This window comes from Pseudomonas sp. R3-18-08 (assembly GCF_003852065.1).
In the GTDB taxonomy this organism is placed as follows: Bacteria; Pseudomonadota; Gammaproteobacteria; order Pseudomonadales; family Pseudomonadaceae; genus Aquipseudomonas.
On sequence record NZ_CP027729.1, the window covers coordinates 513,449 to 570,832 of the forward strand.

The window sequence follows — 57,384 nt, forward strand, 5'->3', positions numbered from 1 at the left end:
GCTGACCTTTGAGCCTGGGCGACCATTGCCGACGCGGTGCAGGATGATTTCCTTGGCGGCGTTCAAGGCGGCGACGACCCGGCCATTCTGCTGGGCCAATTCCAGGCGCCGCGCCTCTACGTCCAGCTGGCGGATCGGTTCGAACAGCGACGACTTGAGCTTGAGGTAGCGCCCCAGTTCGCGGAACAACCGCGCCAGGCTCTGCTGCACCGGCTGGTTGGAAAACAGCGCCTGCCACAGCACCGACAGCACGCCGTACCAGGCCGCGCCCGCCACCAGCAGTAACGGCTCGTGCCAGAAATCACTGACGGCACCGCCGCGCTGGTCCACGCCGATCATGGTATAGACCGACAGAATCAACGTGGCCGAGGCAATCGCGCCATAGCGTTCGCCGAGCGCGCCGAGCATGGTCAGGCCGAACGTGGCCAGGGCCAGGGAGGCCGCGAAAATCCAGGGGTAAGGGAACAGCAACTCCACCGACAGCGCCGCGATGCTGAAGCACACCAGCGTCACCGCCAGGGCGTTGAGGCGGCCTTGCCAACTGTCATCGGTCTCGGCCAGGGCGCTGGCGATAATCCCCAGGAACAGCGGGATCAACAGCGTCATTTCATCCTGATACCAGCACAGCGCCATGCTGCCGGTGAGGGCGATGAATACCCGAATGCTGTAGCTGAATTTATCCAGTGCCCACAGGCGCCGCAGGGACTGCTTGAACGAGGTCGATGACATGAAGTCGGGAGTCTTCCGGGACGATGCCGCTAAATTGAGCTATCAAGGACGCCACGGCAAGGGTGGTGATCACATCGATGCGCAAAATATTTCCCTGGCTCACCGCCAAACAAAAGGTGGGAGGGGGCTTGCTCCCGATGGCGGTGTATCAGTCAGCTAATGAGTTGACTGTGCTGCCGCTATCGGGAGCAAGCCCCCTCCCACATTTTTTACCGTGTCGTGTCAGACATATTGCGCAGCCGCATAGCCTGACGCCCAGGCCCACTGGAAGTTGAACCCGCCCAAGTGCCCGGTTACATCCAGCACTTCACCGATAAAGTACAACCCTGGGCTTTTCAGCGACTCCATGGTCTTGGAGGACACTTCCCGCGTGTCCACCCCGCCCAATGTCACCTCAGCGGTGCGATAGCCCTCCGTGCCCGCCGGTACCAACTGCCAGCTGCCGAGCATCGAAGCGATATCGGCGATTTCGGCGTGGGTGTACTGCTTCATCGGCTTGGACGCGAACCAGGTCTCCGCCAGCAGATTGGCCATCTTCTTGGTGAAAATCTCGCCCAGCAGGGTTTTCAGCTCGCTGTTGGGGCGCTCGGCCTGTTGCTGTTGCAGCCAGGCGTGGGCGTCGTGGTCGGGCAGCAGGTTGATTTCCACGGTGTCGCCGGATTCCCAGTAGGAAGAAATCTGCAGGATCGCCGGCCCACTCAGACCTCGATGGGTAAACAGGATGTTCTCGCGAAAACTCTGGCCGTTGCAGCTGACCAGGCAGTCCACCGAGGTGCCCGACAGCTCGCCGCACAAGTCCTTGAGCTGATCGGTGATGGTGAACGGCACCAGTCCCGCGCGGGTCGGCAGCAGCTCATGGCCAAATTGCCTGGCCACTTGATAACCGAAGCCGGTGGCGCCGAGGGTCGGGATCGACAGGCCGCCCGTGGCGATCACCAAGGACTCGCAGCGCAGTTCGCCCAGGGTGGTCTGCAACTGGTAGCCGTTGTCGACCTTGGCGATGGCTTCAATCGAGGTGTCCAGGTGCAGGCTCACGCCGGTCTGGATGCATTCGTCGAGCAGCATGCCGAGGATGTCGCTGGACTTGTTGTCGCAGAACAGCTGGCCGAGTTTCTTTTCGTGGTACGGCACGCCGTGCTTGGCTACCAGCCCGATGAAATCCCACTGGGTATAGCGCGCCAGTGCCGACTTGCAGAAGTGCGCGTTGTGCGAGAGGAAGTTGACCGGCTCGGTGTACAGGTTGGTGAAATTGCAGCGGCCACCGCCGGACATCAGGATCTTTTTGCCGGCCTTGTTCGCATGGTCGATCAGCATCACCTTGCGCCCCCGCCCGGCGGCGGTCAGCGCGCACATCAAGCCTGCGGCGCCGGCGCCAATGATCACAACTTCGGTCGAGCGCAAAACGGTGTCCTCACAAAATTCTGAATTTGAATACAGTCAAATGTGGGAGGGGGCTTGCTCCCGATAGCGGTGTATCAGTAACAGATGTACTGACTGACACACCGTAATCGGGAGCAAGCCCCTCCCACATTGGATCTTCATTAGGCAGGAGATCGAGTTACAGAATCCGCACGCGCAACGAACGGCCCTTGATCTTGCCGTCGTTCAAACGCTGCAGTGCCTGCTTGGCGACCCCGCGTTCCACGGCGACGAAGGCCTGGAAGTCAAAGATCGCGATCTTGCCGACCTGGGCACCCGGAATGCCGGCATCGCCGGTCAGTGCGCCAAGGATGTCGCCTGGGCGAACCTTGTCTTTACGCCCGGCGGCGATGCACAGGGTGCTCATCTGCGGCAGCAGCGGGCCGCCGCTCTGCGGCTTGAGGTTGTCCAGCTGGTCCCAGTTCAAGGGCGACTTTTGCAACTGCTCGATGGCTTGGGCACGGTGCGCTTCGGACGGCGCCACCAGGCTGATAGCGATGCCGGTCTCACCCGCGCGACCGGTACGGCCGACACGGTGGATATGGATTTCCGAGTCGCGGGCCAGTTCGACGTTGATCACCATGTCCAGTGCGTCGATGTCCAGGCCACGGGCGGCCACGTCGGTGGCGACCAGGACCGAGGTGCTGCGGTTGGCGAACATGGCCAGCACCTGGTCACGGTCACGCTGCTCCAGGTCGCCATGCAGGCCAACGGCGGAAATGCCCTTGGCGGTCAGGTGATCCACGGTTTCCTGCACTTGCTGCTTGGTAAAGCAGAACGCCACGCACGAAGCCGGGCGGAAATGCGCCAGCACCTTGGTCACGGCGTCCATGCGCTCTTCCGGCGAGATCTCGTAGAAACGCTGCTCGATCTGGTCGTCGGAGTGGAAGGCTTCGGCTTTCACCTGTTGCGGGGCGCGCATGAACTTGGAGGCCAGCTGCTTGATGCTCACCGGGTAGGTGGCCGAGAACAGCAGAGTCTGGCGGCGCGGCGGGGTCTTGCTGATGATGTCTTCGATGGCGTCGTAGAAACCCATGTCGAGCATGCGGTCGGCTTCATCGAGGATCAGCGTGTTCAACCCGTCCAGTACCAGCGAACCTTTGCGCAAGTGCTGCTGGATACGGCCCGGGGTGCCGACGATCACGTGGGCACCGTGCTCAAGGGAGGCGATCTGTGGGCCGAGGGACACGCCACCGCACAGGGTCAGCACCTTGATGTTGTCTTCGGCGCGGGCCAGGCGACGGATTTCCTTGGCAACCTGGTCGGCCAGCTCGCGCGTCGGGCACATCACCAGGGCCTGGCAACCGAAGTAGCGCGGGTTGATCGGGTTCAGCAGGCCGATACCGAAGGCGGCGGTCTTGCCGCTGCCGGTCTTGGCCTGGGCGATCAGGTCCAGCCCCTTGAGGATCACCGGCAAGCTCTGCGCCTGGATCTGCGTCATCTCGACATAACCCAGCGAGTCGAGGTTAGCCAGCATGGCGGCGGACAGGGGCAAAGTATTAAAAGCGGTGGCGATGGTGGTCACGGGACTGGCTCTGCAAAACAAAATGTCGCGCAGTGTACCAGTCTCGTGGGAATTTCCCCGCAAGTTCTAGACGAGCCGCCGGTCAATGCTCCAGGTCGTGCTCGCGGCTGACCACGCGTTTGCCGTCTTTTGGCGACAATTGCAGGAAGATCGCCGCCGCCAGCATGGCCATGATGCCCACCGTGAGGAACGTCAGCTGGAACGCGCCCAGTACCGTGTTCACCCCATCGTTGCCGGTCTCCAAGGTAAACCCGCCGAGCAGCGCGCCGGCGCAGGCCACGCCCAGGCTCAGGGACAGTTGCGCCACCACCGACAGCAAACTGTTGCCGCTGCTGGCCTGGGCGTCGTCGAGGTCGATCAGCGTCACGGTGTTCATCGCGGTGAATTGCAGGGAGTTGATCGCGCCCAGCACCGCGAGCATGCCCAGCAGCACGGGATAGGGCGTCTGCTCGCTGACCAGGCCCATGCTCGCCAGCATGGCGCCCAGGGCCAGGGTGTTGCCGGTGAGCACCACGCGATAGCCCAGGCGCTCGATCAGCGGCCGGGCGATGGACTTGGCAAACATCGCCGCCGCCGCGAGCGGCAACATGCTCATGCCGGCTTCCGATGGCGAATACCCCAGCGCCACCTGCAACAGCAAGGGCACCAGAAACGGCAGGGCGCCGCTGCCCAGGCGGGCGAACAGGTTGCCGAGGATGCCCACGGCAAAGGTGCGGGTCTTGAACAGCACCGGGGAGAACAGCGGGTTATCGATATGCCCGGCGCGCAGCCAATACGCCGCCAGGCACGCCAGGCCACCGAACAGCAGCAACATCACCCGCAAGTGCGGCAAGTGCAGTTCGCCCAGGCCCTCCATGGCGATGGTGATCAGCACCATCGCGGCGCCGAACAGCACAAAACCCAGGCCATCGAAGCGCGTGCGCTCGCTGCCGCGCAGGTCGGGAATGAATTTCCATACGGCATAGCAGCCGATCATGCCCACCGGCAGGTTGAGCAGGAAGATCCAGTGCCAGGTCAGGTATTGCACCATCCAGCCGCCCAGGGTCGGGCCGAGCAACGGGCCGAGCAGGCCGGGGATTGTGATGAAACCCATGATCCGCACCAGCTCGGAACGGGGATAGGCGCGCAGTACCACAAGGCGCCCCACCGGCAGCATCAGCGCCCCGCCCAAACCCTGGATCACCCGCGCGCCCACCAGCATGCTCAAGCTGCTGGACAGGGCACACAGCAATGACCCGATGCTGAACAGCAAGATGGCGCCAAAGAAGATTTTCTTGGTGCCGAAGCGATCGGCGATCCAGCCGGATGCCGGAATCAGCAAAGCGACGGTGAGCATGTAGGCAATGACTACGCCCTGCATGCGCAGCGGGTTTTCCGCCAGGTCCCGGGCCATGGCCGGCAATGCCGTGTTGAGGATCGTCCCGTCCAGCGACTGCATGAAGAAGGCAATCGCTACCACCCAGGGGAGCCATCGGGCGGTCTTGGCGTCGAGAGGGGCACGATTCGGCATGGGATCCCTTTTGTTAGCAGGCTATGTGTCGGCGATTATGCGCCATCCGTCGCTCCTTTTCCCACTGGCGGTTCGTCTAAATCGGACATTGAAGCGTGCTCGCCCACCAGAAAATCCAGCAAGACGCGATGCACTGCCAGCGCCGCCTCGCGGGATTCCAGGTCGAGCAAATGGCCGGTATGTTCGGCCACGGCGAAACTGCTGCGCCTCACGTAACTGCCGAACAGTTGTGCATCGGCGGCGGGGGTGTATTCGTCCAGCGTGCCGTTGAGAAAATGCACCGGCGTTTCAATCTGCCTGAGCGCCGGCAGGTAGTTGCCGTCGCCCAATGCCAGCACCTGATGAATATGAAAGCGTGCCTGGCGATACTCGGTGGTGGCCATGTTCGCCAGATGGCGGTGGTTGTTGCGCTTGAGGCGGGGCGACAGGTATTTCCCGACCGTCTCGTTGAGCAGATGGCCGACGGCGGATTTGTCATCGGCCTCGATCAACACGCGTACGCGCTCTACGTACTCAAGCATCGCCTGGTTGAGGTTGGGCGCCAGGGCCATCACCACCGAGCTTTCGATGGTTGGCGGGTTATGGGCCAGGGTCAGCAGCGTGGAGATGCCACCCCATGAGGCCGAGACCAGATGGTTGACCGCAAAGCGCTGCACCAGCGCCCGCAGGATCTGCACTTCGTCATCTTTGGTGACCAGGTCGAGGTCGGTATTGTGCTCGCGGGAATAGCCGGAGAAGGGCAGGTCGAACAGCAGCACATTGAAATGCTCGGCCAGGCATTTGCTGGTGCGGGCAAAGGAGCGCGTGGTGGACAGGGCGCCATTGACCATCAGCACGGTTTTTCTGTGTGGGTCGTTGCCCAGTTGCTCTACGTGGACGTTGTAGTGCTTGTACAGCTTGTCTATGACAAAACTTGCCTGGGTCATCGCAACACTCCCTGTCGTGTGGCGGTATGCCATTAGCTTTTATAACGGGGTTTTTTGCGGGCGACAACAGGCTGCCCGGAGTATGGGATTGAACGGTAGGAAGGGGCTCAGCGAAGTGTCCGAAATCAACACAGGACAATGTGGGAGGGGCTTGCCCCCTCCCACATTGGATGGCGGTGCTTAGAGGGTCAGTGTCAGGCGTTTGACCAGTGCGCCGGGAAGCAAATTGGATGAAGTGTTGCGCTGGCCATACGTACTGGCCGACAGCAGCAGTTCCCGGTCAGCGGTCAGCGCTTCCAACTGCGAGCCCAGCAGGCTGAACACGCTGTCATCAAAGCGCATGGTGCTGACCGGCGCCTTGATCTCGCCGTCTTCCACCCAAAACGTGGCGAAGCGGGTCATGCCGGTCAGGCGCGCTGCCGGCAGGTCGGAGTAGTTCAGGTACCACAGGTTGCTGATGTACAACCCGGTGCCCAACTGCTTGAGGATATCGGCCTGGGCCAGGTTGCCGGCAGCCATTTGCAAGGCGCTGGGGGACTCGTCGCTGCCGGCGCCATTGGCGCTCAGGCCATATTCGGCGGCGCTGCGCGAGTTGACCAATTGGCCTGCGGCCTGGCCGGCCTGGATCAACGTGACGTCGCTGCGCGGGTAGCCTTCGCTGGAAAATGCCTGGCTCAGTGAACCGCTGATCTGCTCGGTTACCGTCACCAGCGGGCTCAGGTGTTGTTCCCCGGCATACAGGCGTTGCAGCGAACTGCCCTTGCTGGCGATGGCCTGCGCGGAAAAACCGCCCCAGGTAATGATGCTGATGATTTCTTCCAGCGCCGCCGGAGCGAGGTAGGCGCGGTATTGTCCGGGTGCCAGCGGGTGCAACGGTCGGCCGAGGAATTCAAGCTGGTCGCGGGCCTGTTGGACGCGCCGGGCGAACTCGGCACTGTCCCAGGTGTGCCCGGCATAGCTGGCCTTGACCGCTTCGCCATTGGCGTGGAACAGACTGAAGTCGAAGTTGAAGCTATTGGCCTGGTGCCAGCCGAACGCGCCGTCGGAGCTGGCAAAGCCACGGCTGATCGGGCCGGCGGCATAGAAGCCGACCAGGTCCACGCCTTCGGCGGCCTGGCTGATGTCTTGCAGCACCTGGGTCAGTTCCGGCAAGGGTCGCAGTTGTTCGTTGTGGCTGTGCCAGGCGTTGTGGTTGAGCAGCAGGTAGGGGTCTGGCGGCAGCAACGGCAAGGTTTCGCGCAACTGTTGCAGGCCTGTGGTGAGGCGTTGGCGGTCCAGTTGCGGATCACCCGCCAGGGTGATGCCGAGGTCGGCATGGCGACCGGCGTTGATCAGCTTGAGGTTGAGGCTGGCCTGTTGCACCTGGCCGGCCTGGCGTACCTGAGCGTGGTTGAAACGCACGAACTCGGACGCTTCAGCAGCATAGCCAAGGTGAAACTGTTCCTGCTCGGTGATGGCCTGTTTGAGCCAGTCCACCAGTGCCTTGAAGTCGTTCATCAGGCATCTCCCCCAAATACGTCGACGTTACGGAACACACACGCCGGCGAAGCATGGCCGACGCGGATCACCTGATTAGGTTCGCCTTTGCCGCAGTTCGGTGTGCCCAGCACCTTGAAGGTACTGGCATCGCCGACCGCGCTGAGCTTGCGCCAGAACTGCGCGGAAATGGCGCGGTAGTTGGGGTTCTTGACCACGCCTTTGAGTTCGCCGTTTTCGATCAGTTGGCCCCATTCGCAGCCGAACTGGAATTTGTTGCGTGCGTCGTCGATGGACCAGGAGCGATTGGTCGACATCAGGATGCCGTGTTCGATACCGCCAATCAGCTGGGCCAGGCTCTGGTCACCCGCCTCGATATTGAGGTTGGCCATGCGGTCGATCGGCGGACGGTTCCAACTGCTGGCACGGCTGTTGGCTACACCGCCGAGCCCCGCGCGAAATTGCGATAACGCGCCGCCCAACGGTTTGAGCAGCAGCCCTTCGCGAATCAGGAACTGTTTGCTGGCGCGGGTGCCGTCATCGTCATGGCTGTAGCTGGCGAGTTGTTCGGGGATGTCCGGGTCGAACGTCACGTTGAGCAGGTCGGAGCCGTATTGCAGATGGCCGAAGTCGCTGGCCTTCACAAAGCTGGTACCGGCGTAGTTGCGCTCGTCGCCGAGAATGCGGTCCAGCTCCAGCGGGTGGCCGATGGACTCGTGGATCTGCAGGATCATCTGGTCGGGCATCAGCAACAAGTCACGCGGACCCTGGGGCGTGTTCGGTGCCAGCAGCAGTTGCAGGGCCTCATCGGCCACACGCGGCGCGGCGCCGATCAGGCCGAAGCGGCTGATCACGTCAAAACCGCCTTGCTGGCCGAAGTTGCTGCCGCCAAGGGTGCGGGTCTGGCTGTCGCTGCCATCGAAGGCGGTGACGTTGACGCCGGGAAACACAAAGCGCTGGGCCTGGCGCAATTGCGCGCCAGCGGTGTTGAGGTAGATCTGTTCGACCGTGGTCTGGCCGAGGCTGACGTCCCAGCTCACCAGGCGCTCATCCCTGGGCACGGCGGCCGACTCATCGCCGAGCAGTTGGTAGCAGTCGCTCAGGGACGGGAAGGGCTGGTCGAAGTCGGGAGACAGGTAGTCAGCAACGTCACTCGACACCGCTTGCTCGCGCAGGTCGAGCAGCGCGTGGGGCTTGATCCGTCGGGCCTGCTGTTCGGCACGTTCGAGGGCGGCTTGCAGGCCGGCCAGGGACATATCATTGGTCGCGGCGTAAGCTTCGACGCCGTTGAGGCGCACAGTGAGCATGGCGCCTTCGTCATGGCTCAGGTGTGGCGGTTCGGCGACGTTCTTGCGCACCGACAGGTACCGGCCGGATTCGCGCACATAGCGCAGGGAGAAGAATTGGGCGGTGGTGCGCAGGGCACTGAAGTGTTGTTTGAGCGTGGCGTGGTGTTCGAACATGGGGCCTTCCTTGTGGGCAGCTCAGCGCGGGGCATGCCAACAGAGTAGGCCGGGGCTGGGGGCTGATCAAGGAGGGGGAGGTGATCGTTCCCACGCTCCGCGTGGGAATGCGTCCTGTGACGCTCCGCGTCACGACCTCAAGAGCAGACGCAGAGCGTCCAGGGCGGCATTCCCACGCGGAGCGTGGGAACGATCGGTTGGCGGTGTATCAGTTATTGCGCAGCGGCCCCACTTCACGCAGCGGCTTGCCACGCACCGGCGCATCGCCTGCTACGTAGTAGTCGGCGGTGCTGCGCGGCAGCGGCTGGCGGCCGCGGATCTTGTCGGCGATTTTCTCGGCGATCATGATCGTCGGGGCGTTCAGGTTGCCGGTGGTGATGATCGGCATGATCGACGCGTCCACCACACGCAGGCCCTGCATGCCATGCACGCGACCCTCGCCATCGACCACCGCCATCTCGTCGGTGCCCATCTTGCACGAGCAGGACGGGTGGAACGCGGTCTCGGCGTGCTCGCGGATGAACTGGTCGAGCTGTTCATCGGTTTGCACCTCGATACCCGGGCTGATTTCGCGGCCACGGTATGGGTCCAGTGCCGGCTGCTGCATGATTTCACGGGTCAGGCGGATGCCGTCGCGAAATTCCTGCCAGTCCTGCTCGGTGGCCATGTAGTTGAAGAGGATGCTCGGGTAGTCCCGTGGGTTCTTCGACTTCAACTGCACACGGCCACGGCTTGGCGAACGCATGGAGCCCATGTGTGCCTGGAAACCGTGCTCTTTCACCCCATTGCTGCCGTTGTAGTTAATCGCGACCGGCAGGAAGTGATACTGGATGTTCGGCCATTCGAATTCCGGACGCGAACGGATAAAACCGCCGGCTTCGAACTGGTTGCTGGCGCCAATGCCCGTGCCGTTGAACAGCCACTCGGCACCGATGGCCGGCTGGTTGTACCAAAGCAGCGAGGGGTACAGCGACACCGGCTGAGTGCACGCATATTGCAGGTACAGCTCAAGGTGGTCCTGCAGGTTTTCGCCGACGCCTGGCAGGTCGTGGACCACCGGGATGTCGAGGCTTTCCAGCAGTTTGGCCGGGCCGACGCCAGAGCGTTGCAGCAGCTGCGGCGAAGCGATCGCGCCACTGCAGACCAGCACTTCTTTACGCGCACGGGCTTCGACACGCTCTTCAGCGGCGCCGATCAGGTAACGCACGCCGACCGCACGCTTGCCTTCGAACAACACTTTGTCGGTGAGGGCGTGGGTAACGATGGTCAGGGTCGAACGCTTCTTGGCGACGTCCAGGTAACCGCGTGCGGTGCTGGCGCGACGGCCGTTCGGCGTGACGGTGCGGTCCATCGGGCCGAAGCCTTCCTGCTGGTAACCGTTCAAGTCTTCGGTACGCGGGTAACCAGCCTGCACGCCGGCTTCAACCATGGCGTGGAACAGCGGGTTGTTGCCGGCTTTGGGCGTGGTCACGCTGACCGGGCCTTCGCCACCGTGGTAGTCGTTGGGGCCGATGTCGCGGGTTTCGGCTTTGCGGAAATACGGCAGGCAGTCCAGGTAGGTCCAGTCTTCCAGGCCCGGCAATTTCGCCCAGTTGTCGTAGTCCATGGCGTTGCCGCGGATGTAGCACATGCCGTTGATCAGGGAAGATCCACCCAGGCCCTTGCCGCGACCGCATTCCATCCGGCGGCCGTCCATGTGTGGCTCTGGGTCGGTCTCGTAGGCCCAGTTGTAGCGACGGCCTTGCAGCGGGAACGCCAGGGCGGCGGGCATCTGGGTACGGAAGTCGAGGCGGTAGTCCGGGCCACCGGCTTCCAGCAACAGGACGGTGACGCCTTCGTCTTCGGTCAGACGGGTCGCCAGGGTGTTACCGGCAGAGCCGGCACCCACAATGATGTAGTCGTATTCTTGGGACATTGAATGCACCCTCTTGATGTGTGGTCAGGTCGGGCCTCATCGGGAGCAAGCCCCCTCCCACATTTGAATGTATTCACAAATCAAAGTGTGGGAGGGGGCTTGCCCCCGATGGCGGCCTAATAGGCACTACATGGCTCGGGTGTTAAAACACCGAGGCGTAATCGCCCAGCTCAACCTGTACCGATTTGATGCGGGTGAAGTTATTCAGCGAGCTGATCCCGTTCTCGCGGCCCACGCCGGATTGCTTGTAGCCACCGACCGGCATCTTCGCGTCGGATTCGCCCCAGGCGTTGATCCAGCAGATACCCGCTTCCAGCTGGTGAATCACGCGGTGCGCGCGGTTCAGGTCTTTGGTCACAAGGCCCGCAGCCAAACCGAAATCGGTGTCGTTGGCGCGGCGGATCACTTCTTCTTCGGTTTCATAGGTGAGGATGCTCATCACCGGGCCGAAGATCTCTTCACGCACGATCACCATGTCATCGGTGCAGTCGGTGAACACGGTCGGTGCGACGAAGGCGCCCTTGGCCAAGTCGCCGTCGGTCAGGCGGTCGCCGCCGCACAGCAGGCGTGCGCCCTGCTCTTTGCCTTTGGCGATGTAGCCCAGCACGCTTTCCATGTGCGCAAAGCTGACCAGTGGGCCGAAGTTGGTGTTGTCATCTTGCGGGTCGCCCACACGGATGCGCGCAACACGTTCAAGAATCTTGGCTTCGAACGCCGCTTGCAGGTGCTTGGGAACGAACACACGCGTGCCATTGGTGCAGACCTGGCCGGAGCTGTAGAAGTTGGCCATCATCGCGATGTCGGCGGCGCGATCCAGGTCGGCGTCTTCGAACACGATCAGTGGCGACTTGCCGCCCAGTTCCATGGTCACTTCCTTGAGCGACGAGCTCGACGCGCTGGCCATGACCTTCTTGCCGGTGTCGGTGCCGCCGGTGAACGAGACTTTCTCGATGCGCGGGTGCTCGGTCAACCAGGTGCCGACTTCACGGCCGCTGCCGGTCAATACGTTGAACACACCGGCCGGAACGCCGGCTTCGGTGTAGATTTCGGCCAGTTTCAGGGTGGTCAGCGAGGTGACTTCGCTGGGCTTGAAGATCATCGCGTTACCGGCGGCCAGGGCCGGTGCGGATTTCCACAGGGCGATCTGGATCGGGTAGTTCCACGCGCCGATACCGGCGACCACGCCCAGCGGCTCGCGGCGGGTGTAGACGAAGGACGTGTCGCGCAGCGGAATCTGCTCGCCTTCGATGGCTGGCACCAGGCCCGCGTAGTATTCCAGCACGTCGGCGCCGGTGACGATGTCCACGTACTTGGTTTCGGAGAAGGCTTTGCCGGTGTCCAGGGTTTCCAGGGCGGCCAGCTCATCGTTGCGCTCGCGCAGGATGTCGACGGCGCGACGCAGGATGCGCGAACGCTCCATGGCGGTCATGGCGGCCCAGATCTTCTGGCCCTTTTCAGCGCTGACCACGGCACGCTCGACGTCTTCCTTGGTGGCGCGTTGCACTTGGGCGAGAACTTCACCGTTAGCCGGGTTGATGGCTTCGAAGGTGGCATCGCTGCCAGCGTCGCTGTAGCCGCCGTCAATGTAGAGTTTTTGCAGGTCGAAACGGGCCATAAAGTCCTCGCAAGTGCATAAGTGGTTGGCGTTACCCGTCGAACAGTGGGCCATGGGGATGTGGCAATACTGCGCGGCGGACGTTCAGGGGTTGAGCGTTTATAAGGGCTCTAACTCACCTGCTTGGCCAATTGGAAATCCATGTAGTCGTAAGCGATCCGTTGCGCCTGTTCCGTGTCGAAAGCGTCTCCCGACAAGGCACCGCGCAACCACAAACCGTCGATCAGGGCCGCCAGGCCTCGAGCTGCGCTGCGTGCCTCGGGTAACGGCATCGCACGGCGGAACTGGCAGCACAGGTTGGAATACAGGCGGTGATCGTTGATCCGCTGCAACCTGTGCAAAGACGGGTGATGCATGCTGGTGGCCCAGAAGGCCAACCAGGTTTTCATTGCCGGGCCGTTGACCTGGCTGGCGTCGAAGTTGCCTTCGATGATCACCCGCAGATGCGCCCGTGGGCTGTCATCGTTCAGGGCACGCCGGCGTTCCTGGACGTTCTCGATCAGCGCGTTCATCAGGTAACGCATCGTCGCTGCGATCAGGCCGTTCTTGTCCTGAAAATAGTGACTGATGATGCCATTCGAGACACCCGCCAGACGGGCGATCAGCGCAATGCTGGCATCTCCCATCCCTACCTGATCGATGGCCGTCAAAGTGGCTTCGATCAACTGCTGGCGGCGTATGGGTTGCATACCGACCTTGGGCATGTAGCACCTCTCCTTTGGCCTGCCGACAGGCGATCCACGTCCGTCGGCTTGAGGACCAGTCTATTTTGTTTTGATTGAACGTTCAATCAACAAAGAATAAGCTCTGCGACAAATGGTCGCTGCCTACAGATATTTCCTACCTGGCCGCCGCGACCTCTGACACCTGCGAAAACCCCTGAAACAGGCCGTATCAGGGCCTGGCTACCGCTTCGGCGGGGTTGAGGATTTTCGGAGTGTCTTTATAACACCCGTCCGTCGACTGCCGAAAAATCGATGTCCCGGGATAACCGTTGCCTTGTGTTTCTCTCTCGCACTGCCCGGAGCATCTGCGCCATGAGTTCTGCCTCTCTTATAAAGACCCCGCCGGAAAAGGTCCGGGTCAACGGTTGGGTGTTCTACACCTCCACCGCGCTGATTCTGTTGTTGACCGCCATCCTGATCATCGCCCCGCAGGAGGCCGGGCGCATGCTCGGCGTCGCCCAGGCCTGGCTGTCGAAAAGCTTCGGCTGGTACTACATGGTGGTCATCGCCGCCTACCTGGTGTTCGTGGTCGGCCTGGCGTTTTCGTCCTACGGCAAGTTGAAACTGGGCAGCAAGGACGACACCCCGGACTTCAGCTATGGCGCCTGGGCCGGCATGCTGTTTTCGTCGGGCATCGGCATTTCGCTGCTGTACTTCGGCGCCTCCGAGCCCCTGGATCACTACTTCAACCCGCCCGAAGGCACGGCCGCCAGCAATGGCGCGGCACGTCAGGCGCTGCAACTGACCTTCCTGCACTGGGGCCTGCATGGCTGGGCGATCTACGCGCTGGTCGGCCTGGCCGTGGCGTACTTCGCGTACCGCCACAACCAGCCGCTGGCCTTGCGTTCGGCGCTGTACCCGCTGGTGGGCGAGCGTTGGGTGAAGGGCGCGGCCGGCCATGCGGTGGACGGTTTCGGCATGTTCGTGACCCTGCTCGGGCTGGTGACCAACCTGGGGATCGGTTCGATGCAGGTGTCGTCCGGGTTGGAAAACCTGTTCGGCATGGCGCACAGCAACACCAACCTGCTGATCGTGATCATCGTGATGAGCACGGTGGCGACCATCGCCGCGGTGTCGGGCGTGGAGAACGGCATTCGCCGCCTGTCCAACCTCAACATCGTGTTGTTCAGCGGTTTGCTGATCTTCGTGCTGCTGTTCGGTCCCACCCTGCACCTGCTCAACGGCCTGGTGCAAAACACCGGTGACTACCTCAACGGCATCATTCTGAAAACCTTCGACCTCTATGTGTACGAAGGCGACGCCGACAAGACCGAGCGCTGGATGGGCCTGTGGACCCTGTTCTACTGGGCCTGGTGGATTTCCTGGGCGCCATTCGTGGGCATGTTCATTGCGCGCATTTCCCGTGGCCGCACCGTGCGCGAACTGGTCGCCGGCGTACTGCTGATCCCGCTGGGCTTCACCCTGGCGTGGTTGTCGATCTTCGGTAACTCGGCGTTGGACCTGGTGCTGAACCATGGTGCGGTGGAGCTGGGCAAGACTGCACTGGAACAGCCGTCCATGGCCATCTACCAGCTGCTTGAGCATTACCCGGCGTCGAAAATCGTTATCGGTGTGTCGATCTTCGTAGGCTTCGTGCTGTTCTTGACGCCTGCGGATTCCGGCGCGGTGATGATGGCCAACCTGTCGTGCAAAGGCGGCAACGTGGATGAAGATGCGCCGCACTGGCTGCGGATCTTCTGGTCGGCGGTGATCACCCTGGTGACCATCGGCCTGCTGTTCGCCGGCAACTTCGAAGCCATGCAGACCATGGTGGTGCTGGCGGGGTTGCCGTTCTCGGTGGTGCTGATTCTGTTCATGTTCGGTTTGCACAAGGCCATGCGCCAGGATGTGGCCATCGAACAAGAGCAGGCGCAGTTGGCTGAACGCGGGCGCCGGGGGTTCAGCGAGCGCCTGACCGCGCTCGACCTGCAACCGAGCCAGGGCACCGTGCAACGCTTTATGGACAAGCACGTCACGCCGGCATTGGAAGAAGCCGCCACAGCGTTGCGCGAGCAGGGATTGGAAGTGCAGACCTTGCTGGGCAAATCCAAACGCTGCATCGGTGTGCGGATCGAGATGGAAGAGGGCAACCCGTTCGTCTACGAAGTCAGCCTGGATGCCTATTCCTCGGCGCCCACTGACCTGCCCGAAGAAGAACGCACCCGCTACTACCGCGCCGAGGTGTACCTGCACAACGGGCCGCAGGAATACGACCTGATGGGCTTCACCCAGGAGCAGATCACCCGTGACGTGCTCGATCAGTTCGAAAGCCATCGGCAGCTCCTTGGCCGGGTCTATAGCTGATAGTGGAACCTGGTGGTGTCCTGAATGACACTACTGGGTCAAAAATGTGGGAGGGGGCTTGCCCCCGATTGCGGTGTGTCAGTCAGCACATTTGATGCTGATACACCGCTATCGGGGGCAAGCCCCCTCCCACATTGACCTGGTTCCTTCAGGGGTTTTGCGGTGTTGGTCAGCCCAGGTTTTTGCCTAGGAGGGCGTGATACAGCTCGCTGTCGCCCAGGATCCCCACCACCTTGTTGTTGTCATGCAACACCAGCTTGTTTCCCGTCTGATAGCGAATCTGCAGCGCATCACGCATGCCGATGTTGGAATCCACCAACGTCGGCACCCGGCCCAGGCCTTCTACCGCTTGCCCCGGGGCCCAGTTCTGCAGGTTCATCACCACGCCATTCTGGCGTGCGCCCTGGATGGTGTTGCCTTCGGCCAGGTCCAGCCAGGAGTCGGCGCCTGGGTCCAGGCATACCGAACCGTTCACCCGCGTGCAGTTGTCCAGCGTGCGCATCAGGCTGCGGCCGCACAGTACGTTCAGTGGGTTGGTGTGGGCGACGAAGGTGCGCACATAGTCGTCCGCCGGGTTCAGCACGATTTCTTCCGGCACGCTGTACTGGATGATCTTGCCGTCTTTCATGATCGCGATGCGGCTGCCCAGCTTGAGGGCTTCGTCGAGGTCGTGGCTGACGAACACGATGGTCTTGCTCAGCTTGCGTTGCAGCTCCAGCAGCTCATCCTGCAGGCCCTGGCGGATCAGCGGGTCGAGGGCGGAGAAGGGTTCGTCCATCAGCAGGATATCGGCATCCATCGCCAACGCACGGGCCAGGCCCACGCGCTGTTGCATGCCGCCGGACAGCTCATCGGGCTTCTTGTTGCGCCATTGGCTCAGGCCCACCAGCTCGAGTTTTTCGTCGACCAGGGTGCGCCGTTCTTTCTCCGGACGGCCCTGCATTTCCAGGCCGAAGCTGATGTTCTCGCGCACCGTCAGCCAGGGCATCAGGGCGAACTTCTGGAACACCATGGCGATGCGTTTGGTGCGCATCATTTTCAGCTCGGCGGGGGTGCAGGACGCGATGTCGATCTGGCGACCTTCATGCTCCACGAACAGCTGGCCACGGCTGACGGTGTTGAGGCCGTTGATGCAGCGCAGCAAGCTGGATTTGCCGGAGCCCGACAGGCCCATCAGCACACAGATCTCGCCTTTCTCCACATCCAGGCTGGCGTTTTCAACGCCGACAATCTGCCCGGTTTTCTTCAGGATTTCGTTACGGCTCATGCCCTGGTCCAGCAGCTTGAGCGCTTCGCGCGGGTCTTTGGAAAAGATCACGTCGACTTTGTCGAATCGGATAATGCTCATGCATCACCCCCTACTTTGGCATCGGGTTGTTTGCAGATACGGTCGAGCATGATGGCCAGCAACACAATGGCCAGCCCGGCTTCGAAGCCCAGGGCGATGTCAGCAGTGTTGAGTGCGTTGACCACCGGCTTGCCGAGGCCATCGGCGCCGACCAGCGCCGCGATCACCACCATCGACAACGACAGCATGATGCATTGGGTAATACCGGCGGCAATGCTCGGCATCGCGTGGGGCAGTTCGATGCGCGAGAGCAACTGGCGGCGCGAGCAGCCAAAGGCCTTGCCGGCATCCATCAACTCTTGCGGTACATCGCGAATGCCCAGGTAGGTCAGGCGGATCGGCGCGGCAATCGCGAACACCACCGTGGAAATCAAGCCGGGCACCACACCCAGCCCGAAGAGGGTCAGGGTAGGGATGAGGTAGACGAAGGTCGGTACGGTCTGCATCAGATCGAGAACCGGCCGCATCATGGTGTAGAACATCGGCTTGTGCGCGGCAACAATGCCCAGCGGCACGCCGATGACCACGCAGACCAGGGTGGCGAACAGCACCTGCGCGAGGGTTTCCATGGTTTCCTGCCAGTACCCCAGGTTGAGGATCAGCAGGAAGGAGGCGATGACAAAGACGGTCAGGCCCCATTTGCGTTGGATAAAGTGAGCCAGCAGCGCAATCAGACCGATCAATGCCAGCGGATTGAACCAGGTCAGCGCAAACGTCACGCCGTGGATCATCGTTTCCAGTGTCGATGCGATTGCGTCGAAGTAGTTGGCACCGTGTTGGGTCAACCAGTCGACGAAGGCAGCGATGTACTGGCCTAGTGGGATTTTCTGTTCAGTCAGCATGGTAGTGAATGTCCACATGCGAAGAGGGAAACATCCCGGGGCAGCGCACCGCCCCGGGGTCAGCGGGTGCTATTTGGCGAGGTAAGCTTTAACGGCATCGAGACCCGGTTGGCCATCAACGGTGGTGACACCGGCCAGCCAGGTGTCGAGGATTTGCGGGTTCTTCTGCAGCCAGGCCTTGGCGGCAGCATCGGGCTTCATTTTGTCGTCCAGGACGTTGCCCATCAGGGTGCTTTCCATGTTCAGCGTGAACTGCAGGTTTTTCAGCAACTGGCCCACGTTGCTGCATTCCTGGGTGTAGCCCTTGCGGGTGTTGGTGTAGATGGTGGCCTGGCCGTAGTTGGGGCCGAACGAATCGTCACCCCCGGTCAGGTACTTCATCTTGAAACGCGTGTTCATCGGGTGCGGTTCCCAACCGAGGAACACGATGGCCTGGCCGCGCTTGGTGGCGCGTTCAACCTGGGAGAGCATCCCCGCTTCGCTGGACTCGACCACTTTGAAACCGGCTTTCTTGAGGCCGAAGGCATCCTTGTCGATCAGCGTCTGGATGGTGCGGTTGCCGTCGTTACCCGGCTCGATGCCGTAGATCTTGCCGCCCAGCTCATCCTTGAATTTGGCGATATCGGCGAAGTCTTTCAGGCCCTTGTCATACAGCGCTTCGGGCACCGCCAGGGTGTACTTGGCGTTCTCCAGGTTGGCGCGTACGGTTTCCACGGTGCCGGCATCGCGGTACTGCTTGATGTCGTTTTCCATGGTCGGCATCCAGTTGCCGAGGAAGATGTCCATGTTCTTGCCGTCAGCCAGGGACTTGTAGGTCACGGGGACCGAAATCATCGTGGTGCGCGGCTTGTAGCCCAGGCCCTTGAGGATTTCGCTGGTGGTCGCGGTGGTGACGGTGATGTCGGTCCAGCCGACATCGGAGAAGTTGACGGTCTTGCACTGTTCCGGTTCTGCGGCGTGCGCCATGACCGGCAGACTCAGCATGGCGGCCAACAACAACGAGGGTGAACCTTTCATCGGGGTAGACTCCTGTGTTTTTTCTGGCGGCATTCGCCGCGCTTTATAGGTGCTGCTATTGGAGTATGCGTCGGACAGCTCTGGCACGGTGCCTTGCAAACGAGTCGAGACTGATCATGTACCAGTGAAAATCTGACGCCTACAGGGGGCGTCGTATCCAGTACAGGGAGGGTCGCATCCAGTGTCGGTGACGTCGCTTACAGATTTTTACCACAGTGAAACTGCAGTTTTTACTCATCTGCACCGTTAAAAACGGCCAAAACAGGCGATCGCACGTTAGCGACGCTGGTGAGCATGGGTGCGTCGGTGTGAGACGCCGTGACGGCGGATAAAAGCTGGATGATGCCGCCATCTGGGCGATCTGAGCGTAGCACCTCGTTCAAGCCTGGCCGCGCTTATCGAGGAGTTTCAGGTTAATGGCTATCAGCGTTTTCGACTTGTTCAAGATCGGCATCGGGCCCTCCAGCTCTCACACCGTCGGCCCCATGCGCGCTGCGGCGTTGTTCGTTCAAACGTTACGCGAACGTGGCCTGTTGGAACAGGTTCGGCGTGTCGAAGTGCAACTCTACGGTTCCTTGTCGGCCACCGGCATCGGCCATGGCAGCGACACCGCCACCATTATGGGGCTGATGGGCGAGTGGCCGGACGCAATCGACCCGTCCCAGATTGGCGTGCGCATTCACACGCTGCGCGAAACCGAGACCCTGTTGCTCGACGGTCGCTTGCCGGTGCCGTTCATATGGTCACGGGACATGCGTCTGCTCGACGAAAACCTGCCGTTCCATCCCAACGCCATGACCCTGGTGGTGTTCGATGCCGACGGCGAGTTACACCGCGACACCTACTACTCGGTGGGCGGCGGTTTTGTGGTGGATGAAGCCCAGGCCCAGAGCGGCGTGGCGGACATGGACCGCACCGAGCTGCCGTATGACTTTTCCAGCGCCGCAGAACTGTTGCAGCTGTGCAAGACCCACAACCTGCGCGTCGCCGAACTGATGCTGGCCAACGAGAAGGTGTGGCGCTCCGAAGAAGAAATCCGCAGTGGCCTGATGACCCTGTGGCGCGCCATGCAGGCGTGCGTGGAGGAAGGCCTCAAGCATGAAGGCATCCTGCCTGGCGGCTTGAACGTGCGCCGTCGCGCCGCCAAGTTGCACCGCAGTCTGCAGGAATTGAACAAGCCCAATGTGATCGGCTCGACCTTGAGTGCCATGGAGTGGGTGAACCTGTTCGCTCTGGCGGTCAATGAAGAAAACGCCGCCGGTGGGCGCATGGTGACGGCGCCCACCAATGGCGCAGCGGGGATCATTCCGGCAGTGCTGCATTACTTCATGAAGTTCAGTGAAGAGGTGACCGAGGCCAACGTGGTCGACTACCTGCTCGGCGCGGCGGCGGTGGGCATTCTGTGCAAAAAGAACGCCTCGATCTCCGGCGCCGAAGTCGGTTGCCAGGGTGAAGTCGGTTCCGCCTGCGCCATGGCCGCAGCGGGCCTGGCGGAAATTCTCGGCGCCACCCCCGAGCAACTGTGCAACGCTGCGGAAATCGGCCTGGAACATAACCTGGGCCTGACCTGCGACCCGGTGGGCGGCTTGGTGCAAGTGCCGTGTATCGAGCGCAATGCGATTGCGGCGGTCAAGGCGATCAACGCTGCGCAAATGGCCTTGCGTGGCGATGGGCAGCATTTTATTTCCCTGGACCGGGTGATCCGCACCATGCGCGATACCGGTGCGGATATGCATGACAAGTACAAAGAGACGTCGCGGGGCGGGTTGGCGGTGAGTGCGGTTGAGTGCTGAGACCGGGTCACCTGCATCGGCAGACGCAGGTGATCTCAGGCCTTCACATGGCCCAACGGCGCCAACTTCGCCAACCTCAACGCCACCAGCAACGCGCCGGTCAGCAACACCAGGATAAATGCGCCTATCCCGTTCCATCCGGCAAAGTGCCAGAAGAATCCGCCCGCCGTACCGGCAATGCTTGAACCTGCGTAATAGCAAAACAGATACAGCGACGACGCCTGTCCCTTCGCCTTCACCGCACGACGGCCGATCCAGCTGCTGGCCACCGAGTGGGCGCCGAAGAAGCCGAAGGTAAAGATCAACATGCCTGGCACCACCAGCCATAGCGGGGTGAAGAGTGTCAGGGCCATGCCGGCGAGCATCAGCACAATGGTGCCCCACAGCACGCGGCGGCGGCCCAGGCGGTCGGCGAGCGAGCCGATTTTCGCCGAGCTGTAGATGCCCGACAGATACACCAGCGACAGCAGGCCGACCACGGCCTGGCTCAGGTCATACGGATCGGCCAGCAGGCGATAGCCGATGTAGTTGAACAGCGTGACAAACGCGCCCATCAGCAGGAACGCTTCAAGGAACAGCCACGGCAGGCCCGCGTCCTTGAAGTGCATGACAAAGCCGTCCAGCAGATTGCGCGGCTTGAGGCTGCTGGCGCGGAAGTTGCGCGATTCGGGGAGGATTTTCCAGAACACCGTCGCGGCGATCAGCGCCAGGCCGCCGATGATCAGCATTGCGGTGTGCCAACTGACAAAGTCGATCAGCACGCCGATGATCAAGCGCCCGCTCATGCCACCAATCGCATTGCCGCCGATGTACAGGCCCATGGCCAGGCCGATGTGTTGCGGGTGGATCTCTTCGCTCAGGTAGGTCATGGCCACGGCGGCCAGGCCGCTCAAGGACAAGCCCACCAGCGCCCGCATCAGCAGGATGCCTTCCCAGCTCGGCATCAAGCCGCTGGCAATGGTGGCCAGCGCTGCGCAGAACAGCGCGGCGACCATCACCGGCTTGCGCCCCAGCCTGTCGGAAACCGGCCCGGTAATCAGCAGGCCGAAAGCAAGCATCGCCGTGGCGACCGACAGGATCAGGCTGCTTTGCGCGGCATTGATGGAAAACTCGTGGGACAGCGCCGGCATCATCGGCTGCACGCAATACAACAGGGCAAAGGTGGCAAAGCCGCCGGAGAACAGCGCCAATACCGTGCGCATAAACATCGGTGTGCCTTTTTCGATGTACTCGTCGTTGAGCTGCGCGACGACCTCATCCAGGGCAGTGTGCGGGGCTTCTTGAGCGTGTGCAGCAACAGCAGATTTCACGGTGACCTCGGGGAGGAAAGACTGCCACGGCCGGCAATACGAAAAAGAATATAGCTGGCTAATGATTCTTTCCAATATATTGTTCGACCCGTTTGATAGCTTTAGCGACCTAATGAGGTTTGCATGGAATTACGTCACCTGCGGTACTTCATCGCCGTCGCCGAGGAGCTGCATTTTGGCCGCGCCGCGCAAGTGCTGGGCATCTCGCAACCGCCGTTGAGCCAACAAATTCAGGCGTTGGAGCAAGACGTGGGCGCGCGCTTATTTGAGCGCACCAATCGTCGGGTCGAGCTGAGCGAAGCAGGGCGACTGTTTCTGCACGAGGCGCGCCTGGTGCTGGCGCAGGTCGATAAAGCGGCAGACGTCGCGCGACGTGCGCAGCTGGGAGAGCTTGGAGAGCTGAAAATCGGCTTCACGTCGTCGGCGCCGTTCAACGCCAGCATCCCGCAGGCGATCTTTGCGTTTCGCCAGGCGTTTGCGGCGGTGCATTTGAGCCTGCAAGAAATGAGCAGCACCCAGGTGGCTGAATCGTTGCTCGATGAGTCGATCCAGGTCGGGCTCATGCGACCGTTGCCGTTGCCGGATTCCCTCAGTGTGATCGAACTGATGCGCGAGCCGTTGGTGGCGGTATTGAGCGCCGGGCACCCGTTGGCCCAGGGCAGCGAAGGCGGCTTGCACCTGGCGCAATTGGCTGACGAACCCTTTGTATTTTTCCCGCGCAGTTATGGCAGCGGCCTCTACGCACAATTACTCAATCTGGCCCGCGACGCCGGGTTCAGCCCGCACTTTGCCCAGGAAGCAGGCGAGGCGATGACCATCATCGGCCTGGTGGCGGCGGGCTTGGGGGTGTCGGTGCTGCCCGCGTCTTACCAGCGTATCCGCATCGATGGCGTGGTGTACCGCACTTTGCTGGACCCGGAGGCGGTGACGGCGGTGTGGCTGGTGCAGCGCAAGGGCGCGCAGACGCCGATGGCGCAGGCGTTTGTGGAGTTGTTGACGCGTAAGGCGCTGGTGTAGGCCGGGTCACATATCAGGTAACGCAACCGGCTTAGTTATTCGAGGGAAACTTGCGCAGAATCGCTCTTTTTCAGACGAGTGAATATGGATGGCACTTCTCTATCAGCCCAAGGAGGGCAGCGTGTTGATATGTGATTTTCGTGGCTATGAGGTTCCGGAAATCACCAAGATTCGGCCCGTTATTGTGGTACGCAAACATCGGACTAATAAGCTGCTCGTCACGGTGGTCCCTCTGAGTACCACCGCCCCACAGCAGGTGTTGGAGCATCATTTGCAGCTTGATAGCCACCTTCAGGGAGCGAGCCCCATCTGCTGGGCAAAATGCGACATCGTTGCGACAGTTAGCTTGGGCCGACTGGACCGAATCAAAAGTAAAGATCGTCATGGCAAACGAACTTACAAAATCGCAGAACTCACCAGTGACCAATTCTTGGCGATAAAGGCGGCGGTGCGCAGTGCGCTTGGGTTGCGATAAAGTAGGACGGCATTCTGCCACTGATTGCAGGCCGCCTGTTTTCAGGCATACTGGCCGAGTTCCCGAAAGGGGCTTGTGAGACTCTGAGGATCCTGGGCAACCAGCCATCGCAGAGCCAGGCAGGAAGCGGCGATGACAAGCCAACCTGTTTGAGAAGAGGGCGCCGAAAGGCGCCCTTTGTCGTTTCTGGCGTTACTGCATTCCCGCCGAGCGCAACCCGGCCATGATGTCGCGGTCCAGCATGCTGATCCAACGGTTGTAGTTGCGATGGATCTTGCCGTCCTTGTAGCCCAGGTCGCGGCTGTCGCGATAGGTAATGGCGTAGCTGTTGCGGGTGTAGCGAATATCGATGGCCGCATAAAACTGGTTGCGCACGGTGATCTCGGCCTGCACCAGTTGCGGGCTCAGGCGTTGTACCGTCCACTCGCGTTTTTGCAGGGCAGCGACGATCACCTGTTTCATTTTTTCTTCGCTGACCTGGGTCGTGGCCGGCAGTTCGTGCTGGGTGTTGAGTACCGGTTTGTTGGTGCAGCCGGCGGTGGTCAGCAGGGCCAGGGTGATCAGGGTCGCGCGTAGCAGGGAAGACATTCCGTTTTCTCCAAGTGATTTAAAAGTCAGGACCAGCGGCGGAAGATCAACGAGGTGTTGACGCCGCCGAAGGCAAAATTGTTGTTCATCACGTAGTCGTGATGCATCTCGCGAAAGCCACCTTGCAGGTAGTCCAGCTCGCCGCAGTGCGGGTCGACGGCGTCCAGGTTGAAGGTGTGCACGTATTGGTCGCGGTTCATCATCTCGATGCTGAACCATGACTCCAGCGCCCCACACGCGCCCAAGGTGTGGCCAAGGAAACTCTTCTGCGAACTGATGGGCATGCGAGGGCCGAACAGGCTGCTGGTGGCCAGAGTTTCGGCGATGTCGCCCTGGTCGGTGGCGGTGCCGTGGCCGTTCACGTAGCCGATGGCAGACGGTTCAAGCCCGGCATCTTCCAGCGCCAGTTCCATGGCGCGACGCATGGTTTTCTGCTCCGGACGGGTAGTGTGCTGGCCGTCGGCGTTGCTGCCGAAGCCGACCAGTTCAGCATGAATATGCGCACCCCGCGCCAGCGCGTGCTCCAACTCTTCCAGCACCAGCATGCCGCCGCCTTCACCGATCACCAGCCCATCGCGGCCGCTGTCGTAGGGGCGCGGGCTGGTTTGGGGCGCGTCGTTTTTCAGGCTGGTGGCGTAGAGCGCATCGAACACCATGGCCTCGGTGGGGCACAGCTCTTCGGCGCCTCCGGCCAGCATCAAGGGCAGGCGGCCGAACTTGATCGCCTCGTAGGCATAGCCGATGCCCTGGCTGCCGCTGGTGCAGGCGCTGGACGTGGGGATCAAACGGCCGGTCAGGCCGAAAAAGATGCTGATATTCGCCGCCGTGGTGTGCGGCATCATGCGCACGTAGGAGTTGGCATTCAGGCCCTCGGCCACCGAGTTCAGCAGCATGTTGCCGAACGCCTTGATCTCATCGGTGCTGCCGGTGGACGAGCCACACGCCACGCCCATGCGTCCGTCCTTGATCGACGCGTCGCCGAGCAGGCCGGCGTCCTGCAACGCCTGCTCCGCTGCCCACACCGCCAGGCGCGATACACGGCCCATGCTGCGCAGCTGCTTGCGCGTCCAGTGCGCGGGCACGACGAAATCGTCAATCGGCCCGGCCAGGCGCGTGTTCAGTTCGGTGAAACGGTCCCACTCATCCATGCGCCGGATGCCGCTGCGGTTGGCGCGAAAGTTGGCCGCGATGGTGTCCCAATCGCTGCCCAGGGAGGTCATGCCGGCCATGCCGGTGACGACGACGCGCTTCATCAGCACAAGCCCCCGTTCACGGCCAACACCTGGCGCGTGATATAGCCGGCCTCGGCCGACATCAGGAAGTTCACCGCCCCGGCCACTTCTTCCGGGGTGCCCATGCGCTGCGCCGGGATCATCTTCATCAGCTCTTGCACCGGGACGTTTTCATCCAGCATGGCGGTGTCGATCAAGCCCGGTGCGACACAGTTGACGGTGATCTTGCGCTTGCCCAGCTCGATGGCCAGCGCCTTGGCTGCGCCGATCAGGCCCGCTTTGGAAGCGCTGTAGTTGACCTGGCCACGGTTGCCGATCAGCCCGGAAACCGAGGTGATGCACACGATGCGCCCGGCGGCACGCCGACGAATCATCGGCATCATCACCGGGTGCAGCACGTTGTAGAAACCGTCGAGGTTGGTGCGCAGCACCACGTCCCAGTCCTCTTCCGACAGGGCCGGGAAGGCGCCGTCGCGGGTCAGGCCGGCGTTGAGCACCACGCCGTAATAAGCACCGTGCTGCTCCACATCGGCCTCAAGGATTGCCTTGCACGCGGCGCGGTCTGCCACATCGAACTGCAGGACCCGCGCCTGGCGGCCAAGGGCTTGGATCTCGACCTGTACCGCGTCGGCTTCGGCACGCCCGCTGCGGCAGTGCAGCACGATGTCATGCCCGGCCTGGGCCAGGCGCAGGGCAATGGCGCGGCCGATGCCACGGCTGGAGCCGGTGACCAGTACGGATTCAGTCATGGCGTTTCGTCCTTCGTTTCAGCTAAATAGTTGGCCGCCTGGGGCGGTCGAAATACGTTCAAGCGTGCGCTGGCCTGGATTCCATCGCCAGTGAGGTGGCATTCGAACACCCCCATGCCATTGTCGTCTTCCAGAGAGCGCAGGCCGTGGATGTTCAGCTCGGCGCCGGCGGGGAAGTGCTCCACGTTGCACTCGAACTTACGCGTGCCCAACAGGAAACCCAGTTCTACCGCCAGGCCCTGCTGGCGCGCGCGACAACCGGCATAGGCGGCAACGCTTTGCGCCATCAACTCGATACCGACCCAGGCCGGCAGGCTGCCGTCTGCACGGTTGAACAGGCCACCGGGCTTGACGGTGAGGCGGGTATGCACCTGCTCTTCATCGAACGACAGCACCTGGTCGAGCAGGATCATGTCGCCCGCGTGGGGCAGCAGTTCGGCGAGTGGCCAATCGATCATGGGGCCTCTCCAATAATCAGGCTGACGTTGTTGCCGCCGAAGGCAAACGAGTTGCTCATCAGATAGGGTTTTTCCAGGGTGTCGCCCTGTTGCGCCCACTGCAACGCGGGCAGCGCCGGGTCAATGTGGCCGTCCCACACATGGGGCGGGACAAGGCCGTGAGTCAGGCTCAACCAGCAGAACGCCGCTTCCAATGCGCCCGCCGCGCCGAGGGTATGGCCGCTCATGGGTTTGGTCGACGAACAGGCCACGCCGCCCGGAAACAGGCTGGCGACCGCCTGGCTTTCCATGGCGTCGTTGTGTTGGGTGGCGGTGCCGTGCAGGTTCAGGTAACCGATCTGCGCAGGGGTAAGTTTTGCGCTGGCCAGGGCCTTGCGCATCGCCTGCAACGCCCCTTTGCCGCTGGGCTCGGGCGCGGAGATATGGTGCGCGTCGCAACTGGCGCCGCTGCCCAGCAGGGCGACCGGCGCCGCCTCGCGGCTCATCACGAACAACACCGCCGCTTCGCCGATATTGATGCCGTCGCGGTTCACCGAGAACGGATTGCAGCGCTTGGCAGACACCGCTTCCAGCGCGGTGAACCCGTTCAGCGTCAGCCTGCACAGGCTGTCGACGCCGCCGCAGAGCACCGCATCGCACACGCCCAAGTCGAGCAGGCGCTGGGCGCTCATCAACGCGCGGGCGCTGGACGTGCAGGCGGTGGAAATCACATAGGCCGGGCCGCTCAACTGCAGCCAGTCGGCGAGGAAATTCGCCGGAGCGCTGAGTTCCTGCTGCTGGTAGTCGTAGTCGCCAGGGAACGCGTGATCGCGCAGGTAGTGGGCAATGCCGCGACTGGCTTCGTCGATGCCCGAGGTGCTGGTGCCCAGCACAACGCCCACCCGTGAGGCGCCGTAGGTGTCGACCACCTGGCGAATCTGCGCCTCGATCTGCAACGCCGCTTCCAGCAGCAACTGGTTATTGCGGCTGCTCTGCTGGCCCAATTGCGCCGGAATGGTTGCCAGCTCGCCGCGCACCGCCGCGACCGGCACCACGCGCTCCGGCACCCAGCCGTTCTCGGCGCGCATGCCGCTGCAGTCACCGGCAAACAGGCTGCGGCTGACCTCGGCCTGGCCGCGCCCAAGGGCACAGATCACGCCGAGGGCATTGAGGTAAGCGGTCATCGGCCGACTCCCAGCGGAGTAATGCGATAGCTCAACGGTTGGCCCGCCATGTTCACGCTGAACACCTCCGAGGACTGATAGACGATTTGCCAATGGCCCGGCAGCGTTCGCGTGAGGTCCCTGGCCTGGGCCGAAGGATACAGCGCACGCACGTCATCCGCCGAGGCCAGGGCAAACAGCAGCGCGGCGAACAGTTCTCGCGCCTGGGGATTGGGCGGCAGCAAGCCATCGGCCTGCCATTGCCCGTCGATCAGCTTCTGCCGGGCCTGGGGAATGCCCAGCGGATCCATCAACGACCAACGAATCGCCGCGCCTTCACGCTGGATCACCAACAGCCAGTCCTGGCTGCGCTCGCCCTCCAGGCGTTGCACATGCAATTGCATCGGCAAGGCCAGCGCCGGGATTTTCTCGGGTAACGGCGCCTGGCTGGCGCACGCGCTGAGCAGCAACAGGCAACCCATCAACAGCCAGCGCATCATGAGCTCGCGGCCTCTAACGGTTTACGCGCCACACAGTTGACCAGGGTTTCCTCACGCTGGCCCACCGGCGGCGCCTTGCGCAGGCCCCAGCGTTCCAGCAGGCCGAAATCGCTGGAACGGCTCCACCACAAATAGGGATACGAGACGTTCCGCGCGCCGAATTCAAAGCCTTGCTCGCGCAGCATCTGCAGATACTCCTCGGCGCTTTTCTGCACGTGCATTGGGTGGCGGAACAGCCAGCGGATTACCCAGGTGTCGATATAGGCCTCGGTGGACTCGGCAAACAGCAAATAGCCGCCCGGCTTGAGTACCCGATAAAACTCCTTGAGTGCGCGATGTTGCTCGACCAGGTGGTGAAAGGTCTGGTGGCAAAACACGATATCGATGCTGGCGTCGGGGACGTCGAGGGTGGCGCAGTCGCTGGCGATCAGCTCCACGGCCAGGCCCTGGCGAGCGGCTTCTTCGCGGCTCAGGGCCAGGCTGTGAGGGTCGGCATCCAGGCCGATCAGGCGCGAGGGCGCGAAGACCTGCTGCAGCAAGTTGAAGGATTTGCCCTGGCCGCAGCCGGCGTCGAGCAACACCGGCGCCACCGGCAGCGGTTCGCTGAACAGGCTGCGCAGGTCGTTGATCGCCACGCGGAGCACATGGTGCTGCCAGGTGTGGCTGCGCAGGAACCAGAAGCCGAACCGGGTTTCTTCGACGTAGTTCTTACTCAGGTAGTTTTTTTCAACGGCAGGGCTGGTCATACCGTCTCACTCGCGCAGATCTGCGACAACATGCGCAGGCGCCGCTTGGGCTCGCTGACAAACGGATTGCGTTCATCCCAGGCGTAACCGGCGAGAATCGAACTGATCATGCGGCGAATATCCGGCGAACTGCCGGCGTGGAAAATCACATCCTGGAATGTCCCAGCGTACCAGCCCTCGACGTAGCAGCGGAAGGTGTCGACGCCGCGCTTCAACGGTTCGGCAAACTCGGTTTGCCAGTCCACCGTTTCGCCTTGCAGTTGGCGATGCAGCAAGCCGGCGGCCATGCTCGCCGAGCGCATGGCGATGGTCACGCCGGAAGAGAACACCGGGTCGAGAAATTCCGCCGCGTTGCCCAACAGCGCAAAGCCCGGACCGTGCAGGGTTTTGACGTTGGCCGAATAGCCGCCGATGCTGCGCGCCGGGGTGTCCCACACGGCGTTTTGCAGCACGCCGGACAGGCTCGGGGTTTGCTCTATAAACCCGCGCAGGCAGGCGTCGAGGTCGCCGTCATGGCCGTCGAAGTGCTCCTTGGCTGCGACCATGCCCACCGAGCAACGGCCGTTGCTGAACGGGATGGTCCAGAACCAGATATCGCGCTTCTCGGGATGGGTGGTCACCAGAATCTTGGTGCGGTCGAAGCCTGGGTGTTCGATGCGGTCTTCGACGTGGGTGAACACGGCCTGGCGCAGCGGGAAATTTGATGGCGCTTCAAGGTCCAGCAGGCGCGGCAGCACGCGGCCATAGCCGCTGGCATCCAGCACGAATTTGGCCTTGAGGTGGTACTCGCTGCCATTCTCGCGGCGTACGTGCAGGTAACGACACTCGCCGGAAAAGTCCACGCCGACGATGCTTTCGCCGTAGCGGATTTCCACACCCTGCAGTGCCGCCTGATCGGCCAGCAGCTTGTCGAACTCGGCGCGCTGCACCTGGAAGGTCGTCGGCTTGCCGTTGCTGAAGGTGTCACCGAAATCGAACGCGCTGTAGCGCTCGCCCCAGGCGAACGCGGCACCGGTTTTCAGTTGAAAGCCGGCCGCCTGCACGGCGTCGAGCATGCCGGCTTCTTCGATAAAGTCGATGCAGTGCGACAGCAGGCTTTCGCCAATCGAGAAGCGCGGAAAATGCTGGCGCTCGATAATCAATACATCATGCCCTTTGCGCTTGAGCAGCGCGGCCGCGATGGCCCCGGACGGCCCGGCACCGATCACCACCACTTGGCGACGTTCCATTTCAACTGTGGGCACGAAGGCTCCTTGCCGCTTTGGCGATAATCACATTCATAAGGCGTGTTTCTGTTGCCCGGCCCAGGGCGCCAGCATAAAGCTGAATGCCAGGCCGAGGCTGACCGACAGGCCGAAATTGCTCACTGCCGGGGTACTGGAGACGGCCAGCAGGCCGAACGATAACCAAGTGGTTAGCGCGGCCAGTAAGGTTCCCAGCAGGCTCACGGCAGCACCGCCGATCTGCTCGCGCATCAGGATCGCATAATCGACGCTGATGGCCGTGACCAGCAGCAGGCCGAAGAGGCTGAACAGGGTCAGCGGCTGGCCCAGCCAACCAAGGCTGGCCAGGCTGCACAGCGCCGCCAGCAACGGCAGCGCGACGATGCGCAAGGCGCCGATGAAGCCGAAGGGCAGCATCAACAGCACCACGATCAGTACACAGGACAGCAACTTCAACTCGGCGGCGCTGATTTGGGTATCGGCAAACACGCGGTTCAAGTCACCCAGGCGATCCACCAGTTGCACGCCGGGCAAGTCCACGGCCTGCACCCGCAGCAAGGCCGGGTTGTTCAGGCCTTGCAGGCTGACCATCGCCGCCACGCCGCCGTCTACCTCGCCCAGCCACAGCGTACGCCATGGCTCGGCGAGCGGGCCTTTGAGCGCGGCGTCGATGTCTTCGGTGGGCAGCGCCTGCAACTGCGCGACTTCGGCCTGCAGCGCGGCGGCGGGCACGCCGAGGTCCAGCAGCGGTTGCCAATGCTGCGCGAGTGTATCCAGCGCCGCGCGCAGTTGCTGCTGCTCGGCGGGCAGGTTGACCAGCTGATTCAGCGCCAGGTAACCCTGCAGCTTGTCCATGTTCACCAGTTGATCCAGGCGCTGGCCGAGGGCGGCCTGGCGTTCGAGTAACTGCTGCTGAGTGTCGGCGCGCACCAGGAAGAACTGGCTGGTGGGCTGGAACCCGGTGATGCGCGCCACGGCCTGGGCCTCCTGCAACAATTGCGGCGGTGCGCCGATCCACTGGCGGATATCGTTTTTAGTGTTCAACTGCCACAGGCCACCGGCGCAGAACAACAGCACCCACACCAGCAGCACCGAGCCTGGTACGCGCTTGATCAATGCAGCCCGCCATTGCCACAAGCGTTCGGCGATGCGCAGCGGCCATTGCGCCGGGCGCAGTTCCACACCGCTGAGCAGCGCGGGCAACAGGCACACGGCCGAGAGATAGGCGCCGACCAGGCCGGCTGCCGAGAACACCGCGATTTGCGTCAGCGCCGGGAACGGCGTCCAGGCCAGGGCCAGGTAGCCGATGCAACTGGTGGCCAGGCTCAGGCTCAGCCCTGGCAGGGTCAGGCGCAATGCCGGCCAACTGCGCCAGGGTTGCAGGCTCCAGCTTTTGGACAGGTAGTGCAGCGGGTAATCCACCGCCACGCCAATCAGGCTCGAGCCCAGCACCAGAGTCATCACATGCATATGGCCGAACAGCGCCACACAAGCCACGGCGCCAAACAGCATGCCGACCACCACCGGCACAAACGCCAGCAGCACTCGCCAGCGCCGGAACGCCAGCAACAGCAACAGCAGGATGCCCACGGTTGCGCCGCCGCCGACCCAGGTGATTTCCCGCGTGGCTTGCTGCTGCCCATTGGCCGCATAGAGCAAGCCGCTGGCGGCGAGCAGTTGCACACCTTGCTCGCCTGCCTCGGCGCGGCTGGCCTGGAGCAGATCGGCCACTTGCAGCGGCAGTTTCATATCGAACGCATTGCCGGTGGTGCGCGCCCGCAGCAGCACCCAGCTTTTGCCGTCGGCATCGGCGATCAGCGCGCCGCTGCCGATATCCAGCTGTACCGCCCCGTGTTGTGGCTGGCTGTTCTGGACGCGCCCGGTCAGGCCCAGCCAGTCGTCCTGGCTTGGCACCAGGCTGAAGCCGGTGAAGGGGTCGAACAGCGACTGCACACGCTGCTGGATGAAGGCCTCAGGCTGTTCGATCAGTTGCTCGCGGTCCTTGGCCGCCAGCATCGCCAGGCGGCCGCGCAGCAGCTGTTCGCGCAGCGCCGGCAAGTCGGCTTGCAGGTTCCATTGCACCTTTTCAAACAGACCGCTGGCTTGCCAGCGCTCGGCCAGTTGCTGCGCCACGGCCAGCGCTCGTTGGCGGTCGGCATGCCCCACCAGCACCAGCATCTCGCGGTTCAGCGGCTCCTGCATGCGCTGCTCGGCTTGCAGCTCCAAGGCGTCCGGCGTACTGCCGGGCACCAGCTCCATCAGGTTGGCCGACAGCGGCGCACCCTGGCGCCACTGCCAGCCGGCCAGGGCCAATACGGCCACCAGCAGGATCAGGAACAGGCGCGGCAGCAGGCGCTCACTGGGCAAAGTCATGTTGCTCGGCAATGCTCAAAGGTTGGTCGGCGCTGCTGTCCTGCATGCGCAGCAGGGTGCTGTCGCCCTGGGTTTCCAGCAGCTCAATGGTATTCACTAACGCGCCGCCGTCGATATTGATCTGGGTGAACACCTGCTTGAGCAGCAGCGAACGCGGGATCAGCGTCAGCTTCCATTGCTGGGCTTGCCCTTGCAGTTGCAGTTCGAAGTCACGTTGCAAGCCACTGCTGTCGCCCTGCAGCACCGCGAGGAACAGGCGATTCTGCTCGGCGCCGGCGCTCTTGTTGGGCAGCAATTGCCAGCCGTTGGCGTCACGCCGGGCGATGCCCTGGGCGCTGATGCGGTAGTCCTGTTGCAGCGGGGTTTTCAACAGCCACAGCAAGCCGTGGTCCTTGGCCAGCACGAAGGTGCCTTTGCTGACCAGCGGCTGGGGCAGGGCGCGCAGGTGTTTTTCCTGGATGAAGTTGCCGTGGATCACGCTGGGTTTGGCCAGTTGATCGCTGAGTTGCTGCAGGTCGAAGGCGTGGGCGCTGAAGCTCAGCAACAACGCGATCAGTGTGGGAGCGGGCTTGCCCGCGAAGAACCTGAGAGCTCTGCGCAGTGTCAGGCGGATCGCGTTATCGTTGACGTCCATCGGGGGCAAGCCCCCTCCCACATGGGATCTCATTTCAAGGCCCTTTCTACGGCGTCGGTGAATATTTTGGGGGAAGCGAGTTGCATCTCGCGGCTGGCGATCTCTACAGCCACTTGCACGGTGCTGGCGCGGGTCAGGCGTTCGCCGCTGGCGAGGTCGGTGATCAGGTAATTCACCTTCAAGCGATTCTCCCACTCCACCAGGCTGGCGCGCACGTTGAGGGTTTGGCCGAAGGTCGCGCCGCGCACATAGCGCAGCTGCATATCGATGATCGGCCAGGCGTAGCCGGCTTCGAGCATCGCGGTGTAGTTGTGGCCGATCTTGTCCAGCAGCGCGCAGCGCGCCACTTCCAGGTATTTCACGTAATGCCCGTGCCACACCACGTTCATCGAGTCGATATCGAAAAACGGCACGAGGATTTCAGTGTCGCTGTGCAATACGCCGGGACTACGCATGCAGCCTCCAGTGTTGCGCGGCAATGCGTTGCAGGCACAGGCGCAGTTCGCCTTCCAGGGCGCGGTCTTCAATGACCGGCGGGAAGTCCTTGGCCAGCGCGTCATGCATCGCCGCCAGCGCCGGCGGCAACGGCCGGGCATCGTCGGCCTGGGCGCGCAGCCATACCCCTTGGTTGGCGGCGAGCAAGGTGGCGGCGGCGACCTGTTCGGTCAACTCCAGTACGCGGATCGCATCGCGGGCGGCGATGGTGCCCATGCTCACTTTGTCCTGGTTATGGCACTCGGTAGAGCGCGAAAACACGCTGGCCGGCATGGTGTTTTTCAGCGCTTCGGCGGTCCAGGCGCTGGTGCCGATCTGCACGGCCTTGAAGCCATGGTTGATCATTGCGCGGTCGGCCGGCGCGCCCGACAGGTTGCTCGGCAGGCCGTGGTTGTAACGCACGTCCACCAGCAGCGCCAGTTGGCGGTCGAGCAGGTCGGCGACGTTGGCCACCAGGGTCTTGAGGCTGTCCATGGCGAAGGCGATGTGCCCGCCGTAGAAGTGCCCGCCGTGCAGCACGCGTTCGGCTTCGGCATCGATGATCGGGTTGTCATTGGCGCTGTTCAGCTCGATTTCGATAAACGAGCGCAGCCAATTCAAGCTGTCGGCCAGCACGCCGAGCACATGGGGCGCACAGCGCAGCGAGTAGCGATCCTGCAGGCGGTGCAGCGGAGCAGTCGGTGCATCGATGGCCAGGTCCTGGCGCAGCCAGGCGGCGACTTGCATCTGCCCGGGGTGGGGCTTGGCGGCGAACAGGCGTTCGTCGAAGTGTTCCGGGTTGCCTTGCAGCGCTACCACATTGAGCGCGGTGATGCGCGTGGCCAGGTGCAGCAGGTAGTCGGCGCGGGCGAAGGCCAGGCAGGCAATACCCGTCATCACCGCAGTGCCGTTCATCAATGCCAGGGCTTCCTTGGGCCGCAGTACCAACGGCTCCCAGCCGAGTTCGCGGTGCACGTCGGCGGCTTGGCGCCGTTCGCCACGAAACAGCACTTCACGCTCGCCGGACAAGGTCGCCGCCACATACGACAGCGGCGTCAGGTCGCCGCTGGCGCCCACCGAGCCTTCTTCAGGAATCAGCGGCAGCACATCGTGTTCGAGGAAATCCTGCAGGCGCTCCAGCAGTTCCACGCGCACGCCCGACACGCCATGGCACAGCGACTGCAAGCGCGCCGCCAGCACGGCGCGGGTGGCTTGGGCGTCGAGCAACTTGCCCAGGCCGCAACCGTGGAAGGTGTAGAGATGACGCGGCAGCGCTTCGACATGGTGCAACGGCACCGCGACCACGCACGAGTCGCCGTAACCGGTGGTCACGCCGTAGATCACGCCTTCCTTGTCCAGCAGCGAGTCAAGAAACTGCGCGCCCTTGGCGATGCGCTGGCGATACGCGGCATCGTTCTGCAAGCAGGTAGGCACCTGACGGTTGGCCAGGGCCAGTACGTCTTCGATGCGCAGGGGGCGTTCGCCAAAGGTGATCGGCTCAAGAGGCGTCGTCATCGGTCTTCCAGAAAGGGTAAAAGTTGAACCACTGTTGAGGCGCCTGCAGGCAGAACTCGCCCAGGCGTGCGGCGTAGCGCGCGGTCCACAGGGCGATGACCTGCTCGCGGGTGCTGCGCTTCCATTCAATCGATTGGGCGAAGGGCTCGATGGTCAGGCGATAGCGGCCCTGGTGCTTGAGGCACATCAGCAGGTTGACCGGGCATTTGAGCAGACCGGCCAGCAGCCACGGACCTTGGGGGAACGCGGCTGCATGCCCGAGGAAATCCACGCGCACCGTGCGCCCGCCATGCAGCGGGATGCGGTCGCCGGCAATCGCCAGCCATTCGCCGTCGTCCAGGCGCTGGCTGAGCAGCAGCATGGTGGCCGGGTCCAGCTCGCTGACCTGGATCAGGCGCAAATGGGTCGCGCCCGCTTCGCCCAGCAGGCGATTGAAACGCTCGGCATGCTTGGTGTGCACCAGTACATTCATGGTGACGCGTTCGCCGATTTCCGCCAGGGCGCGGCACACTTCCAGGTTGCCCAGGTGCGCGCCCACCAGCATCTGCCCGCGCTCGCCTCGCAATTGGCCGCGTAATTGCGCCGGGTCGTTGATGTCGATCTGTTCCAGGCGCAGCTTGCCGTTCCACACGTCCAGCTTGTCGAGCAGTGAGTCGGCGAAGGCCATGAACTGGGCAAAGACCGTCCTGTGGCTCGGCAGCAGGTCGTCACGCCCGCTCCACTGCGCCAGGCGCTGCTGGTAGTGCCAGGCGCTCTGGCGCGCGGTGCGGCCGAACAGGAAAAAGTACAACACAATGCTGTAGAGCAACGGGCTCAACAGGCGGCGGCCGAGGACTTTTGCCGCGAGCGCCGTGAGTTTCATCAACCAGAAGCTGCCGCGCTCCTCGCGATCGGCCCAGTGTTTGCCGCTGTCGCTCATGCCTGCCACCGGCGCCACAAAATAGCCGGCGCGCGTACCAGCATGCCGAAGAACAGGCGCGTATGCATGGCGCTGATGCGCAGGTTGTCGCGGAACAGGCGGAAGTGCGACAGGCCGTCGGCGGGGTAATGCACCTGGGTCGGCAGCCAGCGCATGGGCTGGTTGCGCCAGGCCAGGCGCACGAGGATGTCCGAGTCGAAATCCATGTGTGTGCCAATGTAGGCCGAGTCCATCAGCGCCAGCGTGGGGGCCAGCGGGTACACGCGAAAGCCGCACATCGAGTCGCGAATCTGCAGCGACAGGGTGTTGATCCACACCCACACGTGGGTCAGGTAGCGTGCGTAGAGGCGGCCTTTGGGCACGCTGTCGTCGTATTCGGGGTAGCCGCAGATGACGGCGTCGGGGTGCCGGCGGGACGTGTCGATAAAGGTCTCGACTTCGCGCAGGTCATGTTGGCCGTCGGCATCCACCTGCAGGGCATGGGTGTAACCCAGCCGCGCGGCTTCGCGAAAGCCCGCCATGACCGCGCCGCCCTTGCCCTGGTTGCGGGGCAGCGTCAGCAGGGTGACGTGTTCCAGCGTCGCCAACTGGGCCAGCACCGCCGCGCAGGCCGCGCTGCTGCCGTCGTCCACCAGCAGGCAGGGCAGGCCACTGTCCAGCAGGCTGTGGACCACGGCGGGCACGGCGGCTTCATGGTTGTAGACCGGGATCAGGGCGCAGGGGTTATGCATGTGCGGCCTCCAGCACTATCCGGCCACTGGAGCAGGCGGCGATGCCATTGCGGTAGGCGAAGTACAACTTGCTGCGTTCGCGGTCAAAGCGCAGGTGCAATTCGATGTGATCGCCGGGGCGCACCAGTTGCTGGAACTTGAGCACTTCCATACCAGCGAACGTCGCTGGCAGGTCGAGCAATTGCTGGCCCAGGTTGAAGGCCCATTCCACCTGCACCACCCCCGGCAGCACCGGCGTCACCGGGAAATGCCCGCTGAAATAGGCCAGGTCCGGCGGAACGCTCAGTTGCAACGTCCATTCGCCGTCGGTTTCGACCTGCGCCAGCACCTCCGGCGCCTTGGGGCGCGGCGCCAGCAACAGCGCCTCGGTATCGGCCTGGGGCAGCTTGCCCTGGCTGTTGAGCGGCAATTGGCGCAGCAAACGCCAGCGGCGCGGCAAGGCCAGGGCTTCGCAATGCTGGCTCAGGTGCTGGCGCAGGGTTTGGGTCAGCGTGCGCCGGCCCTGGTTGCGCAGGGCATGCAAGCCCTCGGCACTCAGCACCACCAGGGCGCCGAGTGAGGCGCGGTTTTCCTGCACCACGCCCAGGCGGGTGTCGGCGACCCATGGATGGTTCATCAAGGCCTGTTCGAGCATCGGCAAGGCGATGCGTTTTTCTTCCAGCTTGACGATGCGGTCCAGGCGCCCGAGCAGTTCGAAGCGGCCATCGGCATGGATGCGCGCGGCGTCGGCGGTCTGTTCGATATGCCCCTCGGGCAGGTAAGGCGAGGCAATGCGCAGGGCACCGTCGGCATCCTGGCTCAGTTGTACATCGGTAAACGGCTGCCACGGTTGGGCACCCTGGCGCCAGGCGATACCGCCGGTTTCCGAGCTGCCGAGGATTTCCGTCGGCCATTGCTGCAAGCGGTCGTAGAGGCTGGCGGCGGCCTCGACAGGCAAGGCACCGCCGGAGGAAAACACCCGGGAGACCTGGCTCAGCGCCGGCCAGTCGAGGTTGTCGCCCATGCGTTTGAGCAGCGCCGGGCTGGCCACCCAGGCGAAGTGCGGATGCTCGCGACTGGCGCGCTGCAGGTCCTCGGGGAATGCCAGCTGCCTGCGCCCAAAGGGGCGCCCGGCGCACAGCGGCCACAGCACGCGAAACAGCAATCCGTAGATATGTTGAGTGGCGACGCTGCCGATGATGCAGGCGTCTTTCAGGTCGGCGCCCCACAGCGCTTCCAGCGCCTGGACCTCATTGGCCAGCTGGCGCAGCGACTTGTCGATGCGTTTGGGTTCACCGCTGGAGCCGGAGGTGCACAGGCTCAGTTGGCAGCTGTCCAGGTCGAGTGCGGCTGGGCTCAGTGGCGTGTGATACAGCGCTTGCAGGTCCGACGCCTGCGTCAGCCAGGCATCCACGGCGGCGTCCCAGCGTTGGCGGGTCTGGGGTTGCAGGTCGGCCGGCAGCAGCACGCTGACCCCGGCACGCCAGGCGCCGAGCAGGGCAATCGCCAGCATGCCCGCGTCTTCCAGGTGCACCGCCAGGCGTTGTATGCCACGCGCTTGCAGGCCTGCCGCCAGGCGCAGGGATTGTTCCACCAGTTGAGCATGATTCAGCGCAGGCTCAATAGCGACCTGGCGGTGTTCCTGCGGCTCGAGCAGCAGATGCTCAAGTTTCAAACCTTTCATACGCGGCCTCGAACCCTTTGTCGTACCAGCCATTCCACGGCAAACAACAGCCCCATCAGCCCGTAGGCGATCAAGCCGTTGTACAACGTCCACCAGCTCAGCGGCGCCCACAGGGTGAGGGCGGCGGCGAGCAGGCCATTACCCAGGAAAAACACACTCCACACGACGGTGACCCGACGCGTATACACAATCGCATGCGGCGGCAACTGCGGGTCGCTCATGCGCGCCAGGCGCTCGACCATCGGCGGCCCGTATTTAAGGCTCAGGCCGAACAGTGCCAGCATGAACGCGCTGACCAGGCTGGGGTACCAGCGTAGCCACTGCGGGTTGTCGAACCAGGCCAAAGCCAGGCAAAACACAATCACCACCACCGCCATCCAGCGACTGCCGGGGCGTCGTGCCGCAGTGAACGCGCGCAGCAGCCACAGGCTGCCCAGCAGCAGGCCGAATTGCCATGGCGCAAAATGCTCGGTGCCGTAATACACCGCAAAGGGGTACAGCAGCCCCGCCAGCAACAGGCCAAGGCCGATCAGCCGGCTCATGCGGCGGGCTGGACCAGACGGTACACCGCCTCAACCACGTCATTCACAGTGCGCACTGCCTTGAATTCTTCGGCGGCGATCTTCTTGCCGGTCTGGCGCTTGATATGGTCGATCAGGTCCACCGCATCGATGCTGTCGATTTCCAGGTCCTGGTACAGGTTGGCATCGAGGGTGACGCGTTCAGGTTCCAGTTCAAACAGTTCCACCAAGGCGTCGCGCAGGGTGTTGAAAATATCGTCACGAGTTTGCATGGTCCGGTCTCAAGCTGCCTGTCTGGCCGTGACGAATGCCGCAAGGCTGGCCACGTTGGTGAAGTGATTGCGCGTGTCCTTGGCGTCGGCGTCGATCTTGATGCCGTACGTTTTCTGGATGGCCAGGCCCAGTTCCAGGGCGTCGACCGAATCCAGGCCCAGGCCTTCGCCGAACAGCGTCTGCTCGCTGCCGATGTCGTCGGCACTGATGTCCTCCAGGCCCAGGGCCTCGATGATCAGCGTCTTTATGTCGTGCTCAAGGCTAAGGCGGTGTTGGTCGCTCATCTTCGGCGAGCTCCTTAATGAAATAGTGATGCAGGTAATCGTTGAGCTTGCGTGACGCCTGGGGCGCGGGGCCCAGTGCGGCGAACGCCTGTGGTTCTATATCGGCACCCACGCGCAAACTGAAGTGGAATCGGCATCTGGGAATGCGATACCAGGGCTCGGCCTTGGTCAGGGTGGTGGGGCTGACCTTGATCACCACCGGGGTGATGATTGTCGCACCGCGCAGCGCAATGGCCGCGCCGCCGCGATGAAAGGCAGGCGCGCTGCCTGGCGTGGTGCGGGTGCCCTCGGGAAAGATGATCAGGGTCTGGCCGGCGCGCAGGGCGTCGGCCGCCGCGTCCAGCATGTCGGCGCTGCCGTCGTTGCTGATATAGCCGGCGTCGCGCACCGGGCCACGGGTGAACGGGTTCTGGAACAGGCTCCGCTTGACCACGCAATTGGTCTGGCGCATCAGGCCGATCAGGAACACGACGTCGATCAGCGACGGGTGGTTGGCGACGATCATCTGGCCGGGGCGGCCGAGTTTGTCCGCACCCTCGACGCTGTAGGTGAGGATGCCTAGAAACTTCATCATCCGGATAAAAAACCAGAACAGGCAACTGATGGTGTGACGTGCGCGTCGTTGATGCTGCCTGGCGTCGCCCGGCAGGCAACTGAGCAGCGGGAATACCAGCAAGCGCAGGCACAGCCCGCCGACACCGAACATAAAGAAGCTGGTGGCGGTGGCGAACAGGCGCCAGTAATAGGCCTGCCGTGGTTTGTCGGTCAGGATTTGCGTCGCCAGTTCCATACTCGGTTCTTCCAGGCATGTTGGCAGGCGCCCTGTTCGGTCAGCAGGGTGCGCAGCAGGTTCAGGGCGTGGGGCCACTGGGTTTGAGTGAGTTGGACCGCGCTGCTGTTTAGTTCCAGTTGCCACTCGTCGCCGGGCGTGAGCAAAAGACCGAGCGCGTAGGGGAAGGGCACGTCGGCGATCCAGCTGGCATACGCCTCGGGCGGTTGCTCTTCGGTAATCACCAGCAATACCGCCGGGGCGCCTTCGTTGAGCAACGCGGCGGCTTCGAGCAGGCCGTGTTCGAGGCCATCGCCGGCGGCGGCGAGGGCGGTCATTTCGCTGGTTTCATTGCGCAGGATCGACCACAGGCCAATCACCGCGTTGTGCACTGACAGGCTGAACTGGGTCGGCGACAGCGGCTGCTCATTGGCCAGGTCACTGAGGATGTCGAGGGTGCGCGGGGTCTCGCCGTGGCGCGAGACAAACACCAGCGGCAGCGCTTCACGGCCTTCGGCCAGCGGCCAGCCCACACTGAATGCCATGCGCGCCAGACGGCTCAAGCGTCGGCGTTGCATGGCTGGCAAAAATGACACATCCGGAGAGGAATCGCTGGCGGGCAGCAACACCGGGTCCCGGCACCAGGCCTGCCAGTCGTCCGCACGCTCCAGGCCAGGGGCCCAGGCGCGCCATTGGGCGATGTTGAAGTTGATCACTGAGAAGTTATCCCGCCCCTGCGGGCTTCCATGTGCGGCCAATGGCCCCGGATTCCGGGACAGAGGGCAATGGCCGAATGGCGCGCATTATCCCGGTGCCGTGGGCTTCTAGCAAATATTGGTAAAAATTTGTTCACGACGGATCACAAATAAATTGGACGGATTCACAAATTGTGCGCGATAGAGGGCCGAACTGGATTGTCGGAGCGTTCCCATTCATTTGTGGGCCAGACACAGCGTATGGATGAACGAGGTAGCTAACCGGCGCTTTTGCGCTCTACACTCGGTCATTCATTGATACACGGAGGTTTTCCCATGCGGCGCGTGGTGTTCAATCAGAAAGGCGGCGTGGGCAAGTCCAGCATCGCCTGCAACCTGGCGGCGGTCAGCGCCAGCGAAGGTTATCGAACCCTGTTGGTGGACCTCGATGCACAGGCCAACTCCACCCAGTACCTTACGGGGCTGACCGGCAACGACATCCCCATGGGGATCGCCGACTTTTTCAAGCAAACCCTGTCTTCCGGGCCGTTTTCGAAGAAAAACAAGGTAGATATCTACGAAACGCCGTTCGATAACCTGCACGTCATCACCGCCACTCCGGAACTGGCAGACCTGCAGCCCAAGCTCGAGGCCAAGCACAAGATCAATAAGCTGCGAAAGCTGTTGGACGAGTTGAGCGAGGATTACGACCGTATTTACCTGGATACGCCGCCGGCGTTGAATTTCTATGCGGTGTCGGCGCTGATTGCCGCTGATCGTGTGCTCATTCCCTTTGATTGCGACAGCTTCTCGCGCCAGGCCTTGTATGGCCTGTTGGCTGAAATCGAAGAATTGAAGGAAGACCACAACGAAGGCCTGGAAGTCGAAGGCATTGTGGTCAACCAGTTCCAGGCCCGGGCGAGCCTGCCGCAGCAGATCCTCAATGAACTGATTGCCGAAGGCTTGCCGGTATTGCCGGTGTACCTGGCCAGCTCCGTGCGCATGCGCGAGTCGCACCAGGAGAGCAAGCCGCTGATTCATCTGGACCCACGGCATAAGCTGACGCTGCAGTTTGTGGAACTGCATAACCTGCTGGAAAGCGCCTGATCTCAAACACTACACAGAGCCAATGTGGGAGGGGGCTTGCTCCCGATGGCGGTGTGTCAGGCACTTAAGTGTCACTGACCCACCGCTATCGGGAGCAAGCCCCCTCCCACATTTGGATAGCGATCGAGCAGGGGGATTTGGATTTTTCCCACATGATCTGTAGGAAGGGTCTGGCGCAAGGGGTTGGGCCTTGTAACCTTGCCTACAGCTACGCCAGAATCCGCCGGCTTGTGCGTCTGGATGGGCATCTCTAAGGTTTGCCGGTCGCTGAATGTTCAGTGATCGGGTTTAGTAGCCCGTGGTGAGACGTACGGTAAATCGTCGGTCAGGACTCTCCTGAATTTGATGGTGGCTGTACGGAGGGCGCTTTCGGGCGCGCCGGTTGAGTCTCCCCGGTCTACTAACCTGCGTACAGCTGCCACCCTCCGTTTAGTAGCGGGTTGGTTGCGGCTTCTACCCGGAGACGATTCATGGTTAACCTCTATACCGTTACACCCAACCTGCCCACCGAAACCCTCGTGCTCAACAGCTACGAAACCTTCGCCTCAGTCCGCACCTTATTGCTCAATCTATCCAACGACCTTACCGGTGAACACCGCGATGTGGCCTTGGCTATCCATCAATTGAGTGAGCTTGGCGTCATGCTGGTCAGCCAAATGATGGACCGCCAAGCCCCGCTGACCCAAGGCTAAAACGCGGTCAAAATGTGGGAGGGGGCTTGCTCCCGATGGCGGTGTGTCAGTCCTGAACTTGGCAACTGATCCACTGCTATCGGGGGCAAGCCCCCTCCCACATGGTTTGGTGTAGTTCTGATGGGCCGGTTACACGCCTTGGCTGCGCAACCAACTCATCAACTGTGGCAACGGAAACGCCCCACTCTGGCGCGCTACTTCGCGGCCATTCTTGAACAGAATCAAACTGGGAATCGAGCGAATCCCCAGCTGCGCCGACAACTGCTGATTGGCCTCGCTGTCCAACTTGGCCAGCCGGCACTTGCCTTCCAACTGCCCGGCCGCCTGCTCGAACACCGGCGCAAACGACTTGCACGGCCCGCACCAATCCGCCCACACATCCACCAGCAACGGCAGATCGCCCTTGATCTGGCTGGCGTAGTCGCCTTGTTTCAATTCAAAGGGTTTGCTCAACAACACAGGCTGCTTGCAGCGCCCACATTTCGGCGCATCGCCCAGGCGTTCGCCGGGGATGCGGTTGAGGCCGTTGCAATGTGGACAAGGGATTACGAGAGGTTCGGACATCGGAGGCTCCTGGGGACTGGCCAATAGGTTGTATGTGGTGCTGGAGCGGAGATTTATCAAGGCTGGGTGCAGAGTCTCATTCGCTCACAGTTTTACCCGCGCTGCGGTGAGTCGTCTGTCTAGGCTTCCTGGTGTGCGCCACCGGTCTGTTTGCGGCTATAGCAAATTGCGATAGTTCGAATTCAGGTTTAACCTCCATAGCAAGATGCGATAAGGACGTTGCATGCGAGTCATCAGTGAAAGCAGGATCTGGGAAGCAAAGGGAAAATGGCCGCGCTCGGCAACAGCGTTGGATCAGTGGTATCGCGTGATCAAACGCAACGCCCCCAAGGACTTCGCCGCAATGAAAACCATGTTTCCTGCCACGGACAAGGTAGGTGAATTTCATGTGTTTGATATTGGCGGTAACAAGCTGAGGTTGATTGCATCGGTGCAGTATCGAATGCAGCGCGTTTACATCAAGCACCTGCTTGACCATCGCGATTATGAGAAGGACAAATGGAAGGAAAAAATCAGATGAGCGCACTTATGCGAGTGGCGGCAGAGCACTGGCAGTTCGTTTCGCCTGTGCTGCGCAAGCCGGAAAACGAGGCAGACTACGACGCACTGGTGTGCGGTTTGGATGAACTATTGAGCCTGGTGGGTGAAGATGAGGACAGCCCGCTGATGAGCCTGGTCGACATTCTGAGCGACTGGATCGAAGCCTACGACCGTGAACATCGTCCAATGCCAGTGGCCAGCGGTGTCGATGTGCTGCGCTACATGATGCGCGAGCACAATCTCACTCAGAGCGACCTTCCGGGGGTTGGGGCGCAATCAGTCGTCTCGGAAATATTGAGCGGGAAACGCCAGCTCAACGTGCGCCAGATTCGTTGGCTGGCCGAGCGTTTCGGGGTGTCTGTGGAGACCTTTATCTAAGCGGTCAAGACGAACAACTAATCTCCAAATGCTTGCCCCAATCCGGCGGCCGCTGTGCGTACTGTTCCACTCCCGCTTGTTCCTCAAACGGCTTGGTCAGCACCTCATGCAGCCGTCGCACTTCGCTGTAATCGCCTGACTCGGCGGCGGCGATAGCGTTTTGAGCGAGGTAATTGCGCAGGATGTAAAGCGGGTTCACGGCGTGCATGCGCTCACGGCGCTTTACCTCGCTGTCGTCCCCGTCTCGGGTAACACGGGCCTTGTACAACTCGGCCCAGGCATCGAAACCGGCCAGGTCGACAAAGTCATCGCGTAGCCGCGTGACTGCCAAGGCTGCCGACTCATCGCCAAGACGTCGGAAAAACAGCGTGTAATCCACGCCGCTGTTCTGCATCAGCTTGAGCAAGCGTTCTACCAGCTGCTGGTCGTCGTCTTCGGCGGTCGTCAGGCCCAACCGGCGACGCATCAGGTCCAGGTAGTGCGCTTGATACAGCGGCAGGTACAGGCCAAGGGCTTCTTTGAGGGCGTCAACGCTGATAAACGGCGTCAGCGCCTGGGCCAGCGCGCTGAGGTTCCACTGCCCGATCGGCACCTGATTGCTGAAGGAATAACGCCCCTCATGATCGGAATGGTTGCAGATGAAGTGCGCATCGAAATCATCCAGAAACGCAAACGGCCCGAAGTCGAAGGTGATGCCCAGAATCGACATGTTGTCGGTGTTCATCACGCCATGGCAGAAGCCATACGCCTGCCATTTGGCGATCATCTCGGCATTGCGTTCGACGACTTCACGGAACATCGCCAGGTAAGGTTCCGGTTGTTCGCGGCACTCGGGAAAGTGCAGGTTCAAGACGTGTTCAGCCAGCTGGGCCTGCTGCTCGGCCTGCTTGGTGTAATAGAAATATTCGAAATGCCCGAAGCGGATATGGCTGGGTGCCAGGCGCAACACCATCGCCCCGCGTTCCTGTTTTTCACGCCATACCGGTGTACTGGAGCCGATCACGCACAAGGCGCGACTGCTGGGGATGCCCAATGCATGGAGGGCTTCGGAGGCGAGGAACTCACGGATCGAGGAGCGCAATACCGCACGCCCGTCGCCCATCCGCGAGTAGGGCGTCATGCCGGCGCCCTTGAGGTGCAGGTCCCAATGTTCGCCGGCCTGGTTATACACCTCGCCCAGCAGCAACCCTCGGCCATCACCCAGTTGCGGGGTGTAGCCGCCGAACTGGTGCCCGGAATAGACCATCGCCCGCGGTTCCGCTTCGGCCCATAGCTTGTGGCCACCGAACAGTTCGGCAAACACGGGCGTTTCGGCCACGGCCGGGTCAAGGTCGAGCAGGGCCATGGCGGCGTTGCTTGCCACCACCAGGCGCGGCTCGTCGAGGGGCTCGGGCAGAACGTGGGTTGAGAACGCATCGCCCAGGCGTGCGAAGCGGTTGTCGAAGGTCAGTTCGTCGAGGGCTTTCACCGGCCATCTCCAGCAGGATGCCCCCAACGTTTTGCTGGGGGTAAATTCGTTAGTCGAGTTTGCTCGGCGGTGGTTCAGGCGCGTCTGCGACTTTTCCGGCGGGCGGCTCGGGGGTGTCCTGCTCGGGCGCGACGATGGTCTTGCGCTCGTCTTCCACCGGGACCAGTTTGTATTCCTGGCCTTGCATGTTTTTCAGATACACCTCCATCTGCCTGAACGAGATGTTGATGTGCTGTTTCTTGAACTCACGGTTGATAAAGCGGTTGACCTCGTCCAGCACAGGGTTGCGGTCGCCCAGGTCGCGCACATGCATGCGCAGCTCGTGGTCGAGGGTGCTTTCGCCGAAGTTGAGGAAATACACGTGGGGCTCGGGCTCTTTGAGTACCCGTGGGTTTTCCTTTGCGGCCTTGAGTAACAATTCCTTCACCAGATCCAGGTCGGAGCCGTAGTCCACGCCCAGTTTCAAGGTGACGCGAGTGATGGTGTCGGTCAGCGACCAGTTGATCAGTTGCCCGGTAATGAAGGTCTTGTTCGGGACAATGATGTCCTTGTTGTCGAAATCGGTGATGGTGGTGGCGCGAATGCGGATCTTGCTCACCGTGCCCGACAGGTTGCCGATGGTGATGGTGTCGCCGATGCGCACGGGGCGTTCGAACAGGATCATGATGCCGGAGATGAAGTTGGCGAAGATTTCCTGCATGCCGAAGCCCAGGCCGACCGACAGCGCGGCCACCAACCATTGCAACTTGTCCCAGCTCACGCCCAGGGTGGACAAGGTGGAGACAAAACCTACGCCGGCAATCACATAGGACAGCAGCGTCGTGGTGGCATACGCGCTGCCTTGTGCGAGCTCCAGTTTGGACAGCACCAATACTTCGAGTAGACCGGGCAGGTTGCGTGCCAGGGCGAAGGTGATACCGATGATGATCAGCGCGCCGAGCATGTCGCCGATGCTGATCGGCACCATGCTGATATTCGAGCCGGTGCCGCTGGTGTATTCGTACAGCGTGACGTTATCGAGGTAGGAAAATACCGAGATCAGGTCCGACCAGACCCAGTACAGGGCTGCGATAAAGCCCCGAGCAAGGCCAGGCGGATCAGGCGCAAGGATTGTTCGTTGACCTTTTCGATGTCCAGGGTGGGCTCTTCCACCACCGCTTCGCCTTCACCGGCTTCCTTGGCGGCCTGACGTTTGGCCAGGGCGCGGGCATACGCCAGGCGTCGGGCGGCAACGCTCAGCCAGCGCACGAAGGTGGCTTCGATTACCAGCCAGAACATCAGCAGGTACAGGGTGTTGATCAAGCGGTCGCTGAGTTTCAGTGCGGTGTAGTAGTAGCCAAAGCACACGGCAATAAACAATGCGACGGGCAGGGCGGTGAAGACCAGCCCGATCGTCTTGCGAAACAGCGAGGCTTTTTCATGGGTGGGGCTGTTCAGCAGCAGGCGGCTGAGCAACCACGCCATCAGCGCGTAGCAGGTGAGTACCACGGCGATGCCCAGCACGTCTTCGGCGAGTGCCGCCGGTTGGTGTTCGGCGATGGCCACCACGGCCACCAGGGCCAGTACCACCAGCCCGAGCTTGCGTACCCAACCTTGCAGGAATTCCACCTGGGGCTTTTCCCAGCGAAAGTGCAGCTCGGCCACGCCGCCGGGCGCCAGGATGCGGTAAGCGGTGTAGAACACCAGCCACGCCTGGGCGATCTGCAACAAAGCCGAGCCCAGGTTGGCGTTCTGCCCACGGGCGTCGATCTGCAACGCATAGCCGCACAGCGCCAGGCCGAGGGACACCGGCATCGCCAGCAGGATATTGATCAGGATCGCCTGGGGCGTGTGCCACTGGCTGTCGCGCTTGAAGTGACCGATGTCCAGGTGAACTTTGTTGAGGCGCTGATACAGCGCCTTGCGCCGCCACAGCAGCGCGCCGATCAACAGCAGCAGCGGCAGGAACAGCCACGGGCGCTGGGTCAGGCCGTCATACAGTTCGCTGACGCTGGAGGCCCAGGGCAGGGTGGTGACTTGCTTGCTCAGGTGCGCCGGTACGGTTTCCAGCCACTCGGTGTCCAGCGGCTTGTTGCTCGGGATCCAGAACATCTGTTCATCGAGCGTGGCGCGCAGGGTGGTGGCGGTGCTCAACAGTTGTTTCTGGTTCAGTTGCAGGGTGATGGATTCGTTGAGCAGTGCGCTCAATTCACGGCTCAGGCGCTCCAGCAGGTCGCTGCGGGTGATTGCCAGTTCCAGCAGGGTGCGACGCAATTGCGGGGTGACGTCGTCCGGCGGCTGGTTGGCCAGCAGGTTATCCACATACGCGCTGGGCGAGCTGATCAGCTCGCGCTGCTGGTTGACCTCGAACTGGTACAGGCGAATGTTGGCGATGTCGTCGGCCAGGTCACGGTCGACGGTCAGGCGTGGCAGCGCCTGTTTCTGCTTGTAGAGGATCTTGGACAGCAGCAGGCTGCCCTTGAGCACGTTGATCTGCTCGTCCAGCGCCGAATCGCTTTGGGTGACGGTGTCCAGTTGCTGCTTGGTCTGCAGGTTTTTCTGGGTCAGGTCGTTGAGGCGGTCGGTGCTCTTGAGCAAGTAGTCGGAGAGCTTCAGGTTGGCCGCGCTTTCCGTGGCCAGCAGGCTGCTGCCGCCGGCTTTCTGTGCTTCGATGGACTGTTGGGTCACCGTCTGCTGGGACTGGGCCAGGCGTTTCTGGTTGATCAGGGTTTGCAGGTCCTGGATTTCCTGCTCCAGGCGCGCGGTTTTTTCCTGGATCAGGTCGTGCTGGCTGTTGCCCAGGTCTTGCAACTGGCTGTTGCCGGCCAGTTCCTGGCGGCGCAGGGGGATCAGCGCATTCAGGGCGGCGAGTTCGGCGTTGAGCTGGTTGCGCTGGTCGGCGCTAAGGGCTTTGCCGTTGTCTTTGCCGGTCTTGAGGGTCGCATTGATCTGCTGGATGCGCGTCTGGCTGCTGCTGATTTCGGTTTGGGCGCGCTCGGGGCGGGTTTGGGCGGCGATGGTCAGACTATTGGCGTCGGCAAGCTCTTTTTGCAGATCACCTTGCTGGGTGGTGCGTTGCACCAGCAATTGTTCAAGCTGCGGCACGGGCAGGCTGGCGTAGCGTTGGGCCACCGGGATGATTCTGGTGGCCTTGAGCCGAGTCAGCTCGCGCTGGTTGTCCGTCGTCTGGCGCGGGGCATCTTCCAGCTGGCGCTTCAGATCTGCCAGGCGCTGCTCGTACTCCTGCTTGTTAGCCAGGAACGTCAGGGTCTGTTGCAGGATGCTCTGCAACGCCTTCATGTCGGCGTCGGGCAGCTTGCGGTCGGGCAGTTTGTCCAGGGTTTGCTGGACGGCGTCGGCGCTGGGTGGGTCGGCCGCGTGAACGGTGCCAACACAAAGAGTCAGGCCCAGCAGGGCAGTGGCGAGAAAAGTGCGCAGGGTTGGCATAGAGACCGGTCGAGCTAGATGAAGAATCGGGGCGTGTGGCCCCGCAGTTTAGAGGAAGAGCCCGGGGCCCGGGCGACTTCCTTCGGGGAATCTGACGCCGACTTTGCCAATCTTGTTCCCGTCCATGACCGCGACGGTCCAGATGGTGTTGTTCCACTCCACCTGGTCGCCCACCACCGGCGCGCCGCCGACTTTCTGGGTGATGAAGCGGCTCAACGGCATGTCCGGGTCGATACCTTCGAGCTTGAGCCCGTACAGCGCCGACACCGCGCCGAGCTGGGCGTCGCCTTCGAGTACGAAGTCGCCGAAGAAGCGCAGGTCGAGGCCGCGTTGCGGGGCCTGGCTGAACAGTTTGCCCAGGGCCGGCAGGTTGTGTTCATGGCCGATGACGCAGAGCAAATCATCGACTTCCAGCACCGTACTACCCGACGGATGGAGCAGTTGCTGGCCACGGAATAGCGCCGCGATCCGCGTGCCCTCGGGCATTTTCAACTCGCGCAGGGCGGCGCCGATGCACCATTTCTCTGCGCCCAGGCGGTAGACGAACAGCTCCCACTCGCTGGTGACATGCACTTCCAGGGCCGCGCGGGAAATCGGCGCCGGGTCTGGCGGTACGGTGACTTTCAGCAACTTGGCCACCCACGGCAGGCTGGTGCCCTGCACCAGCAGCGACACCAGCACGATAAAGAACGCCAGGTTGAAGTACAGCTGGGCATGGGGCAGGCCGGCCATCAGCGGGAACACCGCAAGGATGATCGGCACCGCGCCGCGCAGGCCGACCCAGGCGATAAAGGCTTTTTCCCGGCCGTGGAACGCCTTGAAAGGCAACAGGCCGACCATCACCGACAGCGGCCGTGCAAACAGGATCATCCACAGCGCCAGGCCCAGTGCCGGCAGGGCGATCGGCAGCAAGTCATGGGGCGTGACCAGCAGGCCCAGCACCAGGAACATGCCGATCTGCGCCAGCCAGGCCATGCCGTCGAGCATATGCAGGATGCCATGACGGCTGCGCACTGGACGGTTGCCGATCACCAGGCCGCACAGGTACACGGCGAGAAAGCCGCTGCCGTGCAAGGCGTTGGTCAGCGCGAAGACGAACAGGCCGCCGGCGATCACCAGGATCGGGTACAGGCCGGTGGCCAGGTTGATGCGGTTGACCATCTGCAGCATCAGCCAGCCGCCGCCCAGGCCGACCAGGCCGCCGATGCCGAACTCGCGGATCAGGTGGGTCAGCAGGCTCCAATGCAGGCCGGTCTGGCCGCTGGCGAGCATGTCGATCAGGGTCACGGTGAGGAACACCGCCATCGGGTCGTTGCTGCCGGATTCGATTTCCAGGCTGGCGGTCACCCGTTCGTTCAAGCCCTTGCCGCCCAGCAGCGAGAACACGGCTGCGGCGTCCGTGGAACCAACAATGGCGCCGATCAGCAAGCCCTGCACGATGTTTAGGTCGAACAGCCAGGCCGCGGCCATGCCGGTGAGGCCGGTGGTGATCAACACGCCCACCGTGGCCAGGGACAACGCAGGCCAGAGTGCCACGCGGAAACTCGCCACCCGCGTGCGCAAACCGCCGTCGAGCAGGATCACGGCCAGCGCCAGGTTGCCCACCAGGTAGGCGGTCGGGTAGTTATCGAAGATGATGCCGCCGCCATCGACGCCGGCGATCATGCCCACGGCCAGGATGATCACCAGGATCGGGATGCCCAGGCGCGACGACAGAGAACTCACCAGAATGCTCGCACTCACCAGCAACGCGCCGATCAAGAACAGGCTGTTGATGGTCGTCGCATTCAAAGGCAGTACTCCAGAGCAGGGAAAGACAGGGCGCAAACTGACCATGCAGTCTGCGTGCCAGGGATTCTAACCTGTTGAATTGCTGCGCTGTCAAAAGATCGTTCCCACGCTCTGCGTGGGAACGCCTCATTGGACGCTGCGCGTCCGCTCTTGACGTCGTGACGCAAAGCGTCACCTGAGGCATTCCCACGCGGAGCGTGGGAACGATCAAAGCCCCCCCACATTTTTACAGGCGGAAGCGGCCAACCATCCCGTTCAAATCCACCGCCAGGCGCGACAGCTCGCTGCTCGCCGCGCTGGTCTGGCTGGCGCCTGTCGCCGATTGCACCGACAGATCGCGGATATTCACCAGGTTACGGTCGACTTCCCGCGCGACCTGCGCCTGTTCTTCCGCTGCACTGGCGATCACCAGGTTGCGCTCGTTGATCTCGACAATTGCCGTGTTGATGGTGTCCAGCGACATTCCTGCGCCCTTGGCGATGTTCAGCGTGGATTCGGCGCGCTCAGTGCTGTTGCGCATCGAATCCACCGCATGCTCGGTGCCGGCCTGGATGCTGCCGATCATGCGCTCGATCTCGCTGGTGGACTGCTGGGTACGATGGGCCAGTGCCCGGACCTCGTCCGCCACTACCGCAAAACCACGCCCGGCCTCACCGGCCCGCGCCGCTTCGATGGCCGCGTTGAGGGCCAGCAGGTTGGTCTGGTCGGCCAGGCCACGGATTACATCCAGCACTTTGCCGATATCGCGGGATTCATTGGCCAACTCACCGATCAAGGTCGCGGTGGCTTGCACGTCGCCGCTCATGCGCTCGATGGCGCTGACGGTTTCCTGCACCAGGTCACGGCCATCACCGGCCGAGGTGGTGGCGTTGCGCGAGGCTTCGGAGGTGCTCACGGCATTGCGCGCGACTTCCTCGACCGCGCTGGTCATTTCGTTCACCGCGGTGGCGGCCTGTTCGATCTCATTGTTCTGCTGGGTCAGGCCACGCGCGCTTTCGTCGGTGACGGCGTTGAGCTCTTCGGCGGCCGACGCCAGTTGCGTGGCGGAGCCGGCGATGCGTTGCAGGGTGTCGCGCAGTTTGTCCTGCATCTTGGCCATGGCGGCGAGCAGGCGGCCGGCCTCATCGTTGCCGTCGACTTTGATCGGGCGCGTGAGGTTGCCTTCGGCCACTTCTTCGGCCGCTTCCAGCGCTTGGGAAATCGGCACGGTGATGCTGCGAGTCAACAGCCAGGCGAACAACAGGGTCAGCGCGGTGGCGACCACCAGCAGGCCCACGACCATGTTGAAGGCCAGGTCGTACTGGTCTTCGGCCTGCTGGTTGGTGGCCAGGGCCATGCTGTTGTTGATTTCCAGCAGGCGGCCGAGCACCGCATTGACCTGCTCGGAGTTGCTCAGCAGTTCGGTGTTGAGCAGGGCGCGCAATTCGTCGACCTGGTTGGCCCGTGACAGGCTTTTCATGCGCTCTTCGATCTGATGGTACTGGGCCAGCAATCGCACGTATTCATCGTAGGTCGCGCGTTCTTCGCGGCTCTCGATCAGCTTTTCATACACGCCCTGGGCGGTGCGGATCTGCTGGTTGCGCACGTCGAAGGCTTCCAGGGTTTTCTGCTGTACCTCCGGCTCGCGGTTGGTGAGCAAGCGGTACGACAATACGCGCAGGCGCAAGGTCAGCTGAGTGAATTCGTCGAGGGCGCGGATGCTTGGCACGCTGGACAGGGTGATGTCTTCGGTGGCAGCACGGATCTTGCTCATCTGGTTCAGGGCGAACACGCCGAGAAACAACATCAACGCGCCGATAAACGCGAAGCCGAGGAAAGCCCTCGGGGCGATATTCATATTACGGAGAGACATGCTGGAATCCTGGGGAGAAGCGCGATCCGTGCGGCCATGAGACGGGGTGTACATCGCGTATCGGCCCTGCGACTAAAGTCTTAAGGGGGCGCGCGCTTTTGTCGCAGCTGACCAGGGGTTGTACGGATTCAGGAACCAGATCGGGTAATTACAGTCACTAAGGCTCGAAAGCGCGGCCCGGCCCTTGAGCATCGGGCTGCGCGCCGGGGATAACCCTGGCATCCGAGGTGAATTTTCTTTATCGTCACCGCCCTTTTAAAAAGCCCGAGAAATCAAAATGTTAGAAACATCCCTCAGCCAACTGGAACAACTGGTCAACGACCTGGTACAGCAGAACCAGGACCTGCTGAGCAGCAACGAATCCCTCAAGGCGCAGTTGGCCCAGTCCAAGGACGAAAACGACAGCCTGCAACTGAACCTGATGGAACAGGAAGAAAAGCATGGCGCCACCGCTGCCCGCATCCAGGCACTGGTTGAGCGTGTGAGCGCAGGGCCTGTCAGCGCATGAATGAAGGGATAAAGGTCGTTTCGATTCTCGGTGAGGATTACTCGATCAAGGCGCCGGCCGGGGAAGACCAAACCCTGATGCACGCCGTGACCATGCTCAAGGCTTCCCTGGCCACGACCAAAAAAAAGTACCCGACCCTCATTGGTGACAAATTATTGGTATTGGCCGCGCTGAACCTGTGCGCCGAGCAGATCGAAATGCAGCAGGCTCACCAACAGGAACTCGACCGTTACCAAGAGCAAGTCAGCGCCACGGTCGAGGTGATTTCCAAGGCGATCCAGCCTTAGAACCACGCATCCTGCATCCCCAGGCACGTATCGTCGCGTGCCTCCAGAATCGCCAGTTCATGATGGCAGCTTGGTACTTCCCAGGTCAGGAAGTACCGGGCGGCCTGGAGCTTGCCTTTATAGAAGGCCACATCGGCCGCATTGCCCTTGGCCAGCCCTTCTTCGGCGCGAATTGCCTGTTCCAGCCAGCGCCAGCCAATTACCGTGTGCCCGAACACTTTCAGGTACAGCGCCGAGTTCGCCAGGCTGCTGTTGACCTTGCCCTGGGCGAGATCGCTCAGCAGGCCGAGGGTCACGCGTTGCAGGCGGTTGACCAATTGCTCCAGCGGTTCCCTCAGTGCGGTGAGCGATGGGTATGGCTGCGCTCGAGCACCTGTCTCGGCGATCAGTCGAATCAATTGCTTGAGCCCGGCACCGCCGTTCTGCGCCAACTTACGCCCAAGCAGGTCCAGGGACTGGATGCCATGGGTGCCTTCGTGGATCGGATTCAGGCGGTTATCGCGGTAGTACTGCTCGACCGGGTACTCGCGGGTATAGCCATGGCCGCCGAGAATCTGAATCGCCAGTTCGTTGGCCTTGAGGCAGAACTCCGACGGCCAGGATTTGACGATGGGGGTCAGCAGGTCCAGCAACTCGTGGGCTTGTTTGCGTTCGGTTTCGCTTGGCAGGGTGGTGGTGTCGTCGAACAGGCGTGCGGCGTACAGGCCCAGGTCGAAGGCGCCTTCCACGTAGGCTTTTTGGGTCAGCAGCATACGTTTGATATCGGCGTGCTGGATGATCGACACCGGTGCGGTGCTCGGGTCTTTGCTGTCCGGCAGGCGGCCTTGCGGACGTTCGCGGGCGTACTCCAACGAGTAGAGATAGCCCGCGTAACCGAGCATCACCGCGCCCATGCCGACGCCGATCCGTGCCTCGTTCATCATCTGGAACATGCAACTCAGGCCCTGGTGCGGTTTGCCGACCAGATAGCCGACACAGTTGCCGTTATCGCCAAAATTGAGTGCTGTGGACGTCGTGCCGCGCCAGCCCATCTTGTGAAACAGCCCGGCCAGCAGTACATCGTTGCGCTCGCCCAGGCTGCCGTCAGCGTTGACCAGGAATTTGGGCACGATAAACAACGAAATGCCCTTCACCCCGGCCGGTGCATCGGGCAGCTTGGCCAGCACCATATGCACGATGTTTTCCGACAGCGGATGGTCGCCGCCGGAGATGAAGATCTTGTTGCCCTTCAGCCGATAGCTGCCGTCAGCCGCAGGCTCCGCGCGGGTACGAATATCCGACAGGGATGAACCAGCGTGCGGCTCGGTCAAGGCCATGGTGCCGAAGAAGCGGCCTTCGATCATAGGTTGCAGGAAGCGCTGTTTCTGCTCCTCGGTGCCGAAACTTTCGATCAGGTTGGCGGCGCCCATGGTCAGGAACGGGTAGGACGTAGAGGCCGCGTTGGCGGATTGGAAGTGAGCGAAGCAGGCCTGGGACAGCAGGGTCGGCAACTGCATGCCGCCGGCTTCGAAGCTGCGGGCGGCATTGAGGAAACCGGCTTCCAGGAAGGCATCTACCGCCGGTTTCACTTCCGGAATCAGAATCGCCTTACCGTCTTCGTAACGCGGTTCGTTTTCATCGTTCTTGCGGTTGTGAGGCGCGAAGTACTTTTCGGCAATGTTGCGCGCTGTGCTGATGGCGGCGTCGAAGGTTTCGCGATTGTGCTCGGCAAACCGCTCGCGCTGGGTCAGGCCCTCGGCATCGAGGACTTCATATAGCTCGAAAGCCAGATTGCGGGAACTGAGCAGCGTCTCGGACATGGCGGCTTACCTTTTAAGGAATTGCCGTGAGTCTAAGTGTGCGAATAGAGGCTGGATAGCAAGATTGATCTGGGTGATGGAGGGGCAGAACGCAGGCAGGGAATTGAAATGAGGCCAAATGTGGGAGGGGGCTTGGCCCCGATAGCAGTGTGTTTAAGATCGTTCCCACGCTCTGCGTGGAAACGCCTCTCTTGACGCTCCGCGTCACGCTTCTGGACGCAGAGCGTCCTTGAGCTGCGTTCCCACGCGGAGCGTGGGAACGATCAGCCCGCGTTTAACCGATGGTCATCAGGCTCGCATTACCGCCGGCAGCAGCCGTGTTAACGCTCAACGCCCGCTCGATCACCAACCGCTCCAGGGCAATGGATGTTTCGCCCTGTGACAAACCATGCACCCCAACAATCGCCCCACCGCGCTGCGCCACTTGCTGGCACACCGCACGCAGCTGGTCGGAATCACCGTGGTGCAGGACAGCGTCGAACACCACGTCGTCTTTGGTCCAGTCGGCCACGCGCTTGATCTTCGTCTGAATATCTTTCGGCAGGCGTGGGAACACGGCCTTGGTCAGCTCGGTTTCCGGCCATACCGCAGAACCGCCTACCGCCAATACCGCAGCGAGTTGGGTCAGCAGGTCACCTTCCACTTCCGCCAGGCACAGCACGTGTTCACGCGGCAGGATCGCATAGCTGTTGCGCTCGCCGGTCGGGCCGGCCAGTTGGCGGGTGATACCGCTTTGCGACTGGGCGGCGAATTGGCTGCACAGGGCGCTCAGTTCGCTGAAGTTGTGGCTGTCGGCCCAGGTTTTCAACGCGGTCAGCGGTTGGCTCATGGCGTCGCGCAGGCGCACATCCGGCGCAGCCAGCTTGTCGCCACGTACGAAGGATTGCTCGATCGCATCGGTAGGACGAGTCGACAGCAGGCGGTACAGGTACAGCGGGCCACCGGCTTTCGGGCCGGTACCCGACAGGCCTTCGCCGCCGAACGGCTGCACGCCCACCACGGCACCCACGATGTTTCGGTTGACGTAGACGTTACCGGCATTGACGTTGTCGATCACCTTGGCGATGGTCTCGTCGATGCGGGTGTGCACGCCCAGGGTCAGGCCGTAGCCGGAGGCATTGATCTGGCTGATGAGCTGGTCGATCTCTTTGCGCTTGTAGCGCACCACGTGCAGCACCGGGCCGAAGATTTCGCGTTGCAGCTCATCGAAGCTTTCCAGCTCGATCAGGGTGGGCATCACGAAGGTGCCACGCTTGATCTCTTCGCCATCGGCAATCGCCACCTGGTAAACGTTGCGGCCTTTGTCGCGCATGGCCTGGATGTGTTTCTCGATACCAGCCTTGGCTTCGGCGTCGATCACCGGGCCGATATCCACCGACAGGCGTTCCGGGTTGCCCAGGCGGCATTCCGCCATGGCGCCCTTGAGCATTTCGATGACACGGTCTGCCGAATCTTCCTGCAGGCACAATACGCGCAGGGCCGAGCAACGTTGGCCGGCGCTGTCGAAAGCCGACGACACCACGTCAATCACCACTTGTTCGGTGAGCGCCGAGGAATCCACGATCATCGCGTTCTGGCCACCGGTTTCGGCGATCAGCGGAATCGGACGGCCCTGGGCATCCAGGCGACCGGCGACATTGCGTTGCAGCAAGCGCGCAACCTCGGTGGAGCCGGTGAACATCACGCCTTTGACACGATCATCACCGACCAGGCGGGCACCGATACTTTCGCCCTGGCCCGGCAGCAATTGCAGCACGCCTTGCGGAATACCGGCTTCGAGCAGGATGCGCACGGCCTGGGCGGCGACCAGCGGGGTTTGTTCGGCCGGTTTGGCCAGCACCGGATTACCGGCAGCCAATGCCGCCGCGACCTGGCCGCTGAAGATTGCCAGCGGGAAGTTCCATGGGCTGATGCACACCACCGGGCCCAACGGGCGGTGGGCGTCGTTGGTGAAATCATTACGCGCCTGCACCGCGTAGTAGCGCAGGAAGTCCACGGCTTCGCGCACTTCAGCGATGGCGTTGGCGAAGGTCTTGCCGGCTTCACGGGCCAGCAGGCCCATCAATGGCTGGAT

Annotated in this window: 50 protein-coding genes and 2 pseudogenes (2 of these 52 only partly in view); 10 read left to right on the top strand and 42 right to left on the bottom strand. The window is 62.2% G+C overall.

Annotated elements, in window-relative coordinates:
* The 10 genes from yccS to betI form a co-directional block, all read right to left on the bottom strand.
* Positions 1 to 729, bottom strand: partial view of a YccS family putative transporter gene (gene yccS, locus C4J92_RS02295; RefSeq protein ID WP_124402819.1) — the 5' end (the start) only. 1,455 nt of this gene lie to the left of the window's left edge; only the first 729 of its 2,184 coding nucleotides appear in the window; the start codon lies at positions 727 to 729; the stop codon falls past the left edge of the window.
* 222 nt (positions 730 to 951) lie between these two features.
* On the bottom strand, positions 952 to 2,130 hold the full coding sequence (locus C4J92_RS02300) for an NAD(P)/FAD-dependent oxidoreductase (protein ID WP_124402820.1): 1,179 nt from the start codon (positions 2,128 to 2,130) through the stop codon (positions 952 to 954).
* Between the two features lie 157 nt (positions 2,131 to 2,287).
* Positions 2,288 to 3,625, bottom strand: a complete 1,338-nt coding sequence (dbpA, locus tag C4J92_RS02305) for an ATP-dependent RNA helicase DbpA (protein WP_256657486.1) — start codon at positions 3,623 to 3,625, stop codon at positions 2,288 to 2,290.
* A gap of 130 nt (positions 3,626 to 3,755) precedes the next feature.
* Positions 3,756 to 5,183 carry a multidrug transporter subunit MdtD gene (gene mdtD / locus C4J92_RS02310; protein WP_124402821.1) on the bottom strand — a complete coding sequence of 476 codons (1,428 nt, stop codon included), beginning with the start codon at positions 5,181 to 5,183 and terminating at the stop codon, positions 3,756 to 3,758.
* 35 nt (positions 5,184 to 5,218) lie between these two features.
* Positions 5,219 to 6,109, bottom strand: a complete 891-nt coding sequence (locus tag C4J92_RS02315) for an alpha/beta fold hydrolase (RefSeq protein WP_124402822.1) — start codon at positions 6,107 to 6,109, stop codon at positions 5,219 to 5,221.
* 180 nt (positions 6,110 to 6,289) lie between these two features.
* Entirely contained in the window at positions 6,290 to 7,606 is a 1,317-nt protein-coding gene (locus tag C4J92_RS02320; RefSeq protein ID WP_124402823.1) for a TldD/PmbA family protein, read from the bottom strand.
* Positions 7,606 to 9,048 (bottom strand): TldD/PmbA family protein, encoded by a 1,443-nt coding sequence (locus tag C4J92_RS02325; protein WP_124402824.1) that lies wholly within the window; start codon positions 9,046 to 9,048, stop codon positions 7,606 to 7,608. Before C4J92_RS02325 ends, C4J92_RS02320 begins: the two co-directional genes overlap by 1 nt.
* Positions 9,049 to 9,256: 208 nt before the next feature.
* Entirely contained in the window at positions 9,257 to 10,963 is a 1,707-nt protein-coding gene (gene betA / locus C4J92_RS02330) for a choline dehydrogenase (RefSeq protein WP_124365535.1), read from the bottom strand.
* Between the two features lie 142 nt (positions 10,964 to 11,105).
* Positions 11,106 to 12,578, bottom strand: coding sequence for a betaine-aldehyde dehydrogenase (betB, locus tag C4J92_RS02335; RefSeq protein ID WP_124360921.1), 1,473 nt, complete (start codon positions 12,576 to 12,578; stop codon positions 11,106 to 11,108).
* Positions 12,579 to 12,688: 110 nt separating this feature from the next.
* The gene (gene betI / locus C4J92_RS02340) at positions 12,689 to 13,282 is read right to left on the bottom strand and encodes a transcriptional regulator BetI (protein ID WP_124360922.1); all 594 of its coding nucleotides are present in this window, start codon (positions 13,280 to 13,282) and stop codon (positions 12,689 to 12,691) included.
* Between the two features lie 390 nt (positions 13,283 to 13,672).
* Here betI and C4J92_RS02345 point away from each other — a divergent pair, with 390 nt between their 5' ends.
* Positions 13,673 to 15,607, top strand: coding sequence for a BCCT family transporter (locus tag C4J92_RS02345; RefSeq protein WP_256657488.1), 1,935 nt, complete (start codon positions 13,673 to 13,675; stop codon positions 15,605 to 15,607).
* Between the two features lie 169 nt (positions 15,608 to 15,776).
* Here the strand turns inward: C4J92_RS02345 and choV are convergent, their stop codons facing one another.
* From choV to C4J92_RS02360, 3 genes are all read right to left on the bottom strand, one after another.
* Positions 15,777 to 16,955 (bottom strand): choline ABC transporter ATP-binding protein, encoded by a 1,179-nt coding sequence (gene choV, locus C4J92_RS02350; protein WP_124365537.1) that lies wholly within the window; start codon positions 16,953 to 16,955, stop codon positions 15,777 to 15,779.
* Positions 16,952 to 17,797 carry a choline ABC transporter permease subunit gene (gene choW / locus C4J92_RS02355; RefSeq protein WP_003194913.1) on the bottom strand — a complete coding sequence of 282 codons (846 nt, stop codon included), beginning with the start codon at positions 17,795 to 17,797 and terminating at the stop codon, positions 16,952 to 16,954. Before choW ends, choV begins: the two co-directional genes overlap by 4 nt.
* Positions 17,798 to 17,866: 69 nt before the next feature.
* A complete protein-coding gene (locus C4J92_RS02360) occupies positions 17,867 to 18,814 on the bottom strand; it encodes a choline ABC transporter substrate-binding protein (RefSeq protein WP_124365538.1) in 948 nt (315 codons plus the stop codon).
* 416 nt (positions 18,815 to 19,230) lie between these two features.
* Between C4J92_RS02360 and C4J92_RS02365 the strand changes: the two genes are divergently transcribed.
* Positions 19,231 to 20,607 (top strand): L-serine ammonia-lyase, encoded by a 1,377-nt coding sequence (locus C4J92_RS02365; RefSeq protein ID WP_124402825.1) that lies wholly within the window; start codon positions 19,231 to 19,233, stop codon positions 20,605 to 20,607.
* Positions 20,608 to 20,642: 35 nt separating this feature from the next.
* Here C4J92_RS02365 and C4J92_RS02370 read toward each other — a convergent pair whose 3' ends face one another.
* Entirely contained in the window at positions 20,643 to 21,869 is a 1,227-nt protein-coding gene (locus tag C4J92_RS02370; RefSeq protein WP_372238386.1) for an MFS transporter, read from the bottom strand.
* Between the two features lie 171 nt (positions 21,870 to 22,040).
* Here C4J92_RS02370 and C4J92_RS02375 point away from each other — a divergent pair, with 171 nt between their 5' ends.
* Both C4J92_RS02375 and C4J92_RS02380 read left to right on the top strand, forming a co-directional pair.
* Positions 22,041 to 22,934, top strand: coding sequence for a LysR family transcriptional regulator (locus tag C4J92_RS02375; RefSeq protein ID WP_124402827.1), 894 nt, complete (start codon positions 22,041 to 22,043; stop codon positions 22,932 to 22,934).
* Positions 22,935 to 23,022: 88 nt separating this feature from the next.
* Positions 23,023 to 23,409 carry a type II toxin-antitoxin system PemK/MazF family toxin gene (locus tag C4J92_RS02380; RefSeq protein WP_124402828.1) on the top strand — a complete coding sequence of 129 codons (387 nt, stop codon included), beginning with the start codon at positions 23,023 to 23,025 and terminating at the stop codon, positions 23,407 to 23,409.
* A 192-nt stretch (positions 23,410 to 23,601) separates the two neighbouring features.
* Here C4J92_RS02380 and C4J92_RS02385 read toward each other — a convergent pair whose 3' ends face one another.
* From C4J92_RS02385 to C4J92_RS02480, 20 genes are read right to left on the bottom strand one after another with little or no spacing between them, the layout of a single operon-like run.
* Positions 23,602 to 23,997 carry a hypothetical protein gene (locus tag C4J92_RS02385; protein ID WP_124360929.1) on the bottom strand — a complete coding sequence of 132 codons (396 nt, stop codon included), beginning with the start codon at positions 23,995 to 23,997 and terminating at the stop codon, positions 23,602 to 23,604.
* Positions 23,998 to 24,023: 26 nt separating this feature from the next.
* The gene (locus C4J92_RS02390; RefSeq protein ID WP_124402829.1) at positions 24,024 to 25,250 is read right to left on the bottom strand and encodes a beta-ketoacyl-ACP synthase; all 1,227 of its coding nucleotides are present in this window, start codon (positions 25,248 to 25,250) and stop codon (positions 24,024 to 24,026) included.
* Entirely contained in the window at positions 25,250 to 25,978 is a 729-nt protein-coding gene (fabG, locus tag C4J92_RS02395; protein ID WP_124369317.1) for a 3-oxoacyl-ACP reductase FabG, read from the bottom strand. The genes C4J92_RS02390 and fabG overlap by 1 nt, the downstream gene beginning before the upstream one ends.
* Complete coding sequence (locus tag C4J92_RS02400) at positions 25,975 to 26,436, bottom strand: hotdog family protein (protein WP_124369318.1); 462 nt, start codon at positions 26,434 to 26,436, stop codon at positions 25,975 to 25,977. The genes fabG and C4J92_RS02400 overlap by 4 nt, the downstream gene beginning before the upstream one ends.
* Positions 26,433 to 27,599 (bottom strand): beta-ketoacyl-[acyl-carrier-protein] synthase family protein, encoded by a 1,167-nt coding sequence (locus C4J92_RS02405; RefSeq protein WP_124402830.1) that lies wholly within the window; start codon positions 27,597 to 27,599, stop codon positions 26,433 to 26,435. The genes C4J92_RS02400 and C4J92_RS02405 overlap by 4 nt, the downstream gene beginning before the upstream one ends.
* A complete protein-coding gene (locus C4J92_RS02410; protein ID WP_124402831.1) occupies positions 27,596 to 28,078 on the bottom strand; it encodes a hypothetical protein in 483 nt (160 codons plus the stop codon). The genes C4J92_RS02405 and C4J92_RS02410 overlap by 4 nt, the downstream gene beginning before the upstream one ends.
* Positions 28,075 to 28,824 carry a class I SAM-dependent methyltransferase gene (locus tag C4J92_RS02415; RefSeq protein WP_124402832.1) on the bottom strand — a complete coding sequence of 250 codons (750 nt, stop codon included), beginning with the start codon at positions 28,822 to 28,824 and terminating at the stop codon, positions 28,075 to 28,077. The genes C4J92_RS02410 and C4J92_RS02415 overlap by 4 nt, the downstream gene beginning before the upstream one ends.
* Positions 28,821 to 30,068 (bottom strand): NAD(P)/FAD-dependent oxidoreductase, encoded by a 1,248-nt coding sequence (locus tag C4J92_RS02420; RefSeq protein ID WP_124402833.1) that lies wholly within the window; start codon positions 30,066 to 30,068, stop codon positions 28,821 to 28,823. The genes C4J92_RS02415 and C4J92_RS02420 overlap by 4 nt, the downstream gene beginning before the upstream one ends.
* A gap of 33 nt (positions 30,069 to 30,101) precedes the next feature.
* The gene (locus C4J92_RS02425) at positions 30,102 to 32,420 is read right to left on the bottom strand and encodes an MMPL family transporter (RefSeq protein WP_124402834.1); all 2,319 of its coding nucleotides are present in this window, start codon (positions 32,418 to 32,420) and stop codon (positions 30,102 to 30,104) included.
* A complete protein-coding gene (locus C4J92_RS02430; protein WP_124402835.1) occupies positions 32,404 to 33,054 on the bottom strand; it encodes an outer membrane lipoprotein carrier protein LolA in 651 nt (216 codons plus the stop codon). The genes C4J92_RS02425 and C4J92_RS02430 overlap by 17 nt, the downstream gene beginning before the upstream one ends.
* Before the next feature lie 29 nt (positions 33,055 to 33,083).
* Positions 33,084 to 33,509 carry a thioesterase family protein gene (locus tag C4J92_RS02435; RefSeq protein WP_124402836.1) on the bottom strand — a complete coding sequence of 142 codons (426 nt, stop codon included), beginning with the start codon at positions 33,507 to 33,509 and terminating at the stop codon, positions 33,084 to 33,086.
* Positions 33,502 to 35,043: a histidine ammonia-lyase gene (gene hutH / locus C4J92_RS02440; protein ID WP_124402837.1), complete on the bottom strand. Its 1,542-nt coding sequence runs from the start codon at positions 35,041 to 35,043 to the stop codon at positions 33,502 to 33,504. The genes C4J92_RS02435 and hutH overlap by 8 nt, the downstream gene beginning before the upstream one ends.
* Complete coding sequence (locus C4J92_RS02445; RefSeq protein WP_124402838.1) at positions 35,027 to 35,962, bottom strand: glycosyl transferase; 936 nt, start codon at positions 35,960 to 35,962, stop codon at positions 35,027 to 35,029. Before C4J92_RS02445 ends, hutH begins: the two co-directional genes overlap by 17 nt.
* Positions 35,959 to 36,693 carry a glycosyltransferase family 2 protein gene (locus tag C4J92_RS02450; protein ID WP_124369328.1) on the bottom strand — a complete coding sequence of 245 codons (735 nt, stop codon included), beginning with the start codon at positions 36,691 to 36,693 and terminating at the stop codon, positions 35,959 to 35,961. The genes C4J92_RS02445 and C4J92_RS02450 overlap by 4 nt, the downstream gene beginning before the upstream one ends.
* Positions 36,686 to 38,356 (bottom strand): acyl-CoA synthetase family protein, encoded by a 1,671-nt coding sequence (locus C4J92_RS02455; RefSeq protein ID WP_124402839.1) that lies wholly within the window; start codon positions 38,354 to 38,356, stop codon positions 36,686 to 36,688. Before C4J92_RS02455 ends, C4J92_RS02450 begins: the two co-directional genes overlap by 8 nt.
* The gene (locus C4J92_RS02460; RefSeq protein WP_124402840.1) at positions 38,353 to 38,898 is read right to left on the bottom strand and encodes a hypothetical protein; all 546 of its coding nucleotides are present in this window, start codon (positions 38,896 to 38,898) and stop codon (positions 38,353 to 38,355) included. The genes C4J92_RS02455 and C4J92_RS02460 overlap by 4 nt, the downstream gene beginning before the upstream one ends.
* Positions 38,895 to 39,149, bottom strand: coding sequence for an acyl carrier protein (locus tag C4J92_RS02465; protein WP_003209389.1), 255 nt, complete (start codon positions 39,147 to 39,149; stop codon positions 38,895 to 38,897). Before C4J92_RS02465 ends, C4J92_RS02460 begins: the two co-directional genes overlap by 4 nt.
* Before the next feature lie 9 nt (positions 39,150 to 39,158).
* On the bottom strand, positions 39,159 to 39,434 hold the full coding sequence (locus tag C4J92_RS02470; protein ID WP_124360945.1) for a phosphopantetheine-binding protein: 276 nt from the start codon (positions 39,432 to 39,434) through the stop codon (positions 39,159 to 39,161).
* Entirely contained in the window at positions 39,412 to 40,224 is an 813-nt protein-coding gene (locus C4J92_RS02475) for a 1-acyl-sn-glycerol-3-phosphate acyltransferase (RefSeq protein ID WP_124402841.1), read from the bottom strand. Before C4J92_RS02475 ends, C4J92_RS02470 begins: the two co-directional genes overlap by 23 nt.
* Positions 40,200 to 40,919, bottom strand: a complete 720-nt coding sequence (locus tag C4J92_RS02480; RefSeq protein ID WP_124402842.1) for a beta-ketoacyl synthase chain length factor — start codon at positions 40,917 to 40,919, stop codon at positions 40,200 to 40,202. Before C4J92_RS02480 ends, C4J92_RS02475 begins: the two co-directional genes overlap by 25 nt.
* Positions 40,920 to 41,234: 315 nt before the next feature.
* Between C4J92_RS02480 and C4J92_RS02485 the strand changes: the two genes are divergently transcribed.
* Together C4J92_RS02485 and C4J92_RS02495 are read left to right on the top strand one after the other, a co-directional pair.
* Complete coding sequence (locus C4J92_RS02485; RefSeq protein ID WP_124402843.1) at positions 41,235 to 42,005, top strand: ParA family protein; 771 nt, start codon at positions 41,235 to 41,237, stop codon at positions 42,003 to 42,005.
* A gap of 470 nt (positions 42,006 to 42,475) precedes the next feature.
* Positions 42,476 to 42,697, top strand: coding sequence for a DUF6124 family protein (locus C4J92_RS02495; RefSeq protein WP_124402845.1), 222 nt, complete (start codon positions 42,476 to 42,478; stop codon positions 42,695 to 42,697).
* A gap of 129 nt (positions 42,698 to 42,826) precedes the next feature.
* Here the strand turns inward: C4J92_RS02495 and trxC are convergent, their stop codons facing one another.
* Positions 42,827 to 43,261 (bottom strand): thioredoxin TrxC, encoded by a 435-nt coding sequence (gene trxC / locus C4J92_RS02500; RefSeq protein WP_124402846.1) that lies wholly within the window; start codon positions 43,259 to 43,261, stop codon positions 42,827 to 42,829.
* Positions 43,262 to 43,484: 223 nt separating this feature from the next.
* On the opposite strand from trxC, the gene C4J92_RS02505 reads away from it, so the two are divergent.
* Complete coding sequence (locus C4J92_RS02505) at positions 43,485 to 43,781, top strand: type II toxin-antitoxin system HigB family toxin (protein WP_124369336.1); 297 nt, start codon at positions 43,485 to 43,487, stop codon at positions 43,779 to 43,781.
* Positions 43,778 to 44,179: a type II toxin-antitoxin system HigA family antitoxin gene (locus C4J92_RS02510; protein ID WP_034125602.1), complete on the top strand. Its 402-nt coding sequence runs from the start codon at positions 43,778 to 43,780 to the stop codon at positions 44,177 to 44,179. Before C4J92_RS02505 ends, C4J92_RS02510 begins: the two co-directional genes overlap by 4 nt.
* A gap of 4 nt (positions 44,180 to 44,183) precedes the next feature.
* Here C4J92_RS02510 and selO read toward each other — a convergent pair whose 3' ends face one another.
* From selO to C4J92_RS27400, 5 genes and pseudogenes are all read right to left on the bottom strand, one after another.
* Positions 44,184 to 45,647, bottom strand: coding sequence for a protein adenylyltransferase SelO (gene selO, locus C4J92_RS02515; RefSeq protein ID WP_124402847.1), 1,464 nt, complete (start codon positions 45,645 to 45,647; stop codon positions 44,184 to 44,186).
* A 49-nt stretch (positions 45,648 to 45,696) separates the two neighbouring features.
* Positions 45,697 to 49,073: pseudogene (mscK, locus tag C4J92_RS02520) on the bottom strand (mechanosensitive channel MscK).
* A gap of 48 nt (positions 49,074 to 49,121) precedes the next feature.
* A complete protein-coding gene (locus C4J92_RS02525; RefSeq protein ID WP_124365567.1) occupies positions 49,122 to 50,864 on the bottom strand; it encodes a potassium/proton antiporter in 1,743 nt (580 codons plus the stop codon).
* A 226-nt stretch (positions 50,865 to 51,090) separates the two neighbouring features.
* Positions 51,091 to 51,963: a methyl-accepting chemotaxis protein gene (locus C4J92_RS27395; protein WP_371850830.1), complete on the bottom strand. Its 873-nt coding sequence runs from the start codon at positions 51,961 to 51,963 to the stop codon at positions 51,091 to 51,093.
* Positions 51,946 to 52,770: pseudogene (locus C4J92_RS27400) on the bottom strand (MCP four helix bundle domain-containing protein); the annotation flags it as partial. The pseudogene C4J92_RS27400 and the gene C4J92_RS27395, both read right to left, overlap by 18 nt.
* 223 nt (positions 52,771 to 52,993) lie before the next feature.
* Between C4J92_RS27400 and C4J92_RS02535 the strand changes: the two are divergent.
* Complete coding sequence (locus C4J92_RS02535; RefSeq protein WP_124402849.1) at positions 52,994 to 53,224, top strand: hypothetical protein; 231 nt, start codon at positions 52,994 to 52,996, stop codon at positions 53,222 to 53,224.
* Positions 53,221 to 53,511 (top strand): cell division protein ZapA, encoded by a 291-nt coding sequence (locus C4J92_RS02540; RefSeq protein WP_057724383.1) that lies wholly within the window; start codon positions 53,221 to 53,223, stop codon positions 53,509 to 53,511. Before C4J92_RS02535 ends, C4J92_RS02540 begins: the two co-directional genes overlap by 4 nt.
* Here C4J92_RS02540 and C4J92_RS02545 read toward each other — a convergent pair.
* Both C4J92_RS02545 and putA read right to left on the bottom strand, forming a co-directional pair.
* Entirely contained in the window at positions 53,508 to 55,310 is a 1,803-nt protein-coding gene (locus C4J92_RS02545) for an acyl-CoA dehydrogenase (protein ID WP_124402850.1), read from the bottom strand. The two genes, C4J92_RS02540 and C4J92_RS02545, sit on opposite strands and share 4 nt — an antisense overlap.
* Positions 55,311 to 55,584: 274 nt before the next feature.
* On the bottom strand, positions 55,585 to 57,384 hold the end of the coding sequence (putA, locus tag C4J92_RS02550; RefSeq protein ID WP_124402851.1) for a trifunctional transcriptional regulator/proline dehydrogenase/L-glutamate gamma-semialdehyde dehydrogenase. The gene runs 2,154 nt beyond the window's last position; 1,800 of the gene's 3,954 nt are visible here — the last part of the coding sequence; the start codon falls outside the window, past its right edge; its stop codon occupies positions 55,585 to 55,587.

Coding starts and splice junctions, on each gene's coding strand:
- C4J92_RS02380 (WP_124402828.1), top strand. CDS start 23,023: ATGGCACTTCTCTATCAGCCCAAGGAGGGCAGCGTGTTGATATGTGAT.
- C4J92_RS02495 (WP_124402845.1), top strand. CDS start 42,476: ATGGTTAACCTCTATACCGTTACACCCAACCTGCCCACCGAAACCCTC.
- C4J92_RS02505 (WP_124369336.1), top strand. CDS start 43,485: ATGCGAGTCATCAGTGAAAGCAGGATCTGGGAAGCAAAGGGAAAATGG.
- mdtD (WP_124402821.1), bottom strand. CDS start 5,183: ATGCCGAATCGTGCCCCTCTCGACGCCAAGACCGCCCGATGGCTCCCC.
- C4J92_RS02430 (WP_124402835.1), bottom strand. CDS start 33,054: ATGGACGTCAACGATAACGCGATCCGCCTGACACTGCGCAGAGCTCTC.
- C4J92_RS02435 (WP_124402836.1), bottom strand. CDS start 33,509: ATGCGTAGTCCCGGCGTATTGCACAGCGACACTGAAATCCTCGTGCCG.
- fabG (WP_124369317.1), bottom strand. CDS start 25,978: ATGACTGAATCCGTACTGGTCACCGGCTCCAGCCGTGGCATCGGCCGC.
- C4J92_RS02405 (WP_124402830.1), bottom strand. CDS start 27,599: ATGACCGCTTACCTCAATGCCCTCGGCGTGATCTGTGCCCTTGGGCGC.
- C4J92_RS02510 (WP_034125602.1), top strand. CDS start 43,778: ATGAGCGCACTTATGCGAGTGGCGGCAGAGCACTGGCAGTTCGTTTCG.
- C4J92_RS02385 (WP_124360929.1), bottom strand. CDS start 23,997: ATGTCTTCCCTGCTACGCGCGACCCTGATCACCCTGGCCCTGCTGACC.
- choV (WP_124365537.1), bottom strand. CDS start 16,955: ATGAGCATTATCCGATTCGACAAAGTCGACGTGATCTTTTCCAAAGAC.
- C4J92_RS02325 (WP_124402824.1), bottom strand. CDS start 9,048: ATGTTCGAACACCACGCCACGCTCAAACAACACTTCAGTGCCCTGCGC.
- C4J92_RS02460 (WP_124402840.1), bottom strand. CDS start 38,898: ATGAGCCGGCTGATCGGCCTTGGCCTGTTGCTGGCGGGGCTGCTGTAC.
- hutH (WP_124402837.1), bottom strand. CDS start 35,043: ATGACGACGCCTCTTGAGCCGATCACCTTTGGCGAACGCCCCCTGCGC.
- C4J92_RS02390 (WP_124402829.1), bottom strand. CDS start 25,250: ATGAAGCGCGTCGTCGTCACCGGCATGGCCGGCATGACCTCCCTGGGC.
- betB (WP_124360921.1), bottom strand. CDS start 12,578: ATGGCCCGTTTCGACCTGCAAAAACTCTACATTGACGGCGGCTACAGC.
- C4J92_RS02445 (WP_124402838.1), bottom strand. CDS start 35,962: ATGAGCGACAGCGGCAAACACTGGGCCGATCGCGAGGAGCGCGGCAGC.
- C4J92_RS02315 (WP_124402822.1), bottom strand. CDS start 6,109: ATGACCCAGGCAAGTTTTGTCATAGACAAGCTGTACAAGCACTACAAC.
- C4J92_RS02450 (WP_124369328.1), bottom strand. CDS start 36,693: ATGCATAACCCCTGCGCCCTGATCCCGGTCTACAACCATGAAGCCGCC.
- C4J92_RS02535 (WP_124402849.1), top strand. CDS start 52,994: ATGTTAGAAACATCCCTCAGCCAACTGGAACAACTGGTCAACGACCTG.
- C4J92_RS02465 (WP_003209389.1), bottom strand. CDS start 39,149: ATGCAAACTCGTGACGATATTTTCAACACCCTGCGCGACGCCTTGGTG.
- C4J92_RS02400 (WP_124369318.1), bottom strand. CDS start 26,436: ATGATCGATTGGCCACTCGCCGAACTGCTGCCCCACGCGGGCGACATG.
- C4J92_RS02485 (WP_124402843.1), top strand. CDS start 41,235: ATGCGGCGCGTGGTGTTCAATCAGAAAGGCGGCGTGGGCAAGTCCAGC.
- C4J92_RS02470 (WP_124360945.1), bottom strand. CDS start 39,434: ATGAGCGACCAACACCGCCTTAGCCTTGAGCACGACATAAAGACGCTG.
- trxC (WP_124402846.1), bottom strand. CDS start 43,261: ATGTCCGAACCTCTCGTAATCCCTTGTCCACATTGCAACGGCCTCAAC.
- C4J92_RS02475 (WP_124402841.1), bottom strand. CDS start 40,224: ATGGAACTGGCGACGCAAATCCTGACCGACAAACCACGGCAGGCCTAT.
- C4J92_RS02545 (WP_124402850.1), bottom strand. CDS start 55,310: ATGTCCGAGACGCTGCTCAGTTCCCGCAATCTGGCTTTCGAGCTATAT.
- C4J92_RS02455 (WP_124402839.1), bottom strand. CDS start 38,356: ATGAAAGGTTTGAAACTTGAGCATCTGCTGCTCGAGCCGCAGGAACAC.
- C4J92_RS02360 (WP_124365538.1), bottom strand. CDS start 18,814: ATGAAAGGTTCACCCTCGTTGTTGTTGGCCGCCATGCTGAGTCTGCCG.
- C4J92_RS02425 (WP_124402834.1), bottom strand. CDS start 32,420: ATGACTTTGCCCAGTGAGCGCCTGCTGCCGCGCCTGTTCCTGATCCTG.
- C4J92_RS02320 (WP_124402823.1), bottom strand. CDS start 7,606: ATGAACGACTTCAAGGCACTGGTGGACTGGCTCAAACAGGCCATCACC.
- C4J92_RS02415 (WP_124402832.1), bottom strand. CDS start 28,824: ATGACCAGCCCTGCCGTTGAAAAAAACTACCTGAGTAAGAACTACGTC.
- C4J92_RS02375 (WP_124402827.1), top strand. CDS start 22,041: ATGGAATTACGTCACCTGCGGTACTTCATCGCCGTCGCCGAGGAGCTG.
- C4J92_RS27395 (WP_371850830.1), bottom strand. CDS start 51,963: ATGGCCAAGATGCAGGACAAACTGCGCGACACCCTGCAACGCATCGCC.
- dbpA (WP_256657486.1), bottom strand. CDS start 3,625: ATGCTGGCTAACCTCGACTCGCTGGGTTATGTCGAGATGACGCAGATC.
- betA (WP_124365535.1), bottom strand. CDS start 10,963: ATGTCCCAAGAATACGACTACATCATTGTGGGTGCCGGCTCTGCCGGT.
- C4J92_RS02540 (WP_057724383.1), top strand. CDS start 53,221: ATGAATGAAGGGATAAAGGTCGTTTCGATTCTCGGTGAGGATTACTCG.
- C4J92_RS02365 (WP_124402825.1), top strand. CDS start 19,231: ATGGCTATCAGCGTTTTCGACTTGTTCAAGATCGGCATCGGGCCCTCC.
- betI (WP_124360922.1), bottom strand. CDS start 13,282: ATGCCCAAGGTCGGTATGCAACCCATACGCCGCCAGCAGTTGATCGAA.
- C4J92_RS02410 (WP_124402831.1), bottom strand. CDS start 28,078: ATGATGCGCTGGCTGTTGATGGGTTGCCTGTTGCTGCTCAGCGCGTGC.
- choW (WP_003194913.1), bottom strand. CDS start 17,797: ATGCTGACTGAACAGAAAATCCCACTAGGCCAGTACATCGCTGCCTTC.